Here is a 55,644-nt window from a genome sequence, read left to right on the forward strand (position 1 = left end):
GTGTTTTCTCTTTGGTCATGGTCATCCCTTGACGCCGCCATTGGTCAGGCCCGAGATCAGGGCGCGTTGCATGACAAGGCCGATCAGCACCGGAGGCAGGGCGGCCAGCACGCCGGCAGTCGCGATCAGTCCGTAATCCGAAACACGGCCGCCGGCGAGATCCGCGATGGCGACGGTGAGGGTCTTGGCGCGCTGGTCGGAAGTGAAGAGCAGCGCATAGAAGAATTCATCCCAGGCAAGCAGGAAGGCAAAGAGCGCCGAGGTCGCCATCACGGGCATGGCCAGCGGCAGCGTGATGATCTTCAGCGTCTGGAACAGCCCGGCGCCATCGATCATCGCCGCAGCCTCGATCTCCTTCGGAATGGAATCGAAGCCGGATTTCATCAGCCAGGTCGTGAACGGCGCCAGGATCGTCAGATAGACGAGCGCCAGGCCGAAGACGTTGTTGAGCAGGCCGAGATAGGCAAGTCCCATATAGAGCGGCACGGCGAGCGCCACCGGCGGCAGCATGTAGGTGGCGATCACCATGGAAAGCGACCATCCCACCGACGGCGTGCGCGACACGGCCCAGCCGGCGGGGATGGCGAGCGCGATCGCGGCGGTCGTCGCCATGCCGGCAACCTCGATGCTGTTGCGCAGCGACGAGGTGAAGGCGGCTCCCTCGCTGTTTTCCAGCGTCGACAGTAACGCCCTATAGCGCGAGAAATCAGCTGTCTGCGGCCACCAGCGCAGCGGCTTGGCGGCAAGATCGGCAGCCGGCGAAATGCTCATGATGAAAAGCCAGGCGATCGGCGCCAGGATGACGACGGCGAGCAGGATGGCAGAGATATAGATGAAGCAGGTGAAGAGCGGGCTCTTGCGTTCCATCAGGTGGCACTCCCCGCGGTTTTGCGGACAAGGGCGGCGTAGGCAGCGGCAAGCACCGTGACCAAGAGCGTGACGATGAGGGCGAGTGACGCGCCGGACCCAGCTCGCTGGAAGGAGAAGGCCTCTTGATAGACGAGGATCGACAGCGTGCGCGTGCTGTTTGCCGGGCCGCCGCGCGTCATTACCCAGATGATGTCGAAGACCTTGAAGGCCTCGATGGTGCGCAAAACCAGCGCCACCATCAGCGGTCCCACCAGATAGGGAAGGATCACGAAGCGGAAACGCTTGAAGGGCCCTGCGCCATCGACCAGCGATGCGGCGGTGATATCGCGCGGCACGGCCTGCAGCGCGGCAAGCGCAATGAGCGCCACCAGCGGGAAATTCTTCCAGCAGTCGGCAACGATGAGCGCCGTCAGCGCCGTGCCAGGTTCGCCGAGCCAGGAACGGTAGGCGTCAAGCAGGCCAAGCTGGGTGAGCGCTGCGTTGAGCGCGCCGTATTCGGGATTGTAGATCAGGCGCCAGAGCGTCGCGTTGACGACGGTCGGCAGCGCCCAGGGCAGGATCATCAGCGCGCGCAGCACGCCTCGGCCCTTGAAGTCCTGGTTCAGCAGCAGGGCGGCGAGCACGCCGAGCACCATTTCGGCGGCGACGGAGACGATCGCAAACCAGGCCGTGGTGATCAAAGTGCGCTGGAAATTGGAGTTCGCCAGCATCTTGGCGTAGTTGTCGATGCCGACGAAATTGCCGCCGGTGCCGACAAGCTTCGCATCGGTGAAAGAAAGGCCGACCGTATCGACGAGCGGCCAGCCGATGACGGCGACCATCACCACGAGTAGCGGCAACATCAAAAACCAGGCGCGAGTTGTCATAGAGGTGCCGGACATGGCAGGCCCCTTCTTTCATTCATCATGGAGGATAGGAGACGGGCGGAGACTGGCACCGCCCGTCTACAGCGCCGCGCGTCATATATGACGCGCAAAGGTCGCTGTAACGCTTTAAATTCGCTGCATAATTTTATCCTTAAATCGAGCCGATTTAAGGAATTATGCAGTAGATTATCAAAGACCGCTGTTTTGGGCAGCCGACTTCAGCGCGTCTTCAGGTGAAGACTGGCCGAGCAGCGATTCCTGAATCGCTTGCTGAAGTGCGGTCGACAGTTCCTGATACTTCGGCGTCGTCGGACGCGGGTACATGGCGGCAAGCCCGACCTTTGCGGCCGCGATCAGCTCTTCCTGGCCCTTGGTGACGGCCGGATCGCTATAGGACGATGCCCAGATCGGCAGGCTGAGCTTGGCATACTGGTTCTGCGTCGCCTGCGAGGTCATGAAGCTGATGTACTTCCAGGCTTCGTCCGGATGCTTGCTGGCGGAGGTGATGCCGAGGCCCATCGAGCCGTTGACGGCCGAAGCGTCGCTCTTGCCGGCAACGCCCGGCGCCGGCACTACGCCGACCTTGCCCGCGACCTTGCTGTCCTTCGGGTCGTTCGCCATGTTGTACATGTAGGTCCAGTTCAGCGCGAAGGCGGCATCGCCGTTTTCGAAGACCTTGCGGACGTCCTCTTCGAGGAATTCCTTGGAATTCGGATTGGTGAGGCCGGACTTGTAGCTGGTGACCATGTATTTCAGGGCATCGAGGCCGCCGCCGGTCTGGAAGTCCGGCTTGCCGTCCTTGATGAAATCGCCTTTGTAGGCGCTGACGAGCGTGGCGTAGTCGCAGATCGCGGCCTCGGCCTGCGACCAGCTCCAGGCGATCGGCGTTGCCAGAAGGCCCTTGTCCTTGATGGTCTTCGCCTGTTCGTTCAGTTCGTCCCAGGTCTTCGGCGGCGTCTTGATGCCGGCCTTTTCCAGGATTTCCTTGTTGTAGAACAGGTACTTGGTATCAAGGATCCAAGGCATGCCATAGTACTTGCCGTCATACTGGACCGTCGTCCAGGCGCCCGGCAGGACGTTCTTCTTCGTGTCGTCAGACATGCGCGAGGATACATCGACCAGAACCTTGTTGGTCGCGTATTCGGCCGGCCAGATCACGTCGAACAGCACGACGTCGTAGCCGCCGCCCGAACCCTGCGCCAGCACGGTCTTGTCGTGCAGGCCCTCGTAGGGAACGAATTCGAGGTTGACCTTGACGTCCGGATTGGCCTTGGTGAAGGCATCCGTCATGGCGCGCACATCGGCCTCGCTATAGGCGGCCTGCGCCATGAAGAGGGCATTGATCGTCGTTTCGGCAAGGGCATGCGAGGCGAAGGATACGCCGATCAGTGCTGCGCCGAGCAATGTCTTGTTCAATGATTTCAACATTCCATCCTCCATTTTTTTGACAGTCACGCGATTTTTCCAATGGCGGCTGAAGCGTCGCCATCGGTTGTCGAGCAGGCAATTGGCCGGGCCGGCTGCCGAACATCGATCGGAGCGTCTTCGGAGCCCGTTGGCTCGCTTAGGTTCCCTGATGAAACTCTGTGGTTTCTTTTAAGTCAATTGTCTTGACTAATTTGTTCTTCAATATTCTATTGGTGTCAAGAGGCAAATGCGGATGAACGAGAATCGCCCGATCAGGGCCACGAGCGGAACGAACCACGAAGGCACCAGCGCCCATAATCGGCGGGTGATCATCGATGCCCTGCGGCTGAACGGCGCTCTTTCCCGCGCCGATCTCGCCCGCGCCACCCGCCTGACGAAGCAGACGGTCTCCAACATCATGGAGGAGCTGGAAAATGACGGACTGGTGACCTCGCGGGAAACGGTGCGTCGCGGCCGGGGGCAGCCCTCGACGCCCTATGGTCTCGTGCCGGAAGGTGCCTTCGCCATTGGCCTGCAGATCGACCGTCACGTCACCCGCGCCATCGCCGTCGACCTCGTCGGCAACGTCCTCATTCGCAGGGAAGCGAACCTGCCGGCCGGTGGGCCGGCAATGGGCACGCCCGTCGTCCTGCGGCTGGTGGAGGAAGTGCGCGGCGAACTCAAGCAGCGCGTGGCGCAGGCGGAGAAGCGGCTCGTCGGCCTCGGCGTAGCGATGCCAGGCCCATTCGGTATCGAGCAGGATGAGGCCGACAATCCCTGGATGATGGGCGCGTGGCAGCGCTTTCCGCTGCTGGAAACGCTGTCGGCCGGAACCGGTCTCAACGTCACCCTGCAGAACGACGCCGCCGCCTGCGCAACCGCCGAGCGCATGGTCGGCGCCGCGCATGGGCTCGATCATGCCGTTTGCCTCTATGTCGGCTACGGTATCGGCGCGGGGCTCATTCTCGGCGGCGAGCTCTATAGCGGCGCCCATGGCAATGCCGGCGAAATCGGCATGGCGCTGTTGGCGGCGGGCGGGCGGCTGACCCAGCTGGAGCATCGCGCATCGCTGGCTTCTCTCTACGGTCATCTTGGCGTCGATCCGATGGCGCCGGATATCTATTCGCTGATAAACGCGCGCGCTGCCGCCGATGATCCCGATGTTCTCGCCTGGATCGAAAGGGCGGCGGTCGACCTGCGCTGGAGCGTGCAGCTCATCGAAACCATCTTCGATCCGCAGACCGTGATTCTGTGCGGCGGCGCGCCCCCGGCGCTGGCAAAGCGGCTGATCGCCGCCATGCAGCCGCTCTTGCCCTCCAATGCCGATCGTCCCGACCGGTTGCTGCCGCGCCTGCAGCTCGGCATGACCGACCCCTGGGCCGTGGCGCGCGGCGCGGCGGCCGAGCCGATCGGCCACGCCTTCGATCCGCGCTTCCAGGCGATCCTGAAATCCTGAAGTTTAGAGTGATTGCGGGAAAACCGCTGCGCACTTTTCCTGGAATTGCTCTAATCGCGCTTAGCGACAACGCGGCCGATCGCGGAGGGATGGACCTCGAACAGGTGGATCGGCCTCGGACGCGCTCGCCGACATTGGTCACTCCTAGCCATTTGTCTTCGCATTGTGCTTAGCTGAGTGCTTGGGCGAGGCCGATGAGCAGCCCTTCAGGCGCACGGATGTAGCAGAGCCGATACGCGTCTTTGTACTGGACGACTTCGCCTACGAGCTGCGCGCCGCGCGCGCGGAGCCTTTCAAGCGTCTCGTCGATGTCATCAACGGTGAACATGACGCGGAGGTAGCCTAGGGCGTTGACCGGGGCGTTCCGGTGATCTGCGACGACGGTCGGCGTGAGGAAGCGGGAGAACTCGAGCCGGCTGTGGCCGTCCGGTGTGCGCATCATGGCAATCTCGACACGCTGATCGCCCAGTCCAGTGACACGTCCGGCCCATTCTCCTTCGATCGTGGCCCGCCCTTCGAGTTCGAGGCCGAGTTCGCGAAAGAAATCAATCGTCCCTTCGAGGTCTTCGACGACGATTCCCACGTTGTCCATCCGCTTGAGCGCCATGTTTCCAATCTCCAAGGTTTCAATCTACAGGGTGTCGCCCAGTCCAACAACGGGCGCGCTTGAGGTCTCCTCAACACCGGCGGCCATCCGGGGCCTGGTTCGCCGCTATCCACATCAGAAGCTCGAATCATGAACCGCCTCAAGCCACCACCCTGTTTTTCAAACGGTGGCCAAGCACTTTTAGGGATGGCGCGGGCTGGCGCCGAGGCGCGCAAGCACCTTGTTCGGAATGCCGTAGCGCTGGATGATATCGCGGCTGTTGCGCAGGCCGCAGATCTCGCGGTGGATGAACATTCCCCAGACGGCTTCAGCGGCGGCATCCACCAGCCGCTCGTGTTCCACCCCCTGCTTGCCCTTGGCCTCGCCCTCCTGCAGCGCGGCAAGTGCTGCCTCCACCTTCATGCCGTGGTGGCCGAGCGAGCTCGCTCGTTCCGACATCATCTCATATTCGAGGATACCGAGGCCGGTCTCCTTCGTTTGCGATGGATTGAAATTGCGCGGCGGGCGAACTGTCATATCGGGCTCCGCATGCTGAATGATCGGTTCTATCTCGTTTTACACAATTCCAGCCCGTTTCCCAAGCGCGACCGTGCCGTTTGCGTCATCTTGGGGCTGCCAGCTTGAATCCGGAAATGCCGGGATTTCGCTGCCCGCTGTCTGTTTTCGGGTGGCTGGAGAGCCTCATTTGAGGTCCAATACGGACATCAGCGCTTTATTAGAGGCAATCTCGCCCTATGCCATGAGCGCAATTCAAGGAAAGGATATCGGCATGACCAAAGCTCCGAAAAATGCAGAAAAGCAGTATGTCTATCGGATCGTGAATTCGCCTGTCGGTGCATTGAAGCTCGTCGGCAGCGATGATGGGCTTGCCGCGATCCTCTGGGACAATGATCGGCCAGGCCGCGTGCCGCTGCTGATCGTGGCCGAGGACGACAGCCATCCAGTCCTGCTGGAGGCAGAGCGGCAGCTGCGCGAATATTTCGCCGGTAAACGGCAGGCCTTCGATTTGCCGCTGGACTTTGCCGGAACGGAGTTCCAGCAGAAGGTATGGCAGGCGCTGCTCGCCATCCCCTTCGGCGAGACGCGCAGCTACAGCCAGATCGCAACGGAGATCGGCTCGGCGAAGGCGATCCGTGCGGTCGGCGCTGCCAATGGCCGCAATCCCATCTCGATCATCGCGCCCTGCCACCGCGTCGTGGGCTCGGCCGGCGATCTCCGAGGGTTTGCCGGCGGTCTCGAGCGCAAGGCCTATCTGTTGCGGCTCGAAGGGGCGGATACGAAAGCATTCGATTTCGCCGCCTGACCTCTCGGCGATCATTCAGGTACACATGAAAAGGCCCATCCGGGGAACCGGATGGGCCTTTTGATTCAGTGCTGACTTTGGACGGAAGACCTATCTCAGCCTTCGAGCCACTTCACCTGCTCCGGCGTCAGCTTGATGTCGAGCGCCGAAAGGCTGTCCTCCAGCTCGGCGACCGTGCGCGGGCCGATCAGCGGAATGACCGGGAAGGGCTGCGCGACGACATAGGCGAGTGCGATGTGGATCGGATTGCGTCCGAGCTTCTGCGCCAGTTCGATCGCCCTGTCGCGGCGGCCGAAATTGCGGTCGGAATACCAGACGCGGACCAGTTCCTCGTCATCGCGCTTGTCGCGGCCGGCGCGGTCGGTGAAGAAGCCGCGGCCCTGGCTCGACCAGGCGAAGTTCGGGATCTGCTTGGCATTGAGCCATGCCTTCCACTCGTCGTCGGAGGCCGCGACGCACCCAGCCCAGATCGGATCGAGCATTTCCGCCAGCGAGAAGTTGTTGGAAAGGGCAGCCGGTGCCGCCTTGCTGTTCTTCTGAGCATAGGCGATGGCTTCGTCGAAGCGGGCGCGCGTCCAGTTCGAGCCGCCGAAGATGCCGCGAATGCGGCCGGCCTTCACCTCGGCATCCATGGCATCGACGAACTCACCGACCGGCACGTCGGTATTGTCGCGATGCATGAAGTAGACGTCGACATAGTCGGTCTTCAGGCGATTAAGGGATTGGTCGAGTTGCTTGCGGATCATGTCCGGGTAGCAGAGCGGCGAATGCGCGCCCTTGCCGATCAGCACGATTTCCTCACGCGGCACGTTGCGGCTGGTGTGCCAGTCGCCAAAGATGCTTTCCGTCTTGCCGCCGCCATAGACATAGGCTGTGTCGAAGGCGTTGCCGCCGGCCTCATAGAAGGCGTCGAGCGTCAGCGAGGCGGCTGCGAAATTCGGGAAGAATTCGAAGCCGAGCGTGGCGAGCGATGCCGGCTTGGAGATGCCGGGAATGCTGCGTTTCGGGATGCTGTTGCCTTTGGTGACGGTCGCGCCGGCGATGTTCTTCGTCCGGCGTGATGCCTTCTCCACCTCGTATTCGAGGCCGATTGACGCACGCCACTGGTCGAGAACGCGGAGATTGCCGATCGAATCCGCCCAGCTAATGCCAGGATAGGCGAACTCCTTGTTTCCGGCGCGAATGGCATCGCCAGCCGCATCGACTTCGAAGGAATAGAGCCAGCGCTCTTCCTTGACCTCGATCGTCTGGGTCTCGCCGCCCTTGATCAGCTCGATCTTGCCAACGCCGCCCTTGTGGCCGGATGCGAACCAGAAGTCTGCCACTTCGATGCGGCCTTCCGAGCCGATGATGCGCAGCGTGTTGTCCTGGTTCGCCATGATCGAGCAGGAAACTTCGGCGATGATGTCGTTCGGGAATTTCAGGATGGCGGACGCCCATTCATCGACGCCGGTCTGGCCGAGATGGCCGACGCCCGAAACCTTGTCGGGATCGAGGAACGGCTTGCCGTCGACTGCACCGGCGATCAGGCGCGCCATCGAGACCGGATAGCCACCGACATCGAGAATGCCGCCGCCGGCCGTTTCATTGGCAAACAGCCGGTGTTCCGGATTTACCTTGCCCATGTTGAAGCCAAACGAGGTGCGGATGATGCGCAGATCACCGATCGCACCGCTCTTGATGAGTTCGATCAGCTTCGCCGTCTGCGGATGGACGCGATACATGAAGGCTTCGCCGGCGAAGACACCGGCCTTCCTGGCTTCGTAATAGATGGCCCCGGCATCGAAGGCCGAGAGAGCGATCGGCTTTTCCACAAGCACATGCTTTCCGGCGCGGATTGCCTTGATCGCCCATTCGGCATGGCCGGTGTGCGGCGTGGCGATGTAGACGGCGTCGATGTCCTTGTCTGCCAGCAGCGTCTCATAACCGCTAACGATACGCGCACCCGGGAAACCGTCGCCGAGACCCGGCTTGTCCGGATTGCGGCTGGCGATCGCCACCAGCTTGCCGCTGCGGGAATGGGCGATACCATCGGCAAAAGTCTGTGCGATCCTGCCGGGGCCGATAATGCCCCAGCGGATTGAGGTCTCAGTGGTCATGGAACGATCCTTTCCTAAATCTGCATGCTGTCTTGGGAGGAGGGAGCGCCTATCGCAATCGGTTGCCGGCGCTGTCGAACAGGAATGTCTTGGCCGCCGCCAGCGCCACGGTGAGCTTGTCGCGGTTGGCCGTGCTGCGGGACTCCTCACGTTCGATGACGATCTGCTCGCCGCCTTCGACATTGGCGTAGACGTAGCTGGTGTTGCCGAGATGCTCCGCGACGTCGACATCGACGGTCATGTCCACCTCGCCGCGCCCGGCTTCGAGGAAATGTTCCGGGCGAACGCCGAGCGTCACCGGCTGGCCGACCTCCAGCTTTGCCGAGGTGACGGGCAGTGTCAGGCGGACGTTGCGCTGGCCCTTGAGCACGATGGCGATGCGGCCAGGTTGGTTGTCGATGACCTCGGCCTGCAGGAAATTCATCTTCGGCGAGCCGACGAAGCCGGCGACGAACTGGTTTGCCGGATCGTCGTAGAGATCGAGCGGCGCGCCAACCTGCTCGATGTTGCCGCCGCGCAGCACGACGATCTTGTCGGCCAGTGTCATGGCCTCGGTCTGGTCGTGCGTGACGTAGATCATCGTCGTGCCGAGCTTCTTGTGGAGACGCGAGATTTCGACGCGCATCTGCACGCGCAGCTCCGCGTCGAGGTTGGATAGCGGCTCGTCGAACAGGAAGATCTGCGGCTCGCGCACGATGGCGCGGCCGATGGCGACGCGCTGGCGCTGGCCGCCCGAGAGCTGCTTCGGCCTGCGTTGCATCAGCTCGCTGATCTGCAGGATATCGGCTGCCTGCTTGACGCGGCGGTCGGTATCGGCCTTCGGATTGCCATTCATGCGCAGGCCGAAATTGAGGTTCTGCTCGACCGTCAGATGCGGGTAGAGGGCATAGGACTGGAAGACCATGGCGATGCCGCGATCAGCCGGTTCCACGTCGTTGACCACGCGGCCGCCGATCTTGAGTTCGCCGCCGGTGATGTCTTCCAATCCGGCGATCATGCGCAGCAGCGTGGACTTGCCGCATCCGGACGGCCCGACGAAGACGACGAATTCGCCGTCCTTCACATCGAGATTGGCGCCGTGGATGATTTCCAGCGAACCGTAGCGTTTGACGATATTGGTAAGGGACAGTTCAGCCATACGGATCTCCCGGAATTATTTGATTGCGCCGGCGGCGATGCCGGCGATGAAGTGGCGCTGCAGGAGAACGAAGATGATGAGGATCGGCGCCGTCAGCATGACCGCACCGGCCATGATGCCGCCCCAGGAGACCCTGGTGAGGCCGATCAGCGTTCCGAGCGCCACGGGCGCGGTCATCATTCCCGGGCGGGAGTTGATGAGCAGCGGCCAGAGATAGTTGTTCCAGGAGGCCAGGAACAGGATGATCGCGAGCGCCGCCATGGTTGGCCTTGCGAGCGGCAGGGCGATGCGCAGGAAGATCTGCCATTCCTTGACGCCCTCGACGCGGGCGGCGTCAAAGAGTTCGCCCGGCATCATCGAGAAGGCCTGGCGCATGAACAGCACGCCGAGCGAATTGAAAAGCGGCGGCACGATCAGGGCGACCCATGAATTGGCCAGCCCGAAATCGCGCGCCACCATGATGAATTGCGGGATGACGACGACGGAGTAGGGCAGCGTGATCGTGCCGAGGATGATGCCGATGACGCCCGAACGGCCGGCGAACTGGTAGCGCGCCAGCGCCCATCCCGCCATCGAGGTCAGCAGCACCGACAGGCAGGTATAGACGACGGCAACAACGATGGAGATCGTCATAGCGCCGATGAAGTTGGTGTCTGCCTGCAGGTTCCGGACGTTGTCCATGAAACCGGTCGACGGTGTCAGGATGATGCCGGGGCTGAAGATGCCGTAATCGGGCATGGTCGAGAAGACGAACATCATCCAGAGCGGAAACAGCCAGATGATGGCGAGCGGCGCCAGCAGGCCGTGCAAGGCGAGCGAGCGGATCAGAGTGGATTTGGACTTCGATTTCATTTCGGTTCGCGCCCCACCCAGAGATTGAGAAGAGAAATGGCCACGGCGAGCGCCGCCATCGTGTAGGCGATCGCGGAGGCATAGCCGAAGTTGGTCGACTGGAAGGCCTGGCGATAGAGCAACAGGCCGAGCGTCTCCGTCCCGCCGCCGGGGCCACCCCTGTTGGTGATCAGATATGGTTCGGCGAAGAGCTGCATGGTGCCGATGACGGATAGGACGACGCAGAACAGAATGATCGGCTTCAACAGCGGCAGGGTGATGTGGATGAACTGCTGGAAGCGGTTGACGCGGTCGAGGGTCGCAGCCTCGTAAACATCCTCGGGGATCGATTGCAGCCCGGAAAGGATGATGATGGCGTTGTAACCCGCCCAGCGCCACGTGACGGCGATGATGATGAGCACCATTGCGGCATGCGATTCGGAAAACCACGACACCGGTGCGAAGCCGACCGTGCCGAGCAGCTTGTTGATGACACCGAAATCGACGTTGAACATCAGGCGAAAGACGGCGGCATAGGCCACCTCTCCAACGACGACGGGTGCGAAGAAAGCAAAGCGAAAAATGCTGCGTGCCTTCAACAGCGGTGAATTCAGCAACACCGCCATGACCGTGGCGAGCGTGATCATGACGGGTACCTGGACGATCAGGATGATCAGCGTGTTTTGAAGCGCGTTGTAGAAGGCCGGGTCGCCGAACAGCCGCCCCCAATTGAGCGACAGATTGAAGGTCCACGGATTAACCCGGGTGTTCTGGAACGAGATCAGGAACGAATCGATGATCGGCCAGACCCAGAAAGCGGCGAACACCAGAAGATAGGGTGCAAGGAACGCATAGGCGCTCCGGTTTCGCAACCGCATGAAAGCCTTCTCCTTTATGCGCGGTGAAATGACACGTGACGTCGCATCCCCGCCGCCCTGAGGGCGGCGGGGATGCCGGGCGCGGCTTGGGATGCGCGTCCGGCAGTGTCACTCATTTCGCGAGCGGCAGACCTGTCGCCGAGGCGATCTGCTGGGCTGCATCGTCGAGCGCGGCCTTGCCGTTTGGATAGCCGCCGGCGAGGTATTTCGTCTGGACGGCCTTTATGACCTCATCGGCGTCGCTGAAATACTGGGTGCCGGGGCTCGGGCGGATCTTCGGCAGGGTTGCGAGAATATCGGCCCAGAGTTTTTGCCCGCCCCAATAGGGCTGCGGCTCGTTGACGAAGGGGTCTTTGACCGCCGTCAGCAGCGACGGCACGAGACCGAAGGATTTCAGCATGGTCACCTGGCCTTCATTGGTGCCAAGCGTGTACTCAAGGAACTTCCAGGAGGCTTCCTTGTTTTTCGAGCTGCTGGCGATCGCCAGCGACGAGCCGCCGAGATTGGCCGCATGCTGGCCGTCGGCCGTCATGCTCGGCATCGGGTAGACGCCCCATTTGCCGGCGAGATCCGGCGAGGTGGAGCGGACGGTGCCTTCATACCAACCGCCATAGAGCTGCGACGCCACTTTGCCGGCAGTGTTCGCCTGAATTTTCTCGTTCCAGTTCGCGGCGCTCATCAAGCCCGCGTCCTTGATCTCCTTCACCTTGTCCAGGGCTTTCACACAGGCCGGCTGGTTGACGGTGATGCTCTGGCTGTCATACGAGAAATAGCCGCAGCCCTGTTCATTGGCGAGCATGCGGAACCATTCGGTGTCGCCGTTGAGATCGGCCTGCGTCATGATCACGCCCGGATTGGCGGCGGAGATCTTCTTGCCGGCGGCAATGAAATCGTCCCAGGTCTTGATCGTTGCCGGATCGACGCCGGCCTTTTCATACATATCGCGGCGATAGAACATGGTGACCGGGCCGGAATCCCAGGGCATCGCATAGGCGGCGTCACCCACTTCGAGCTCGGCGCGCTTGAAATCCGGGAACTGCTTCTTGAGTTCGTCCTTGTAGCCGAGCTTCGTCAGATCGGTCAGGCAGTCCGGAAAGCGGTTCCAGAAGATCGATGCCTTGTGGTTTTCGATCGACATGACGTCGGGCAGGCCGTCGCCGCCGGCAGCGCATGCGGCCAGCATCTTGTCGAAGACCTGCGGGTTGCCGATGTCTTGTACATCGACCTTGATGTCCGGATATTTCTTATTGAACCCCTCGACCGTGGATTTCAGCGCCGACGCGGCGATGTTCCAGCTCCAGACGGTAATGGTGGTTTGTTCCGCAAAGGCAGAACCGGAAGCGAGTAGGGCCGCGAGGGCCGTCGCTCCAGCAAGTTTTAAACGCATTGAAAATCCTCCCTTTTCAATTGCTGTCCGCAAGCGAACGCGCTTAAACTAGCTGTCGGTACGCTTCTGTCTCCTAAAAAGGGAACATCGACTTGGCGAAAAGTAAGGTGGGTCAACAGGCGGTTTATCAGCCGGGTGCGAGCAGCGTCGAAGGGCTGCCGACGATCCTGCAGATGTTCCACAATCACCCATTGCCGATGGCTAAGCCGCATTGGCACGCGCAGGTGGAAGTGAACTATATCGTGCGTGGCACCGTGCACTACCGCATCGGCGATCACGAGCTTATTCTGAAAGCCGGCGAGATCTGCCTTTTCTGGGGCGGACAGCCGCATCAGCTGGATGACCTGTCCGAGGATTCGATCTATGCGGGCGCACATCTGCCGCTCGTGCATTTCTTCCGCCTGCGGCTGCCGCTCGATATTTCCGGCCGCCTCATTCGCGGGCAGGCCTTGATAAGCTCGGCGACGGATGCCGCGGACGACGAAAATTTCGCCCGATGGCACCGTTACGTCATGTCCAATGATGGCGCCAAGGCCGAACATGCCGTTGCCGAACTTCTCCTGCGCCTGGAGCGCATTGCCTTCGAACCCTATCGCATGGTGCCGGAGAAGCCGGGAAGCCTGGTAAACGACCAGGCTCATCCGCAATCCTCGCGCAGCCTGGCGCGGATGTGCGATTTCATCGCCGACAATTTTCTGCATGACATCGATACGGTCGATATTGCCAAGGCGGCGCATCTCCATCCGAAATACGCCATGAACCTCTTCAAGAAATCGACCGGCATGACATTGGCCAAATATGTGAACCTGTTGCGCCTTTCGCGCGCCCAGGCGATGCTGATGCGCGACGGCGCCAATGTGCTGCAGGTCGCCATGGACAGCGGTTTCGGCTCGATCAGCGCCTTCAACAAATCCTTCCGCCACATTGCCGGCATGACGCCTTCCGATTTCCGCCGCGACATGCGCGTGCTCTCCGCAATCAACGTGGAAGCCATCGATTCTTCCGCACGGCGTCCGCCGCAGATTAACCGTTGACGCCCCTTGCGGTCGCCGCCGATCCCGCCCATTGCTGACGGGAATGTGGGAGGAGATTTCAATGCGGCAGTTTTCGGCCTGTATCGAGTGGTTGTTCGCGCGCGACGGCGATGCTTTTGCCAACCGTATACGGCTGGCGCATGAGGCGGGGCTGGATGCGGTCGAATTCTGGCACTGGACGAACAAGGATCTCGACGCGATCGCCGCCGCCGTTGCCGAGACCGGCATTGCGGTTTCCGGCCTGGTGGCGGAGCCGATGGTCGCGTTGACGAATCCGGCAAACAAGGAGACTTGGCTGAAGGGTTTGCGCGAGTCCGTTGGCGTGGCGCAGCGCCTCGGCGCGCCGGTTCTGATCGCGCAGGCCGGTGACGATCTGCCGGAATTTTCGCGTGCCGGGCAGCGGTCGGCTCTCGTTGCCGCCCTCAGAGCCGGCGCCGATCTTCTTGAAGGATCCGGCGTTCGCCTCGGCCTTGAGCCGTTGAACACGAAGATCGATCATCTCGGCTACTATCTATCTTCGACAGTGGAAGGCCTTGATATCGTCGACGAGGTCGGCCGTCCGGAAATCGGCATCGTCTATGATCTCTACCATTCCGCGGTCATGGGCGAGGATACGCGTGAGGTTATCGGCGATCGGATCGACCGGATCGTGCATCTTCATGTCGCCGATCATCCCGGCCGTGGCGATCCAGGCACCGGTCACATCGATTTGGCGGAACGGCTGGATTGGCTGTTCGCGCAGGGATATCGCGGCAGGGTGGGGCTGGAATACAGGCCGGCGACCAGCGATGCCGAAGCTGTTCGTACGGTGGTGAAATCGCTTGGCGGCTCTCCGTGAGGAACCGCGTGAAGCCGTGACCTATACGGGTTCCAGCATGCCGAAGACGGCGACGAGCCCGATCACTGCCATGCCGATGACGATCTCGGCGATGCTTCCAAGCCGGAGCGCCTTCAGGGCGCGGCTATGGTTGCGGCCGATCCAGGGAACGAAGACATAGCGATTGACGATCGCCAGAAACGCCATGGCGGCGACCAGCGCAATCTTGATGCCAAGCAGTTTCTGGTAGGGCGACGACCAGTCCGTCGGCAGCCGTTTCAGGATCAGCATGGTGTTGACGATGCCGGTGGCGATGACGAGCGCGACGGCCACATGCCCGGCATTGGAGAAGCACCGCAACGCCACAAGCGCTTCCGCCCGGCAATCCGCGCGGTCGAGAAGCCGCAGAATGGGGATCAACGGCACGAGCGCTCCCAGCCAGCCGCCGGCGGTCAGGACATGCAGGATATCATTGGCACGATGCGCCTGCCGCGGCCAGCCTTCCAGCATCGAGGCGTGCCCGGTCAAGGAAAGGAAGGCGAGCCCCAGGCCCGAACCCAGCGCCAGCCCGCGCCGTCGCCAGCTTTCCGGCAGCAGGAAGGCGCCGACCATGACCACGGCCGCAACCGCCTGTGCCTGCCAGGCCAGGCCGCTCGTGGTCTGGAAGAGCACGTCATGGATCATGCCGGCATCGAGCGCGTCGCTCCATCCATTGCCGATATTCGCCGTCGTTGCGGGCAGCGCTGCCAGTACCGTCACGGTTGCAATGGCGGTAATCGCGAAAAACGGTCTTGCGGACATGCGCCAGACGGTGCCGGCCAGCGTTTTCGGCACGAGCAGGCAGAGATAGGCACTCGCACCCCACAGAAGCATCAGCGACGCATCATGAAGAAAGCGGCAGAGCTGGAGCGCTGTCGTCGGATCCATCAGGGCTTCACGATAGGTTTACACGTGCCATGGGTGCGACGTTCCAGTTGATGCGGTGTCGATTTCGCCGGCTTGGCGAGCGCGATAGGATTGCGGATACGCACTGTCAACTTTCTCCATGCATAAAGGCGCTGTTCGGGACGCTTTGCCGCAAGTCAATCCGCTGTCGCGGGCCTTGGCCGATCGCGATATCGATCATGGGCGCGATTCCTGCTTTTTTGGCAAAGAATCGTCGCTTTTGAGTCCTTTTTGCAGACATAGTTGAGGCGTTCCGGGGTGTGCGCTCGAAAGGCAGTTTCATGGCGGCATCTAGGATACGCGAAAAAATGGCCAGTGGCTTCGGCCCTCGCCGGCATCGCGAACGGCTCGAACATCTCGACATGCCCACCTATGTCATCGGCGACGTTCATGGCCGTTACGATCTCCTGAGCGCGCTGGAGCGCAAGATCTTCGCCGATGCGGCGGGGCTGCCGGGGCGAAAGCTCATCATTATGCTCGGAGATTTCATCGATCGCGGCCCGGCCTCGGCGCAGGTTATCGGCCGCCTAATGGCACCGCCGCCAAACGGCTTCGACCGCATTTGCCTGACGGGTAATCACGAGATGGCGATGCTTGCCTATATCGACGGCGAGATATCGCTTGAGGATTGGGTGGCGCTCGGCGGCGACGCGACGCTCGCTTCCTACGGTGTGGATATCCAAAAGCTGAGAGAGCAACATCCCAAGTCGAAGCAGCTCGACACCTTCATAAGGACCTGGCTGCCTGACGATCACGTCAATTTCCTGCGGCGCTTGCCGATCCTGCTGGACACGCCCGAGGTGCTGTTCGTTCATGCCGGCATCGATCCGGACAGGCCGATTTCCGAGCAGCAGGATGACGATCTCGTCTTCATCCGCTCGCGCTTCCACGATAGCGCGCAGCCGTTGCCGAAGCTGATCGTGCACGGCCATACACCAATCCGGCAGGCCGAAGTCCACGGCTTGCGGCTCAATCTCGATACCGGCGCCTTTTATACCGGTCGCTTGAGCGCGGCCCGGCTGTGGCGGGGCCGCGTTCATATTACCTCGACTTGATTTGCCGGCTATAGATTGCCGATGCAGAGGTACTTCATTTCCAGATAGTCGTCGGCGCCGTGGCGCGAGCCTTCGCGGCCGAGGCCGGATTGCTTGATGCCGCCGAACGGCGCCGTCTCCGTCGACATCAGGCCGGTATTAATGCCGACCATGCCATATTCTAGCGCCTCGGCCACGCGCCAGACTTTCTTCAGGTCGCCGGCGAAGAAATAGGCGGCGAGGCCGAATTCGGTGTCGTTCGCCTGCGCGATCACGTCCTCGACCGTTTCGAAGCGGAAGAGCGGTGCCACCGGGCCGAACGTCTCCTCGCGCGCCACCTTCATGCTTCGGTCGACGCTGGTCAGGATGGTCGGCGCGAAGAAGGTGCCGGCACCTTCGATGCGCTTACCGCCGAGCACGACGCGGGCACCCTTCGAGACGGCGTCCCGAACATGGTCTTCGGCCTTGGCGACACCCTGTTCATCGATCAACGGCCCGATGGACACGCCCGGCTTGAAGCCGTCGCCGACGGAGAGTTCGCTTACCTTGGCTGCGAGTTTGGCTGCAAAGGTGTCATAGACATTCGACTGGACATAGATGCGGTTGGCGCAGACGCAGGTCTGGCCGGCATTGCGGTATTTCGAAGCCATTGCCCCTTCGACGGCGGCGTCGAGATCTGCGTCGTCGAAAACGATGAAGGGCGCATTACCGCCGAGCTCGAGGCTGACCTTCTTGATCTGGTCGGAGCACTGGCGCATCAGGATGCGGCCGACCTCCGTCGAGCCGGTGAAGCTGATCTTGCGCACCTTCGGATTGCCGCAAAGCTCGCGGCCGATCGCCGGCCCGTCGATGCCGACGATGATGTTGAGAACGCCGGCTGGAACGCCAGCCTCTTCGGCAAGAACGGCCAGCGCGATCGCGGTCAGCGGCGTCTGCTCCGCGGGCTTCGAGACGACGGTGCAGCCGACGGCAAGGGCCGGGGCGATCTTGCGGGCGATCATGGCCGCCGGGAAGTTCCAGGGCGTGATCGTGCCGACGACGCCGACAGGCTGCTTGATGACGATCATGCGCTTGTCGTTGGAGGGCGCGGGGATGGTTTCGCCGTAGATGCGCTTGGCCTCTTCCGCATACCATTCGACATAGGAAGCGGCGTAGAGGATCTCGCCTTTCGCTTCCGCCAGCGGCTTGCCCATTTCCGCCGTCAGGATCGCCGCCAGCTCATCGGCATTGGCGACCATGAGGTCGAACCATTTGCGCAGGATTGCTGCCCGTTCCTTGGCCGGCCGGGCGGCCCAGGCGAGCTGGGCGATATAGGCGGCATCGATTGCGGCCGTCGTCTCGGCTGCACCCATATCGGGCAGCGAGGCGAGCACTTCGCCGGTGGCCGGATTGATGACATCGAACGTCTTCGTCGCCCCGCCGGCCGTCCATGCGCCGTTGATATAGCCGGCGGCGCGCAGGAAGCGCGAAGAGAAGGGAACGTGCTTGGTCATTGCTGTTGTAAAGGACATGGTCTGCACTCCGACAGGGTTTCGCCCGGCGGCACGCGCCGGCGAATGAGAAACAAACGTCAGGAAACGGCGGTTAGCGGGAGGCGCTTGCCTCCAGCAGCGATGCCTCGAGGATATCGAGCGCCTCGCCGAACACGCCGTCCTGGATGGTGATCGGCGACAGGAAGCGGATGACATTGCCATGGACGCCGCAGGTGAGCAGGATCAGCCCCTTGTCGAGCGCGATCAGCCGCACCTTGTTGGCGAAATCGGCGCTCGGCAGCTTCGTCGCCGCATCGTTGAATTCCACTGCGTTCATGAAGCCGGGGCCGCGGATGTCGACGATTTCAGGCACTTTGTCGCGCAGCGATTCCAGACGCTGCTTCAGGCGCGCGCCGAGCTGGTTGGCGCGGTCGCACAGGCCTTCGTCGGCGATGACGTCGAGCACGGCATGGGCGGCGGCAATGCCAAGCGGATTGCCGCCATAAGTGCCGCCAAGGCCGCCCGGTGCCGGCGCGTCCATCACCTCGGCACGGCCGGTGACAGCGGCAAGCGGGAAGCCGCCGGCAAGGCTCTTCGCCATGGTGACGAGATCGGCGGCCACCTCGTGATGATCCATCGCAAACATCTTGCCGGTGCGCGCAAAGCCGGTCTGCACCTCATCGGCGATCAGCAGAATGCCGTGCTGGTCGCAGATCTCGCGCAGCGCCTTCATGAAAGCCGATGGAGCGGGATAGAAGCCGCCTTCGCCTTGAACCGGTTCGAGGATGATGGCGGCCACGCGCTGCGGGTCGACATCGGCGGCAAAGAGCTTCTTCAGCGCCGCCAGCGATTGCTCGACGCTGATGCCGTGCAGCGGCACGGGGAAGGGCGCATGGAAGACATCGCCGGGCATCGGGCCGAAGCCGACCTTATAAGGCGCCACCTTGCCGGTCAGCGCCATGCCCATGAAGGTGCGGCCGTGGAAGCCGCCGCCGAAAGCGACGATGGCCGAACGGCCTGTGGAGGCGCGGGCGATCTTGACGGCGTTTTCGACCGCTTCCGCACCCGTCGTGACGAAGATCGTCTTCTTGGCGAAATCGCCGGGGACGATGGCGTTCAGCCGCTCGGCAAGATGCACATAGCTCTCATAGGGCACGACCTGGTGGCAGGTGTGGGTGAAGCGATCGAGCTGTTCCTTGACGGCGGCAATGACGCGGGGATGGCGGTGGCCGGTATTCACCACGGCGATGCCGGCGGCGAAATCGATGTAGCGATTGCCTTCCTTGTCCCAAATCTCGGCATTTTCGGCGCGATCGGCATAGATCTGCGTCGTCATGCCGACGCCGCGGGAAATGGCGGCATTCTTTCGCTCGGTTAAAGTCATTGCAGTCGCTCCCAGAAAGCAGTTTCGAATTATCTTGCAGAAGTTCTGCAATTTATTTAGAAAACTCCTACATTTTTCCTGCAAGATTTCAAGCGGGATTTTATGTGGGTGACAAGAAGGTGCCGAAGGGATCACGCAAACGTCTGATCCATGCTAAACGGATCGAAGACTAGAGATCAGGGATCATTGGCAAATGAGCAGCATCGAGCCCGTGCGCTATAAGGTGGCGGAAGCGGCACGTCTTGCCGGCGTATCGGCCTCCACCCTACGGCTCTGGGAAAGCCAGGGCCTGGTGGTGCCCTTCCGCTCCGAGACCGGGCACCGCCAGTATAGCGCCGAGGACGTGGCGCGGCTGAAGCGTATTTCATGGTTCCGCGCCGAGCGTGGCCTCAATCCGGCGGCGATTCGCGAGGCGCTGGAGACGGAGGAAGGGAGTGCCGGTCTGGAGAATGGCGAGCAATCGGCATCCTCGGATATCGGCCGCAGGCTTCGCTCGCTGCGTCATGCCGCCGGCAAGACGCTGGAGCAGGTCGCCGCCGATATGGGCATGACGTCCTCGACGCTGTCGACTCTGGAGCGCACCTCGCAGGGCGTCAGCTTCAAGACCCTCCATGATCTGGCGGATTACTATGGCACGACGGTGTCCCGCCTGTCGGGCGAAGAGCGCGAGGATGTCCCGGCGCTGATCCGATCCGGCGAATGGCGCGCCTGGCCGGAGACGACACCCGGTGTCACCGTCCAGCTTCTTGCCGAGGGGAGGACGATGATGGACTGCCATCGCTTCGTGCTTGCTCCGGGTGCGGCGAGCGAGGGCGCCTATCGACACGAGGGCGAGGAGTTCATCCATGTCCTGGCCGGACGTCTGGAACTGGTGCTCGACAGCGACCAGTTTTTCGATCTCTTGCCCGGCGATTCCCTTTATTTCGAAAGCCGCCGCTATCATTCCTGGCGCAACCGGCACGATGGCGAGACGATATTGCTCTGGATCAACACGCCGCCGACATTTTGAACGGCGCCCGCATCGTTATCCGGTATCGCCGTCGCCCCGTCTGTTCTATAGAACGGACGAAAAGCGAATTCAGAAAGACAGCGCCGGGAGAATTTCATGGCTGCCACCATCCGCTATCACGAAGGTGATATTTCCACCGAAGATGCCGCCCGCTACACCGGCGCCATAGCCATCGACACCGAAACCCTCGGCCTCATTCCGCGCCGCGACCGGCTTTGCGTCGTGCAGCTTTCGTCGGGCGACGGCACCGCCGATGTCATCCGCATCGCCGCCGGGCAGAAGCAGGCGCCCAACCTCGTCGCCATGCTTGCGGACCCCGCGCGCCAGAAGATCTTTCATTATGGCCGTTTCGACATCGCCGTCCTGTTCCATACGTTCGGCGTCACCACCACGCCGGTCTTCTGCACCAAGATCGCCTCGCGCCTGTGTCGCACCTATACCGACCGTCATGGCCTCAAGGACAATCTCAAGGAGATGCTCGATGTTGACATCTCCAAGGCGCAGCAATCGTCCGATTGGGCCGCGGAAACGCTCTCGCCGGCGCAGCTTGAATATGCCGCCTCCGACGTTCTCTATCTTCACGCGCTTCGCGCCAAGCTGACGGAGCGCCTTCTGCGCGACGGCCGCATGGACTATGCTGATGATTGCTTTGCCTTCCTTCCGACCCGCGCCAAGCTCGACCTTCTCGGCTGGGAAGAGGCGGATATTTTCGCGCATAGCTGATCGCCCCCGTTCGGCGGGAGAAATCCACAGGCCGGTGCCGCGAAAGTGGCATCGGCCTTTTTTATTTAGCAATCTGTTAACAAACAGGCTGCTATCGTTCCATTGGCTTCCAGCCCGACGCGTTCTCGTTTCGCTCTTCCGGTTATCCGGCGCTCGAAGACCTACCGGCCGCATGAGCGGACCCTGATTGAACCTGCTTTCCGCTTCCATCGTCGCCTTGCCAGACAAAGGAGCATGTCATGTTGCTTCCCGTTGGTGCCGTGTCCGCCGTGGGTGCGTCTATTGAAAAGCCGATCGTTGCGACGGCGGACACCTCCGGGCTCCAGACTGCCGCGACGCCGCTGGCCGTTCTATCAAGTACGATCAATGCCAGCGTCGAGGGCAAGTTGAACATGCTGCTGGTTGCGGCCCGCGAGCGGATGTTCGATAGCCTGCTATCGGCCATCGATACCGCCAGTCAGGCGGTGAATGTTTCCCGTGAACCGGGCGAGAGCAATACCGCCTATGCACAGCGCGTTGCCGCCGCGATCCGCAGCCTGACGCCACAGCAGCTCGTCGTCGCCCAACAGCGAATGGATGCGCAGACGAACATCCGGGTGCCGCTGCCGCTTCTGGCCGAGGCACTGGAGGATCCGGAAAGGCCGCAAGCGCTTCAGCTGGCGCTCAGCCTGGAGCAGGCGTCCGCCGCCGAACCCGACGCCGTGCTGAAAGCGGTCGTCAATTCCTATGGCCAGAATGCTGGCAGGGCGGAAGCGCCAGTCCCGCAGGTACCAGCATCGACCCAGCTGCAGCGAGCGGCCGATCCAGCCACTCTGGCAACGGCTCTTGCAGTCGCCGCAGAAGAGCCGATGCCTTCCACGTCCACGTCCACGTCCACGTCCACGTCCACGTCCACGTCCACGCCAACCCAGCCGGCGTCCACCGCAGTCCAGCATGCAGCCCAGCCAGCGTCCGTGTCGCTGCAGACGCCGCAACCGGGTATTCCCACGCAATCCGCGCCGACTGCCGCCGAGGCGGCCCCGGATCAGACGATCACACAAGGCACAGGGCCGGCCACCCCGCAAGCTGCCACTGCTGGCAGCGGCAGCGTTGCCGCCGGCGCGCCCCCAGCTTCGCAGCTTGCTTCCCTTGTCGATGAACTGGCTGTGGGAGCACTGCTGACCGCGACCGCCGCCGAAGCCGAACTTCCGATGGAAATCGCGTTGATCAGATCGCCGCTGACACCGCCGCCCGTGCCGCGCGATATCCAGCAGATTCAAGCCGATATCAAGCAGGGGCTGCAGGTCGTCATCAGCCCGCCCGCGATGGCGACCAGTTCCGACCTGCAGCAGATCATCAGCAATCCCATGTCTTCCGTCGAGAAGATCATCGCGCAGGCGCTGACGGCCAATACGGCAACGCAATCGCCGTCACAGCCGCGGCCCATCGATGCCGGTGCCGGAAGCCCGGCGTCGGCAACGGCCGCCCCCGCATCGTCGACGGATCAGCCCGAAGCGCCCGCCGCCGCACTTTCCGGCAGGCCGCAGCCGTCGTCTGCAGTGCCGATGGCAATGTATGAGGCTGCGGAACAGGCGGGAATATCCGCACCTCTGCCGCTCGGCGTTCCCTTTGTCGTCGCGAACTATCTGCCGGCCGATGTCCCCGCCAAGGCCGGCGAATCGAAACTGCTCGATCGCGTCGATCCGGTTGACGATGAGGAAGGCGGAGACGCTCAGGACGAAGAGACGGCGCAGCAGCAGGATAAAGACGAAGCAGGAGCGGAAGAACCGTCGCAGAAGGCTGAAGAGGCTTCCGACGAAGCGGACGCAGGACTTGTCTCCCCCCTCGGCGAGGCCGGCCCGGACCAGCTCGCCTTGCCGCAGCCATTGCACGACCCCTTGCAGGATCATGCCTTCGATTTCTATCGCCGCATGGTGGCCTGGGAATAGGCGCCTTCGAAATGGAATAGCCGGCCCAGACACGGCATGACGGACAAAATAAAACCCGCCGGATCGCTCCGGCGGGTTCTTCATTTCGAGAGGCTTGCCGAAGATTATTCGGCGTTGCGGTTCTTCAGAGCCGCTCCCAGGATGTCGCCGAGCGAAGCGCCCGAGTCGGACGAACCGAACTGAGCAACAGCTTCCTTCTCTTCAGCGATTTCCAGAGCCTTGATCGACAGCATGATCTTGCGATCCTTCTTGGAGAAGTTGGTGACGCGAGCGTCGACAACCTGACCAACCGAGAAACGCTCCGGACGCTGTTCGTCGCGGTCACGCGACAGATCGGCGCGGCGAATGAACGAGGTCATGTCTTCGTGGTTGACGAGCTTGACTTCGATGCCGCCGTCGTTGACTGCGATGACTTCGCAGGAAACGACTGCATTCTTGCGCAGGTCGCCCGAAGCGGCTGCTTCGCCGACTGCATCCTTGCCGAGCTGCTTGATGCCGAGCGAGATGCGTTCCTTCTCGACGTCGACGTCGAGAACGACAGCCTTGACGACGTCACCCTTGTTGAACTCCTCGATGACCTGCTCGCCCGGACGGTTCCAGTCGAGGTCGGAGAGGTGCACCATGCCGTCCACATCGCCGTCGAGGCCGATGAACAGGCCGAATTCGGTCTTGTTCTTGACTTCGCCTTCGACTTCGGTGCCAGCCGGATGGTTGCGGGCGAATGCTGCCCACGGGTTTTCCAGCGTCTGCTTCAGGCCGAGCGAGATACGACGCTTGGTCGGATCGACTTCGAGAACGACGACTTCGACTTCCTGGCTCGTGGACAGGATCTTGCCGGGGTGAACGTTCTTCTTGGTCCAGGACATTTCCGAGATGTGGATGAGGCCTTCGATGCCCGGCTCCAGCTCGACGAACGCACCGTAGTCGGTGATGTTCGTGACGGTACCGGAGATCTTCTTGCCTTCCGGATACTTGGCCTGGATGCCATCCCACGGATCGCTCTCGAGCTGCTTCATGCCGAGCGAGATGCGGTGGGTTTCCTGGTTGATGCGGATGATCTGTACCTTGACCTGCTGGCCGATGGACAGGATTTCCGACGGATGGTTCACGCGGCGCCATGCCATGTCGGTGACGTGCAGCAGGCCGTCGATGCCGCCGAGGTCGACGAACGCACCGTAATCGGTGATGTTCTTGACGACGCCGTCAACAACCTGGCCTTCTTCGAGGTTCTGAACGATTTCAGAACGCTGCTCGGCACGGGACTCTTCCAGAACCGTACGACGCGAAACGACGATGTTGCCGCGGCGCTTGTCCATCTTGAGGATTTCGAAGGGCTGCGGGTTGTGCATCAGCGGAGTGACGTCGCGGATCGGACGGATGTCGACCTGCGAACGCGGCAGGAAGGCGATAGCGCCGTCGAGATCGACGGTGAAGCCGCCCTTGACCTGGTTGAAGATGACGCCTTCGACGCGCTCGCCAGCTTCGAACTTGGCTTCGAGCTTGATCCAGCTTTCTTCGCGGCGAGCCTTTTCGCGCGACAGAACAGCTTCGCCAAGCGCGTTTTCGATGCGCTCGACATAGACTTCGACTTCATCGCCAACGTTGAGCGTGCCGTCCTTGGCGCGCGCACCGAATTCCTTCAGCGCGATGCGGCCTTCGACCTTGAGGCCGACGTCCACAACGGCGACATCCTTTTCGATGGCGGTGATGATGCCCTTGGTGACATAGCCTTCAGCCAGATCGTTCTTGGCAAAGGATTCTTCGAGAAGGGCCGCGAAATCTTCGCGAGAGGGGGAAGTTACAGACATAAAATCTCCTGGCGTGTCCTTGATTATGCAATCTGGACACTGACGCGCCGGTGGTTCGCGTTAAACGGGCCTGACCCCAGTCCGCCTTCCCTTTGAGGAAAGCTATCCGGCGCTTGGACGGAATGTCAGGCTATCTTGAAATCGGCGGTTCCGGGCGCTAGGCGCGCGAAGGCCGCTCACATTTTCAGGCATTTCGGCTCAGAGCGGCGTCGACGATCGACTTTGCCATCTGAAACGCCGCTTCTATACTCATTTCTGATGTATCTAGCAAGTATGCGTCTTCAGCCGGCTTCAACGGGCTGTCGGTGCGGCCCATATCGCGCTCGTCGCGCCGTTTCACATCCGCGAAAATGGCCTCGTAGTCGGCGCTGCCGCCGGCTTCGACGATCTCCTCGTAGCGCCGCCTGGCGCGGACTTCGTCCGAGGCTGTCACATAGAGCTTCACCGGCGCGTCCGGGCAGACGATCGTGCCGATGTCGCGCCCGTCGAGCACGGCGCCCGGCGTCTTTTCGGCAAAACGGCGCTGAGCCTCCACCAGAGCCCGGCGGACGGCCGGCATGACGGCGATCTTCGATGCGGCCTCGCCGATCTCGTGCCTGGACAGAATAGTCCGGTCGAGCCCGGCCAGATCGACCTTGCGCGCCATGCCTTCGGCAACGGCCTCGTCGTCGAGCGGCAATCCGGCATCGAGAAGGGCCTTGGCGGCGGCGCGGTAGGTGAGGCCGGTATCGAGATGATGAAAACCATAGGTCTCGGCGATCCGACGCGCTAAGGTTCCCTTGCCGGCAGCCGCAGGCCCGTCGATGGCAATGATCATGTCTTCTTCAGCCTCTACCTGTATCCCGATATTACTTGCCGTAATGACGCACCAGATCGGCCATCTCGGCGACTTCGCCACCATCGATCGCCGAAAGGCCTTCGGCCACGCCCTGCCGGTCGGCGAGCGGTCGGTTCTGGCTCACCTTCCATTTGCCGTCAATCGCCTCGACGTCGATTTCGATGCCGACGATGCCTTCCATCGGGGCTGCGATGAAGTCCGGCGGTGCATCGTCCACCGCCCAGGGCACCGCGCGGTCTATTAGCCGCTGGCCTCGATCATCGCGCCCAACCTTGGGATCATAGCAAAAAATTCCGGAAAGCTGGTGGCGATCATGGCGGAATCGTCGATCGAAACCGGATGCTCGCTCGCAAGCCCCATAACGAGGAAACTCTTGGCGATGCGATGATCGAGATGGGTCTTGACCTCGCTGCCGCGGGCATTGCCGAGGCCCTTGCCGCTAGGCCTGCCCTGAACCGTCAGCGAATCCCTACCTTCGCTGCAGTCGACGCCACGGCTGGATGGGAGAGAGTATCGTGCGGCATGGGCAATTCCTTTGCGATGCCGGTATTTCTGCCGCATTCAATGGCTGGCTGCGGTCCTCTTGCGCCAGATGTTCTGCGGCTCGCATCGGCTGGTTGGCACAGGCCCGTATCGCCGTCATCCCGCAATGCGTGAAAACCGCGTGCGAAGCGGCATGAAGTTTAGCTTTGACAGAAACGGCCGCAACGATTAAGGGGACCGGCTGATATTTCCCTTAAAACGCCGGCTTCCCCGGCATTGCCGGATTTTCATCCGGCCATTCATGAGGCTTTGACAGTGGCGAAAGCGGAACTTGGAACAAAACGTACCGATCCGGACAATGGCAAGAAGTTCTACGACCTGAACCGGGATCCGGTGATCTCGCCCTACACCGGCAAGTCCTGGCCCCTGTCCTATTTCGAGGAAACCTCCGCTTCGAAGGAAGTTCCGGAAGAAGAAGAAGTGGCCGAGGTCGATACCGAGAACACCGAAGTCGAACTGGTGTCGCTCGAGGATGCCGATGAAGCCGCTGCCGGCGGCGACGATATTCCGGATATCGGCGATGACGACGTCGAAATCGACGACGATGACGACGATACCTTCCTTGAAGCCGACGAAGACGAAGATGATGACGACATGAGCGACATCATCGGCGTCACCGGCGACGAAGACGACGTCTGATCTCAAGGACAGTCGGCCCGGGAACCAAGAAAAAATCCCCGGGCCGAATTTTTCGGCTTGCTATCTGTAAAAACCAGAAGTAATAAGCCGCCACCCCGACGGGCGAAGCGCTCGGAAGGGACCCAGGGCCGGTCAAACGGCACCACCTTGATGGGGCTATAGCTCAGCTGGGAGAGCGCTTGCATGGCATGCAAGAGGTCAGCGGTTCGATCCCGCTTAGCTCCACCACGCTTCGCCCTTACGGGCTTCGCGTGGCGCAGCCGCGGGGAACCGTTAGGCCGAAGCAGTGCCCGGCATAGCCCGCAGGGCGACGACGGGCTGAAATTTCAATCAAATATTTCCAGACAAGAAGCCAACATCGACTCGATATAGTATTTGCGTCCGAATCACCGGATGCCAATCGATCGAGATGCGGATGTGGTACGTTTACATCCTTCAAAGCGCGGATTTTGCTGACCAGCAATATACTGGATCGACTTCAGATCTTAAACGGCGGCTTGCGGACCACAACGCCGGCAAGTCGACGCACACCGCGAAATTCGCGCCATGGATTCTTCTTTGGTACTCGGCATTCCCGGACAAATATCGCGCATTGGAATTCGAAGCCTATCTGAAATCCCATTCTGGCCGAGCATTTGCGAAGAAGAGGCTGCTCTAAAAGCCTGCCTGTTTTCCACGCATCGATAACTTAATCCATCCTCCGCATTCCCTCAACTTCGTGCTAGCCTCGAATCCTCCGCAAACAACCTCGAATCGGCCATGACCAGACAGCGTCGCCGTCGCCTCATCAAGACCCGCCGCACGGTGACGGGGTTTCTGCTCGTTGCCTCGATCGCCTTTCTGGCTGGGATGACCGATGCCGTCGGGCTGATGCTGACGGGCAATTTCGTGTCCTTCATGACCGGCAATACGACGCGGGCGGCGATTGCGCTCGGAATGGGCGAGTTCGGCCATGCGGCGGTGCTGTTCTCGGCCATCCTGACGTTCATTCTCGGCAATGCGCTCGGGATCGTCATCGCCCATGCGGCGGAGCGGCGGGCTTTCGTGGTGCTTGCCTGCGTCAGTATCCTTCTGGCCGCCGCCGCGGGCTTTGCGGAGCCGTCGCTGGTTCTGGTGCAGTTCTATCTGGTGGTGCTGGCCATGGGCATGGTCAATGCCACGGTCGAGCATATCGAAGGCCTGCCGATCGGCCTCACCTATGTCACCGGGGCGCTCTCGCGCTTCGGTCGCGGTCTTGGCCGTTTCCTGCTGGGGGATCGGGATTTTCTCTGGACGGTGCAGATCGTGCCCTGGAGCGGCATGATCTCCGGCGCCATCATCGGCGCGCTTCTGGCCGGCGCCTTCGGCGCGCACGCGCTTTGGGTGGTGTCCATGGTCGCCCTCGTGCTGGCGCTGTCGACGCTTTTCATCCCCCGCCCGCTGCAGCGCCGCTTCAATCAGCGCTTCGTTATTTCGGCATCGATGGTGCGGCGATCGAAATAGCCACATTGCAGCGCACAAAAATCTGCTAGGGAGAAAAACGAATCGTTTTGCCGACAAGCGTAAGGATATGCCGTGTTCGTTTTTTCGAAACTTGTCTGGATTTTCGGTCAGCCGCTGTCGCTGGCGTTTCTTTTCATCCTGCTGGCCTTCATCGCCGCTCTCCTGCGCTGGCGCGCCACGGTGATTGTCTCGTCGCTGTTGTCGGTGCTTATCCTGTTCGTCTCGCTCTATACGACGGCGGGCGCCTATATCGTCCAGGGCCTGGAAGAGCGCTTTTCGCACTCGGCTGCCGATCCGGCGGATCTCAAATGCGTGATCGTGCTCGGCGGCGCCACGCAGAACGAGGTAACGACCGCGCGTGGCGGCTACGAACTCGATTCGGCTGGCGATCGCCTGATCGAAGGCCTGCGGCTGGCGCAGAAATATCCGCAGGCGCGCATCGTGATCTCGGGCGGCGATGGCTCGATCGGCGGCAGCTATGAGGGCGATGCCGTCATCTCCGAGCGCTTCTTCACGGCACTCGGTATTCCCAGAGACCGCATGGTCGAGGACAAGACCTCGCGCACCACCTTCGAAAATGCCGTCAATACCAAGGAGCTGCTGGCGCAGAACGGGCTTTCGAACTGCCTGCTCATCACATCGGGCTTCCACATGCCCCGCTCGATGGGCATCTTCCGCAAGCAGGGCATCGATGTCGTGCCTTGGCCGGTCGATTACCGCAGTACCGGCAAGGAAACGCTCGGCCTCGATTTCACCCAGCCTTCGCGCAACGCGCAACTGCTGGCGACGGGATTGCGCGAATGGGTCGGCCTGGTCGGCTATTACGCCGTCGGCCGCACATCGGCGCTTTATCCCGGACCGTAACGACGTGTCCGGACCGTAACTACGTGTCCAGACCGTAAGGGCTATTTCTTGGAAATGGTGACGAACTTGACGCCGCGCACCCGGACGGTGATTTCGCAGCGATCCTCGCCTTCCTTGCGGTCGCAAAAGTGCGGGTGCATCTTCATGACCAGCACCATGTTGCCGAAGCGCTGGATGAAATCATAGCCGTAGATCCGCGCCGTGGCGATCATGAGATAGCCGCCTTCGGCCACCTGGACATAGAAATTATAGGGGCAGCCTTCATCCGTGCAGTAGGGGCCTTTTTCGCCCTTGCAGGTAATCTCGCCCTCGTTGACGACGATATCGGCCAGCTTGTCGTTGTTGATATCCTGCTGGGTGGCGAAGTGGTCGCCGAAGCCCGCCTGACCGTCGCAGCTCTTGGTGAAGTGATCCTTCTCGAATGCCACGGGATCCTGCAGGATCGATTGCTGCGCCTCGGCCACGGCGGGCATGACCACGAATGCGACGAGATTGAAAATCACGATCAGCAGGGATTTCACGGGGGATTCCTCTTCGAAGCGCCGTCGCGGCCACGATGGTCGCCGCAGCCGCTGCGACATCTTTACACGCGCCTGCTTGCGCGGCCCTTGCCGTCGTGATTCATTTCGCAAAAATCGCCGGCACCCCCGTTGGAGTTTTCGATGTCGCTTCTTTCGTTTCTTGACTATGCCGGCGTCGCCCTTTTTGCCGCAACCGGCGCGCTCGCGGCCTCGCGCAAGCAGCTCGATCTGATCGGCTTTTTGTTCCTGGCCGCCGTCACCGGCATCGGCGGCGGCACGCTTCGCGATATCGTCCTTGGCCGGGTGCCCGTCTTCTGGGTGCTGAACCCGACCTATATCATCATCTGCGCCATGGTCGGCATCCTGGTCTTCTTCACCGCCCATCTGTTCGAATCGCGCTATCGGCTGCTCATCTGGCTCGATGCGGTGGGACTGTCAGCCTATTGCGTGATGGGGGCGGCCAAGGGCATGGCGGCGACGGGCTCGCCCACCGTCGCCATCGTCACCGGCGCGCTGACGGCGACGTTCGGCGGCATCCTGCGCGATCTCCTGGCAAACGAGCCCTCGGTGCTGCTGCGGCCGGAAATCTACGTGACGGCCTCGCTCGTCGGCGCCGGTGTCTTTACGGCGGCCAATGCGACGACGCTTCCACTCTATGCCTCTGCGGGATTGGGTGTGATCGCGGCCTTCGCAGTGCGCGGCGGCGCGCTCTGGTTCGGCTGGACCTTCCCGACCTATCGCCACAGGCCCGGCCGGCATCCGGATGATGTGATGTAGTGGGAGGCGGTAGGAATTAGGCAGTAGGCAATAGCGAATGGCTGGGAGACAATTCTATTGCCTATTGCCTATTGCCTATTGCCTATTGCCTATTGCCCATTCTTGCGGCGCAGGCGGATCACCACGTCGACATGGGCGATTTCCATGCCCTTCGGCGGTTCCGGCAGATTGTCGATCGTCAGGTTGCTGATCGGGATATCCAGCACTTGGTTGTGGCCTTCCACGAAAAAGTGATGGTGGTCGGAAACATTGGTGTCGAAGTAGGTCTTGGTGCTTTCGACAGCGAGCACGCGGATCATGCCGGCTTCGGTGAATTGATGCAGCGTGTTGTAGACGGTTGCGAGCGAAACCGGAACGCCGGCGGCAACTGCTTCCTCGTGAAGCTCCTCCACGGTCAGATGGCGGTCGCCCTTGGCGAAGAGAAGGTCTCCCAGAGCGATCCGCTGTCGGGTCGGCCTCAGGCCGACATTGCGTAGCCTGGTTTCGATCGCGATTTCGGCTTCTTCCGCCATTCAGGGACTCCGGATTCCTGATCTCTATAATTCTTTACTAAGCCATATAACTTTTGCCTTGATTGCTTTCAATAGTTTCAATGGGGCGGGAAGGTGCTCAAAAGCCGCAAAAAACCAGCTTTTGGCGCAATTCGCTCTGGTCGCGGCTCTGGCGTTCCTGTATGCGACCACCACATAACGGCTAGTGCGGTCGATCGAACGGATGAATGAGAGTGCGATGCTTTCGCTTCATTTTCTGTCCATCTTGCACTAAAGCTTCACATCCATCGGCATTCATGCGGGGGAAACGGATTTTTTATGACGACGAGACAGTCCAGCTTCAATTACGAGGAAATCCTGGCTTGCGGCCGCGGCGAACTGTTCGGTCCGGGCAACGCGCAGCTTCCCCTGCCGCCGATGCTGATGGTCCATCGCATTACTGAAATTTCCGAAACCGGCGGCGCCTTCGACAAGGGCTTCATCCGCGCCGAATACGACGTGCGTCCCGATGACTGGTATTTCCCCTGCCATTTCGCCGGCAATCCGATCATGCCGGGCTGCCTCGGTCTTGACGGCATGTGGCAACTGACCGGCTTCTTCCTCGGCTGGCTCGGCGAGCCCGGCCGCGGCATGGCGCTTTCGACAGGCGAAGTGAAGTTCAAGGGCATGGTTCGCCCGGATACGAAGCTTCTCGAATACGGCATCGACTTCAAGCGCGTCATGCGCGGCCGCCTGGTCCTCGGCACCGCCGACGGCTGGCTGAAGGCCGACGGCGAGGTCATCTATCAGGCGACGGACCTGCGCGTGGGCCTGTCGAAGGACAAGGTCGCCTGAACCGCGGCGCCGCCGCCTCCACAAAGACAGACGTTTTAGAAAAGGTCATCGACATGAGACGGGTAGTTGTTACGGGTCTGGGTATTGTCTCTTCGATTGGAAACGATGCGCAAGAAGTGACCGCCTCGCTGCGCGAAGCCAAATCCGGCATTTCTTTCTCTCCCGATTTCGCCGAGCACGGTTTCAAGTGCCAGGTCTGGGGTTCGCCGAAGATCGATACGACCGATCTGGTGGACCGCCGCGCCATGCGCTTCCTGTCGCAGGGCGGCGCCTGGAACCACGTCGCCATGAAGCAGGCGATCGCCGATAGCGGACTCGATGAAGGCGACATCACCAACGAGCGCACCGGCATCATCATGGGCTCCGGCGGCCCGTCGACCCGCACGCTGATCGAAGCGGCCGACATCACCCGCAAGAACAACAGCCCGAAGCGCATCGGTCCCTTCGCGGTGCCGAAGTCGATGTCGTCGACCGCGTCTGCAACGCTTGCCACCTGGTTCAAGATCCACGGCGTCAACTACTCCATCTCGTCCGCCTGCTCGACCTCGGCGCATTGCATCGGCAACGCCGCCGAGATGATCCAGTGGGGCAAGCAGGACGTCATGTTCGCTGGCGGCCACGAGGATCTCGACTGGACCATGTCCAACCTCTTCGACGCCATGGGCGCCATGTCGTCCGACTTCAACGAAAACCATCCGGAAACCGCCTCGCGCGCCTATGACGCCAAGCGTGACGGCTTCGTCATCGCCGGCGGCGCCGGCGTGCTGGTTCTGGAAGAGCTTGAGCATGCCAAGGCCCGCGGCGCCAAGATCTATGCCGAGATCGTCGGCTATGGCGCCACCTCGGACGGCTATGACATGGTAGCACCCTCGGGCGAGGGCGCCGTGCGCTGCATGCGCCAGGCACTCGCCACCGTGAAAGGCGATATCGACTACGTCAACACCCACGGCACCTCGACGCCGGTCGGCGACAGCAAGGAAATCGGTGCGATTCGCGAAGTCTTCGGCGACAAGATCCCGCCAATCCAGTCGACCAAGTCGCTGACGGGCCATTCGCTCGGCGCAGCCGGCGTTCAGGAATCGATCTATTCGATCCTGATGATGCAGGAGCGCTTCATCGGCGAAAGCGCCCATATCACCGAACTCGATCCGGAATTCGAAGGCGTGCCTGTTGTGCGCAAGCGTATCGACAACGCCAAGTTCGATATTGCCCTTTCGAACTCCTTCGGCTTCGGCGGCACCAACGCCACGCTCGTGTTCCAGCGCTACAACGGATAAGGCAATGACGGGAATCATGCAGGGTAAGCGCGGCCTCATCATGGGCGTCGCAAACAATCACTCGATTGCCTGGGGTATTTCAAAGGCGCTCGCAGCCGAAGGCGCGGAACTGGCTTTCACGTTTCAGGGCGAGGCGCTCGGCAAGCGCGTCAAGCCGCTCGCGGCCGAAGTCGGCTCGGATTTCCTGCTGCCTTGCGATGTCGAGGATCTGGCCTCCGTTGATGCCGTCTTCGACGCGATCAAGGAGCGCTGGGGCAGGCTTGATTTCATCGTCCACGCCATCGGCTTTTCCGACAAGAACGAGCTGAAGGGGCTCTATGCCAACACCACGCGGGAGAATTTCACCCGCACCATGGTGATTTCCTGCTTCTCCTTCACCGAGATCGCCAAGCGCGCCGCCGATCTGATGACGGAAGGCGGCAGCATGCTGACGCTGACCTATAACGGCTCGACGCGCGTGATCCCGAACTACAACGTCATGGGCGTCGCCAAGGCAGCACTTGAGGCTTCCGTTCGCTATCTCGCCGCCGATTACGGCCCGCGCGGCATCCGCGTCAACGCCGTTTCCGCCGGCCCGATCCGCACGCTCGCCGGCGCCGGCATTTCCGATGCCCGCGCCATCCTGTCGTGGAACCAGCGCAACGCGCCGCTGCGCAAGTCTGTTACCATCGACCAGGTGGGCTCCTCGTCGCTCTACCTCCTGTCGGATCTGGCGGCAGGCGTCACCGGCGAAGTCCACTTCGTCGATGCCGGCTACAACATCACCTCGATGCCGACGCTGGAAGCGCTGTCGAGCGCCGACGCCGAGTAGGCCCACTGATCTGAATCGTCCTCTCGGTCCTTGGCCGGGAGGACCGAACTTCCGGATATCCTTCCAGAGGATTCCTGATGACGTCTAGCGACGCCGAACCCTTTGCATCCACCGAGCGTCTGATCCTCAGAGGATTCGTCCCGGAGGATTTCGAAGCCTATAGCGCTTATCGCTCTCTGCCGGCCATCTATCGTTATCTCTACAGCGATCCTCCATCGTCACGGGAGATGCGAGAACGTTTCGATGCCGGTTTGAATACGAGTTTGTTGGAAGATGGCAATATCCTCCGCTGCGCTGTCGTTCGACGCAAGGACGATGTTCTGCTGGGCCAGGTCAGCCTGAAACTCACCAATAAAGCTGCTCTGCAGGCTGAGGTCGGATACATCTTCAATCCAGCCTATGCCGGCAAGGGCTATGCGACCGAGGCGGCTGAAGCTGTTATTACCCTCGGTTTCGAGAGGTTCAGCTTTCACCGGATCTTCGCTAGGCTGGATGCGAAGAATACCGGTTCGATCGGCGTCCTCGAACGGCTCGGTCTGCGGCGCGAGGCGCACCTCATCCAGAATGACCGTTTCAATGGCGTCTGGGGCGACGAGTATTTCTACGCAACGTTGAGGGACGAATGGGCCGCAAGGGCGCCGAATCGGGCGCGTTAACCTCCATTCGATAAGATTTTACGAAAATTTTAGGTTAATTCTATCTTGCCGTGGATGGCCCGTTACGGCTGGCCGGAATTCCGATACAAGGCAGGCAATCAACAGTATTTCCTGCATGTCCATCGGCATTCACCAGCCATTTACGGGAACCCCAGCCGTGAACACCATAACTGTTGCCAGTTCCAAGCCGCTCGATCCACCGGACGAGGCGGCACCGCTCGAATCCGCCGCCACCCCAAGGGCATTGGGGCCGGACCTATTGCGGGCGCTTGCCATCCTGCTCGTCATGCTCGTTCATCTTCCGGCGGAAGCGACGCCGCTGCCGCTCGCCGGCATCAGGCCATATGGCTGAATCGGTGTCGACATCTTCTTTGTGCTCAGCGGCTATCTCATCGGAAGCCAGTTGATGGCGGAAGCCGCGCGCCGCGGCGCCGTCGACTTCAAGGCCTTCTATCTGCGCCGGGCGTTCCGCATATTACCAGCCTTTCTGCTCGTGCTTGCCGCCTACACGTTCATCCCGTCCCTGCGTGACGCGCCGACGATGCAGCCGGCTTGGCGGTTCCTGAGCTTCACGGTCAATTTCGGGCTTGATCCGCGCTCGGGCGCAACGTTTACCGAAGCCTGGTCGCTGAGCGTCGAGGAGCACTTCTATCTCGTTCTGCCGGTTCTCGTCGTCCTGCTTAAGCGGCGAGCGACGGTGGGCTTCGCCGCCCTTCTGGTAGCGACGATCGTGATCGCCGGCATAGGCCTGCGGTTTGCGCTCTGGCAAAGCCATGTCGGCCCGATTGCCGAAATGCAAATCTACAGGGAGGCCTTCGCCGTCTATCTCAGGGATGTCTATTACCCGACATATAACCGGCTGGACGGGCTGACCTTCGGCGTCGTTCTGGCGGCGATCCGGCTGTTCAAGCCGTTGCTGTGGGAACGGTACATGCCGCCCCACATCGCGCTCGGTATCGGCGGCATGCTCATGATGGCGGCGGTGGTGATCTTTTCCATCCGCGGGCCGCTTGCCGAAACCAATCTGCCGCTGGTGTTTCAGCCTCTTCCCGGCGCGGTCGTCGGCTTTCCGCTGTTTGCGGCGGGCGTGGCGTTCATTCTCGGCGCATTGCTGGACCTGCAGCCGAAGATCGGGCGCTGGCACCTGCCGGCCATATCAGGCATCGCGACGCTCGCCTACAGCCTCTATCTCACCCACAAGGGCGTCTATCATCTCGACCGGATGGTCTTCGGTAAAGACAATCTTCAGGGGCTTTCGGGCTTCGTCATCTACCTCGCCACCTGCTTCATCGTGGCGGCGACGCTCTGGTTTCTCGTCGAAAGGAACTTCCTGCTCCTGCGGGATCATCTGATGCTGCGCTCACGTCGCGCCGACGAAGCCTGATCCATAAAAGAAAGGCGGCCGATTGGCCGCCTTCTTCGCTTATTTCTTTGCCCAGAGCACTTTGTAACGGGCATTGCGGCAGGTCTCGCCGAATTCCTTGAAATGCTCGGCCAGCACCGGCTCGTAGGGCAGGCCGCGATTGGCGACCAGCATCAGCCGGCCGCCGCCACGCAGCGCCGAAGCGGCCGTCTTGATCATCGCCTGGCCAAGCGAAGGCTCGGCGGCATGGCCCTCATGGAAGGGCGGGTTCATGATGATCAGGTCGTACTTGTCCTTGACCGGCTCGCTCGCCAGATCGTGCCAGAAGAAGCGCTGGGCGACCTTCGGGCAGTGCGACAGCAGATTGGCGCGCGCGGCCTCCAGAGCGCCGTAATGGGCCTCGTAGAGGTCTATGCGCTCGATCCTCGGCGATTTTGTCGCGAGCTCGACGGAGAGGTAGCCCCAGCCGGCGCCGAAATCGGCGGCATCGCCGGCAAAGTCGGTCGGCAGGCGCGAGGCAAGCAGTTCGGAACCGGCATCGACACGGTCATGCGAGAACATGCCGGGCGCCGTGGTGAAGCTGTCGTCGGCGAGTGTCGCCGGCTTTGCGAGCTGCGCCGTCAAGGCCTTGATGTCGGCGGGACGCGCAAACCAGAAAGCGACGCCGTGATATTTCGGCATATGCTCGATCTCGAGACCGAAGGCCTCGATGCGCTTGCGCAGCGGCTGGATGCCGTCTTCCTTGCCGCCGGCAACGAGGATGAGGCCGCCTTCCTTCACGCGCACCAGCGCTTCGGCGATGTGATCCTCATTCTCGCCTTTGTGCTTGCCGCAGAGCACCAGCGCGCCGTCATAGCCTTCGCCTTCGATGTCAGGCGTCACGTTGATCCGCTGCGCCTGCAGCTGGCGATAGAAGGGGCGGAAGCCCTGGACGGCGGACAGCTCGGCGGCAAAACCCTCCGGCAGCGCAAAACCCGCCTCGGCGCCGAGGAACAGGATGCGCTGACCCTCGCCGGGCGCGTCGACAGTGCCGGAGGCAAAGGGATGGAACAGGGTCTTCAGGGCATCGCGGCTCATGGGCGTGGTCTCGTTATGGGTTTGGTTGGTCGGGCTTGCTGGCAGGTGTCTGTTTCCGTGCCAGGCACGTAGTTTCGGCAAAACCGAACCGGCTAACCTCTTCAATATAAAAAGGGCGCGGAAAAGATCCCGCGCCCCGGAACGTTAGTGAAGGCGCGGCTTATTCGGCCGCGTCGTCCTTCTTCTTGTCGGCGGCGAGTTCCTGGCCGGTTGCCTGGTCGACAACCTTCATGGACAGGCGAACCTTGCCGCGCTCGTCGAAGCCGAGCAGCTTGACCCAGACCTTGTCGCCTTCTTTGACGACGTCCTGCGTCTTGGCAACGCGCTCGGAGGCGAGCTGCGAGATGTGGACGAGGCCGTCACGGGCGCCAAAGAAGTTGACGAAGGCGCCGAAGTCGGCGGTCTTGACAACCGTGCCTTCGTAGATCTGGCCGACTTCCGGCTCAGCAACGATCGAGTGGATCCACTTGCGGGCCGCTTCGATTTCCTTGCCGGAGGACGAGGCGATCTTGACGGTGCCGTCATCCTCGATGTTGATCTTGGCGCCGGTCTTTTCGACGATTTCGCGGATGACCTTGCCGCCGGAGCCGATGACTTCACGGATCTTGTCGACCGGGATGTTCATGACTTCGATGCGCGGTGCGAATTCGCCGAGCTGGCCGCGGCTCTCGGAGATGGCCTTCGCCATTTCGCCGAGGATGTGCAGACGGCCGCCCTTGGCCTGGTTCAGGGCGACATTCATGATCTCTTCGGTGATGCCTTCGATCTTGATGTCCATCTGCAGCGCGGTGATGCCGCCTTCAGTGCCGGCGACCTTGAAGTCCATGTCGCCGAGATGATCTTCGTCACCCAGGATGTCCGAGAGAACAGCGAAGCGTTCGTCTTCCTTGATCAGGCCCATGGCGATACCGGCAACCGGCTTTGCCAGGGGAACGCCGGCATCCATCAGCGCCAGCGAGGTGCCGCAAACGGTCGCCATCGAGGACGAGCCGTTGGACTCGGTGATCTCGGAAACGACGCGCAGCGTGTAGGGGAACTGTTCCGCCGTCGGCAGCATCGGGCGAACGGCGCGCCATGCGAGCTTGCCGTGGCCGATTTCGCGGCGGCCCGGGGAACCCATGCGACCGGTTTCGCCGACCGAGTAGGGCGGGAAGTTGTAGTGCAGCAGGAAGCGTTCCTTGTACATGCCGGTCAGGCTGTCGACATACTGCTCGTCTTCACCGGTGCCGAGCGTGGCGACGACGATCGCCTGCGTTTCACCGCGGGTGAACAGCGACGAACCGTGCGTGCGCGGCAGGACGCCGACTTCCGAGACGATCGGGCGAACAGTCGACAGGTCGCGGCCGTCGATGCGGCCCTTGGTGTCGAGGATGTTCCAACGGACGATCTTGGCCTGCAGGTGCTTGAAGACGGCGCCGATGACTTCGGCGGAGTACTTCGGCTCGACGCCTTCCGGAAGGAAGTGTGCCTTGACCTTGGCCTTGACGGCGTCGACGGCAGCGTAGCGTTCAGCCTTCTGCGTGTTGAGGTAAGCCGTGCGCAGTTCGCCTTCGGCGATGCCAAGCATCTCGGCTTCGAGAGCGGAATAATCTTCCGGCTGGAAGTCGCGGGGCTCCTTGGCGGCAACTTCGGCGAGCTTGATGATCGCGTCGATAACCGGCTGGAAGCCGCGATGACCGAACATAACGGCGCCGAGCATGACGTCTTCGGAGAGTTCCTTGGCTTCGGATTCAACCATCAGCACGGCTTCCTGGGTGCCGGCAACGACGAGGTCGAGGCTCGATTCGTCCATCTCGTCGAGATGCGGGTTGAGCACGTATTCGCCGTTGATGTAGCCGACGCGAGCGCCGCCGATCGGGCCCATGAACGGAACGCCTGAAAGCGTCAGGGCAGCCGAGGTGGCGACCATCGACAAGATGTCCGGATCGTTTTCGAGGTCATGCTGGATGACGGTGACGACGACCTGGGTGTCGTTCTTGTAGCCTTCCGGGAAGAGCGGGCGGATCGGGCGGTCGATCAGGCGGGAAACCAGGGTTTCCTTTTCGCTCGGACGGCCCTCGCGCTTGAAATAGCCGCCGGGGATCTTGCCGGCTGCGTAGGTCTTTTCCTGGTAGTTGACGGTGAGCGGGAAGAAATCCTGGCCCGGCTTCGGCGACTTGGCGGAAACGACGGTCGCAAGCACCACGGTCTCGCCGTAGGTGGCGACGACGGCGCCATCGGCCTGGCGGGCGACCTTGCCAGTTTCCAGCTTCAGCGGGCGGCCTGCCCACTCGATTTCGACGGTATGGATATCGAACATATCTTGTCCTTGCACTGTGCGGGAAAAGGCGCCGTGGCCGACGATTTCGGCAGGGCGCATCTTCAACCGCATGAAATGTGACGCATCACGGGCAAGACAACGAGAGGCTTTCGAAGATCGGCCGAAGCACGAAGCTTCGGCTGAAAGCATCCAGCAATCCTGCCCCATGACAGGTCAACGGTTGTTGTTGGCAGCACCGGCCCATCCGGCCTGCCGGCAGTTTCGCATCGCGCAAATGCAAGGCGCAAGCGAAACAGTCTCGAGGGTTCATACCCTTCATAAGCATCCGGCGGACGTTCAGCAGAACGCCCGCCGGAAATTTGATTAGCGGCGAATACCGAGGCTGGTGATCAGCTTGGTATAACGGCCTTCGTCCTTCTTCTTGAGGTAGTCAAGAAGCGAGCGCCGGCTGGAGACCATCGTCAGGAGGCCACGACGGGAGTGGTTGTCCTTCTTGTGGTCCTTGAAATGGTCGGTGAGGTTGTTGATGCGCTCGGTCAGGATCGCAACCTGGACTTCCGGAGAACCGGTGTCGCCTTCGACGGTAGCGTATTCCTTGATCAGCGCAGCCTTGCGCTCAGCAGTGATCGACATCGGATAGTCCTTTCTATGAGAGGAAATTAAAGTCGCCAAACGCCGGGATGTCGTCCAGCATTGGCCGCGAATGCAATCAGGCATGCCTGATGCTGGCGCTGCCTATAGACCATTTGTGACGCAAAGGGAAGAGCATCGTGTCTTTGCCTTCTCTCCGTCGGAGAGAAGGTATTTTAAACGAATACGCGCTTGGGGCGGAACTCGCCCTCGCCGATCTCGCCGATGGCGATCAGCTTGCCGCGCGCCGTGGCATAGGCCTCGGTTTCGGCGACCGGCGCATCGCGGCCACGCACGAGAATGGGATTGCCCATCTTCAGGCGGTGCGCCTGATCATCATTGATAACGAGATGCGGCAGCGAAGACAGGGCTTCGGCCGTGTCGATCAGCAGCGCGTCGAGGGCTGCGAGCCGCTCGTCTGCATCCTCAATGTCTTCCAGCGCCACCAAATCGGCAAGCGGCACCATCGTCTCCTCGGCGAAGGGAGCGACGAAGCTGCGGCGCAGGCCGGAAATATGGCCATGGCAGCCGAGATCGCGGCCGAAATCGCGGGCGAGGGCGCGCACATAGGTGCCCTTGCCGCATTCGACCTCGAAATGCGCCGTGTCGGCGTCGGGGCATGCAAGCAGCGTCAGGCGGAAAATCTCCACTTCGCGCGACGGGATCTCCACTGTTTCGCCCTCGCGGGCCAGATCATAGGCGCGCTCGCCGGCGATCTTGATGGCGGAGAACTGCGGCGGGATCTGGTTGATGACGCCGGTATAGTTCGGCAGCAGCGCGCGGATGTCCTCTTCGCTCGGACGCTTGTCGGAGGTGGCGGTCACTTCGCCCTCGAGATCGTCGGTGGCGCGTTCTTCGCCCCAGGTCACGGTGAATTCATAGATCTTGCGGCCGTCCATGACGTAGGGAACCGTCTTGGTGGCGTCGCCGAGCGCGATCGGCAGCATGCCGGAGGCGAGCGGATCGAGCGTGCCGGCGTGACCGGCCTTCTGGGCCTTGAACAGCCATTTGATCTTGGAAACGGCCTCGGTCGAGCCGAAATCCACCGGCTTGTCGAGGATGAGCCAGCCCGAAATCGGACGGCCCTTGGGCTTGCGTGGTTTGGACATTCGCTGTCTCTATTATCGGTTTTTGTCGGTATCGGTTTCGGCGTCGCCGTCATCGAGATCACGCTGGACCTCGGGCGAACGCAGCAAGGCGTCGATCTTCTTGTAATTGTCGAAGCTCGTATCATCGCGGAAGCGGACTTCCGGCATGTATTTCATCTGCCGAAGGTGCTGCCCGAGACGGCCGCGGATGTATTTCGAATGACGATTGAGCGTGTCGATGATCGTGTCGTGGTCAGCGACGCCGAGCGGCGTGACGTAGGCGGTGGCGATCTTCAGGTCCGGCGACATGCGCACTTCGGAAATGGAGATCACGGTGCGCTCGATCAGGTCGTCGCGCACTTCGCCGCGCTGCAGGACCTGCGTGATCGCGGCGCGCACTTGTTCGCCGACGCGAAGCATGCGCTGCGAAGGCGCGGAAGAAGTTGGTCTGGCCATGGTTGTTCCGTTAGCAGCGTCCCGTGGACGCGATAAAGCGGGTCAAATGACTCGATCCGGTGCAAAGGTCAAGGCTGGACAGGCTTTGCGGCCCGCCAGAAGCAGAGAATCCCTGCAAATACGATCTCCTGCTCCGTCTGGGAGGAGAAGACGGATGCCGGGACATAGGCCGCGAAGGAGGTGGGACCCAAGAAAAAACCGCCAGTTTTAGCCGGCGGTTTTGATATCTTGCAAATCGAAGATTGCTTAGAGCGTACGGGTGATATGCTCGACGCGGAAGCACTCGATCGTGTCGCCGGCGCGGATATCTTCGTAATTCTCGAAGGCCATGCCGCATTCCTGGCCGACATTGACTTCCGACACTTCGTCCTTGAAGCGCTTGAGTGTCTTGAGCTTGCCTTCGTGGATGACGACGTTGTCGCGCACCAGGCGGACGCCGACGCCACGCTCGACCTTGCCTTCGGTGACGCGGCAGCCCGCGACCTTGCCGACCTTCGTGATGTTGAACACCTCGAGGATCTCGGCATTGCCGAGGAAGGTTTCGCGACGCTCCGGAGAGAGCAGGCCCGACATCGCTGCCTTCACGTCATCCACCAGGTCGTAGATGATGTTGTAGTAGCGGATCTCGATGCCTTCACGCTCCGCGAACTGGCGAGCCTGGGCATTGGCGCGGACGTTGAAGCCGATGATGGCTGCATTCGAAGCTTCGGCGAGCGAGACATCCGATTCCGTGATGCCGCCTGCGCCCGAATGGACGATGCGGGCGCGGACCTCGTCGGTGCCGAGCTTGTCGAGCGCGCCGGCAATGGCTTCGATCGAACCCTGCACGTCGCCCTTGATGACAAGCGGGAATTCCTTCACGCCGACAGCCTGGAGCTGGGTCATCATCTGTTCGAGCGAACCGCGCTGGCCGGACTGGCGGGCAGCGGCCTTATCGCGGGCCAGACGCTGGCGATATTCGGAAATCTCGCGGGCGCGGCTTTCGCTTTCGACGACGGCGAACTTGTCGCCCGCCGCCGGCGTGCCGGACAGGCCGAGAACCTCGACCGGCGTTGCCGGCGTTGCTTCCTTCACATGCTCACCCTTGTCGTTGATCAGCGCGCGCACGCGGCCCCACTGATCGCCGGCAACGACGATCTGGCCGGGACGCAACGTGCCCTTCTGAACGAGGACGGTGGCGACGGAGCCACGGCCTCGATCGAGCTGGGCTTCGATGACGGTGCCTTCCGCGGTACGGTTCGGATTGGCCTTGAGGTCAAGGATTTCCGATTGCAGCAGGATGGCTTCGAGCAACTTGTCGAGGTTGGTGCGGTTCTTCGCGGATACTTCCACGTCGAGCACTTCACCGCCCATGGATTCGACGAAGACTTCGTGCTGCAGCAGTTCCGTGCGGACCTTCTGCGGATTGGCTTCGTGCTTGTCGATCTTGTTGATCGCCACGATGATCGGAACACCCGCTGCCTTGGCATGGTTGATCGATTCGATCGTCTGCGGCATCACGCTGTCGTCGGCCGCAACGACCAGGATGGCGATGTCGGTCGCCTGGGCGCCACGGGCACGCATGGCCGTGAAGGCGGCGTGGCCAGGGGTATCGATGAAGGTGATCTTCTGGCCGTTCTGCTCGACCTGATAGGCGCCGATATGCTGGGTGATGCCACCGGCTTCGCCGGCGACCACGTTGGCATGACGGATGGCGTCGAGCAGCGAGGTCTTGCCGTGGTCGACGTGACCCATGATGGTGACCACGGCCGGACGGGAAACCAGTTCGCCTTCCTCGTCGGCAACGTTGAAGATGCCCTGTTCGACGTCGGATTCCGAAACGCGCTTGACGGTATGGCCGAATTCGCTGGCGATGAGCTCGGCCAGATCGGCGTCGATGACGTCGCCCGGCTTCATCATCTGGCCTTCCTTCATCAGGAACTTGATGACGTCGACGGCGCGTTCGGACATGCGCTGCGACAGTTCCTGAATGGTGATGGTTTCCGGCAGCACGACTTCACGCGAGATCTTTTCGCGCGTTTCCTGCATCTGGCTGCGGCGGAACTTCTCCTGGCGGCGGCGCATGGCCGAAAGCGAGCGGCCGCGGGCGGTTCCGTCTTCGTCGACATTGGCCGTCGTTACAGTCAGCTTGCCGCGGCGGCGTTCTTCGTCGGTTTTCGGACGCGTGGTAACAGGCTTTGCCGGCTCGGGGCGCGTGACCTTGCCGCGTGCCGGAGCGCCACGCGGCGGACCGCGATCACTCTCTGCTTCGTTGACCCGACGGCGGTTGGCAGGTGCCTCGCCGGCGGGGGCGCCGGGGCGTGCCGGCTGCGGAGCCGCATCCGGACGACGCGCAACGGCAGGAGCCGCGGCGGCCTGGACTGCCGGCTTCGGTGCTTCCACCGATGCGGGCGTCTCGACCTTGGCTTCGGCGGCGCGGGCGGCTTCTTCGACGGCGCGGCGGGCAGCTTCGGCCTGTTCGGCGATGCGGCGTGCCTCATCTTCCACACGGCGTCGTGCTTCTTCCTCGGCACGGCGCACGGCATCCGCGGCATCGCGGGCCTGGGCGTCGGCAAGTGCGCGACGGCGCGCGTCCATTTCATCGGCGGACAGGTGGTTCAGAACCACCGGGCGCGATGACCGTTCCTGCTGCGGGCGCTGCTGGCTCTGGCTGGGCTGTCCCGGCCGCTGCTGCTGGCCGCCGGGCTGATGAATGCGCGGAGCTGGCTGCGGCGGGCGCGGTGGCTGCGGCGTCGGTTCCGCAACGCGCGTCACGGATGGCGTCGCCGAGCCGACCATCGGCTTTTCATCTTCGGGGCGTAGAGGGCGGCGCTTGCGGGTCTCAACCACGACCGCCTTGGTGCGACCGCGGCCCATGTCCTGGCGCACGGTGCCCTGGTTCACGCCTGAAGGCTTCAGGGTGAGGGTCTTCTTACCCGATGCACTCAGCGTCTTGTCGTCTTGATTGTCGGTCATTCCGTTCCCGTTCCTTCGGACAGGGCTCGGAAACGTCCGTCAGACCCTGTCGTTCAATGCATGTACCTTAATGAGGCGTCCGGCATTGGCCGGTGACCGCGTCATTGTTTTCGCCGGCCAGCGCCGCCCGTTGCCCGGGACTGACCGCCGTTGCGGTACCGTTCGAGCAGGTTTGCGCGCTTCACTACACCTTCACCCGCCCGCCCCGCAAGCGCTGCGGCATGGATAAAAGCGTTCTGGCCCATCAGTTCTTCCATTTCCGTCTCCGTGAAAACACGGAACGACGGTATTTCCTTTTCGGTCTCCATGCCGAGATGCCAGGCCTTTCGCGCCTGGTCGATCTTGCGGACGCCATCGGCAGCGGCGTCGATCGCATGGAACACGGCGAGTGCCGAACCGTTGCGAACGGAGCCGTCGACCTTTGACGAGCCATTGACGAACTGGCTCGCTTTGCGTGCCATGTGCATCATCCCGGCCAGCTGCGCCACAAGAAGCCGGTCGACGATGGCGCCGAGATCGCTCGGTGCCGTCACCTCCGCCTTCAGGGCGCGAGCAAACAATTTCTTCGCCACCGCCTTGTCCACCAGTGCCCGGTCAAGCTTGACCCAGCAGCCGCGTCCCGGCAGCTGCCGCTTCAGATCGGGAACAACGGTCCCGTCGGGAGCGGCTACGAAGCGGATCAGCTCGTCTGGCGATCCGCTTTCGCGTGTTACGATACACATGCGGCCGTTTGCGTCGTCACCCCCGAGATCGTCGTCTTCAGGCGGTGCGCTCGGCCCCTCGGTGATCGTCATGCTTCTTGCTCGGCTTCATCCTCCGCGACCTCTTCGGTCGTCCCAGCGGCGAGATCGGCCTCGGTGATCCAGCCGGCCAGCAGGCGAGCCTGCACGACCATCTGTTCGGCTTCGACGCGCGAGACTTCGAGCTTGGAAAACAGGCCCTCGAACTTCTTCGTCTCGCCGTTCTTGCGTTCGCTCCAGCCGACGAGGTCATCGGCGGCACAGCCGGCAAAGTCTTCGATCGTCTTGATGCCGTCCTCGCCGAGGGCGACCATCATCTGCGCGGTCATGCCGTTGATCTCACGCAGCTCGTCGGCTACGCCGAGCGACTTGCGCTTCTCGTCCATTTCGGCATCGAGCTTCTCGAGATATTCGCGGGCGCGGGTCTGGATTTCCTGGGCGGTGTCTTCGTCGAAACCGTCAATGGAGGAGATTTCCTCGAGATCGACGTAAGCCAGCTCCTCGACGGCGGCAAAGCCTTCGGAGGCCAGAACCTGGCCGACCATTTCGTCCACATCGAGCGCGTCCATGAACAGGTTGGTGCGCTCGTTGAATTCCTTTTGACGGCGCTCCGATTCCTCGGCTTCCGTCATGATGTCGATATCCCAGCCGGTCAGCTGCGAGGCGAGGCGGACGTTCTGGCCGCGGCGGCCGATGGCCAGCGACAGCTGCTCGTCCGGAACCACGACTTCGATGCGCTCTGCGTCCTCGTCAAGGACGACCTTGGCGACTTCGGCCGGCTGCAGCGCGTTGACGACGAAGTTCGCCGGCTCGCTGGACCAGGGAATGATGTCGATCTTTTCGCCCTGCAGTTCGCCGACGACGGCCTGGACGCGCGAACCGCGCATACCGACGCAGGCGCCGACCGGATCGATCGACGAGTCGTTCGAAATGACGGCGATCTTGGCGCGCGAGCCCGGATCGCGGGCAACCGACTTCACCTGGATGATGCCGTCGTAGATTTCGGGCACTTCCATGGTGAAGAGCTTGACCATGAACTGCGGATGCGTGCGCGACAGGAAGATCTGCGGGCCGCGCTGTTCGCGGCGCACGTCGTAGACATAGGCGCGGACGCGATCGCCGTAGCGGAAGTTCTCGCGCGGGATCATCTCGTCGCGGCGGATGATGCCTTCGCCGCGGCCGAGGTCGACGATGACGTTGCCGTATTCGACGCGCTTGACCGTACCGTTGACGATTTCGCCGACACGATCCTTGAATTCGTCGAACTGGCGGTCACGCTCGGCTTCGCGCACCTTCTGCACGATGACCTGCTTGGCCGACTGGGCGGCGATGCGGCCGAAATCCATCGGCGGCAGCGGATCGGCGATGAAATCGCCAAGGGCGGCGTCCGGGTTGCGGTCGCGGGCCAGTTCCAGCGGGATCTGCGTGGAATAGTCTTCGGCTTTCTCGACGACTTCGAGCAGGCGCTGCAGGCGGATTTCGCCGGTCTTCGGGTTGATGTCGGCGCGGATGTTCGACTCCGTGCCGTAACGCGAACGCGCGGCCTTCTGGATCGCGTCCGCCATTGCGGCAAGCACGATCTCGCGGTCGATGACCTTTTCGCGCGCCACTGCATCTGCGATCTGCAGAAGTTCTAGCCGGTTCGCACTGACTGCCATTGTCTTTAGTCTCCGTCTTCCTGCCTTAAGGTTCCCGTTCCGTCAGGCGGTTCGTTGATCGGTTATTCTTCTTCGTCGTCCGCTTCGTTCTGGTTCGCTGCCTCGGCTTTCGCCAGCTTGTCGGCGCGCAGCGCGTCGCGGATGAGATCGTCGGTCAGGATCAGCTTGGCTTCGGCCAGCGTGCTGAACGGAATGGTCACCTTCGGTTCCTCGCCGTAGGCAACCTGGTCGCGTTCGATCGTGAAGCCATCGTCGTTGACGTCGGCGATCTTGCCGCGGAAACGCTTGCGGTTATCGACCAGGATCGAGGTTTCGCACTTGACGATGTGGCCGTTCCAGCGGACGAAATCCGACTTGCGCACCATCGGGCGGTCGATACCTGGCGAAGACACTTCCAGATGATACGCCTTATCGATCGGATCTTCCACATCCAGAACCGGCGAAATGGCCGTGGAGACCTCTTCGCAGCCCTCGACGGTCATGGTGCCGTCGTTGCGCTCGGTCATGACTTGCAGCGTCAGGCCGTTCTGGTTCAAGAGGCGTACGCGCACCAGGCGAAAGCCCATGCCGACGAGCACCGGCTCGATGATGGCGGCGACACGCTGGTCAAGGCCGGTTTCGACGATCAGCCTGGGTTCATTGGTATTGTCTGCGTTTGTCACGTCCGACAAGCATTCACTCCTGCAGTGTCCATGCATTCGGGGATCGCGCTAATAAAAAAGAGCGGGTCCTTGCGGCCCACTCTTCATCGCACGATCAAGAATTTGATGCGGATATAAGCCCGTTCCCGGCAAATTGCAAGGCATTCGCGCCGAAACCTGCTCGGCTGCCTATTTGAGCACCCCGAGCATCGAGCTGTCGGGATAGCAGGTGGGCTTCATGCCGCCCTTTTCCTGCCATTGGCCGATCGACCGCCTGGTCTTGTAGCCCGGCAGGCCGTCGGTGCCGCCGACATCATAGCCCTTGTGCTCCAAAGCCTTCTGCATGCCGGCGACATCAGAGCGCAGCATCTTGCCGACATCGCCCCATTTTTCCTGGAAGGCGCCGCTGCCATAGGCGATGCGGTCGGCGAGATTGCCGATGTAGAGGCCGTAGAGGTCGGAGTTGTTATATTCCTTGATGACGTAGAAATTCGGCGTGACGATGAATTCCGGCCCGTCGCGGCCGGCCGGCACCAGCATCATGCCGCTGGCCCGCAGTTCGTCCGAGGGAAATGCCTTGCCGGAAATGCGCGTAATCCCGAGCGAAGCCCAATGCGAGATCGGCTTGGCAAGGTCCGGCCCCTCCTGGGCGCAGGAGACGGCCGGCGGGATCGTGGCTTCGTAGCCCCAGCCGCGCCCGCGCTGCCAGCCCTTCTGGACCAGATAGTTGGCTATGGATGCCAGCGTATCAGGCACCGAGGTCCAGATATTGCGATGGCCGTCACCATCGAAATCGACGGCATATTTCAGGTAGTTGGTCGGCATGAACTGCGGCTGGCCAAGCGCGCCAGCCCAGGAACCCTTGAACTGATCCGGCGTGACGTCGCCATGTTCGAGGATGCGCAGGGCCGCGATGATCTCGGTGCGGAACATGTCCTTGCGGGTGGACATGAAGGCCTTGGTCGCCAGCACCTGGACCGCCGAGTTCGGCAGCTTGGCGATGCCGAAGCCGGTCTCGCGGCCCCAGATGGCAAGCAGGATCGGTCCCGGCACGCCATAGGTCTTCTCGATCCGCCGCAGCGCCGGCCCATATTGCGAGGCAAGGCTCCGCCCGGTCGCGGCCAGCTTCTGCAGTCGCGCCTCGTTGAAGTAGGGGGCGGGGGAGGAGAATTCAGCCTGGCTCTGCGCCTGTTCCTTGGGTTTGGGGAAGCCTGGTGGCTCAAGATCCGGCAGATCCCAGTTCAGCATCACGCCGGCGAAGGCGGCCTGGAAGGTCTTTTCGGAAATTCCGGCTTTCCGAGCTTCCGGCCAGAGATCCTTCTGTATCCAGGCCTGGAACTGTGCCTCGACATCGGCCTTCGAGGCGGCGAAGGCTGGCAGAGGGAGGAGGGCGAGGAGGAGGATAAGGATAAGGAGCCGCAGAATATACCGCGACATACCCCCCTCTGTCCCTTTCGCGACATCTCCCCCACAAGGGGGGAGATCGTTAGTGGCGCGCTCTACGCCATATCCATGGTCCGAAGTCTCTGCGGCTGCGATATTGGTTTGAGGCTGGTCGATGCCGCAAGCGGCCAATCTCCCCCCTTGGGGGGGAGATGTCACGAAGTGACAGAGGGGGGTATGCACTCTCCTCATACGCAGTCCTCTCCGTCTCAAATCGCCGTCCGCGCCCGAAGGGCCGCCGCCAGCGTGCCTTCGTCGAGATAGTCGAGCTCGCCTCCGACAGGCACGCCATGGGCAAGGCGGGTGATCTTGATCTCGAGGCCGGCAAGCTGGTCGGTTATATAGTGTGCTGTGGTTTGCCCTTCGACCGTCGCATTGACGGCGATGATGATCTCGCGGACGCCGCCTTCGCCGACGCGCGCGATCAGGCCGCGAATGTTGAGATCGTCAGGCCCGACTCCGTCGAGCGGCGACAGGACGCCGCCGAGCACGTGATAGGCGGCGTTCATCGCGCCTGATCGTTCTAGGGCCCAGAGGTCGGACACATCCTCGACGACGATGATGACGGATTGATCGCGCCGCTCGTCGGTGCAGACGGTGCAGGGATCGACGGTATCGACATTGCCGCAGCGCGAGCAGATCTTCACCTTGTCATAGGCATCGCCCATGGCATGGGACAGCGGCCCGAGCAGCTGATCCTTCTTCTTGATGAGGTGCAGCGCCGCGCGGCGCGCCGAACGCGGCCCGAGGCCCGGCACTTTCGCCAGAAGCTGGATGAGTTTTTCGATTTCGGGGCCGGTGACTCGCTTTGCCATGGGAGGCTTTTAGCTCATAAGCTCACGGAACGGAATCATGGAAGAGATGGTTGACCGATGAAAATACCGGCCGTTTTCCATAGCAAGCTATTATGGCCGAGCCGGGTCGTGCGTAAAGGCGTTGCCGGTCTCCAACCTTACCGCATGGCGATTGCTACGGCCGCGCCCGCCATGGTGCCGGCGCTGGCGCGATTGGCGATGCGCACGGCGCGGCGGCTCTTGAGGAAGGTCCGAGCCTTTGCCGCCAGCATCGCCCAGGAAAGATCGATGACGACAAGCACCGCAAACATCGTCGCCACCAGCTCGGCCCAGCCGGAGATCGTGACCGCGTGCAGATCGATGATCGACGGCAGCAGCGCCATGTAGAACACCATGATCTTCGGATTGCCCATGGTGACCGTGAAGCCGGCGAGGAAGAGCCTTGCGGGCGATTGCGCATCCGGCAGCTGTTCTTCGGTCGTATCGGAGGCGGCAAACCACATCTTCCAGGCGAGATAGAGCAGATAGGCGACACCGAGCCATTTGATCGCCACGAAGGCCAGGTGGAAGGTTTCGGCAATGGTCGCAAGGCCGGCGACGGCACAGGTCAGCCAGATCGCTTCGCCAAGCCACATGCCGGAAAGGAAGGGCAGCACATTGGGCGCGCCCTTCGTCAGCACGCGGGCCACCAGTGCTGCAATGCTCGGCCCCGGCGATCCCGCCGCAATGAACAAAGCACCGGCAAAAACCAGCAGCGTCGACAGGCTCATCGCATTTCCTCCGATCAGGCAGACCAGACGATATCTGGAAGAAGATTTTTAGAGATAGCACTCCGGCCCGGCTTTTCCAAACGCCAGCTTTGGCACTCAAACAAGCTGCGCGCGAAAGCCCTCGAAGATTGCCTTGCCTTCCGGCCAGTCCTCCAGTCCGGACGCCGCATTGATATGGCCGCGAGGCCCGACGTCGACCAAGGCGCCGCCCCAGATTTCGGCGCTGTGGCGCGCATGATCGAGGGAGCCGAAAGGGTCGTAGGTGCTGGCGACGAGCAGGGATGGAAAGGGCAGCCGCTTCCGCGGAGGGTTGGCGAAGCTGCCGGCTTCGGCAAGATAGATTTCGCCGGTGGGGTCGGGGGCGGCCACCAGGAAGGCGCCAAGGATCGCCGTTTTCCTCATGGGTGCCCAATGGGCGATGAGCTGGCAGGCGAGGCTGTGCGCGATCAGGATCGGCGGCGTCCCTGACCGGGAGATTTCCCGCTCGAGCGCGGCAATCCAGTCCGTGAGTATCGGCTTGTCCCAGCTGGACGGCTGGAAGCGGCGCATGCTTGGCTGCTGCCGTTCCCATAATGTCTGCCAGTGGCCGTCGCCCGAGCCGCCAAGCCCCGGAAGCATGATGATATCGCTCATGTCAGTCCTTTCTCCATAGTTTCCTACGGGGAAAGCTGGCATGTCGTTTCATCGATTGACATTGCAATCCATCGGATAAAGCTTGTCACAACCGATGAATTGAAGGTGAGGGATGGATAGTATCGAAAGAGGGCTGGATCCGACGGATCTGTCGATCATCGAGATCCTGCAGCAGGATGGGCGAATCTCGGTGTCGGAACTCGGCCGCCGCGTCGGCCTTTCGCAGCCGGCCGCTTCGGAGCGGCTGAAGCGGCTGGAGGAGCGCGGCGTCATTGCCGGCTACCGCGCGGTCGTCGATCCCGCCGCCGTCGGGCTCGGCATGATGGCGGTCATCCGGCTGCGGACGACGCATGAACACATCCGGCCCTATCTGAAGCAGTTTTCCGAAATGCCCGAGATTATCGAGGTCTTGAGGCTGACGGGCGAGGATTGCTTCCTGCTCAAGGTTCTCGTGCCGACACCATCGGACCTTGAAACCATCGTCGATTCCATTGCCCGCCATGGCGCGGTAACGACGTCGCTGGTGCTGCGAAATGAGCCAATAAAGGCGATCGGCCGCGATCTCATTCGCAAGGCGATCGCCCTCTGAGAGAGTAAGATGCCGGCCTCAGAACGGCAGCTTGAAGCCGGGCGGGATCGGCAGGCCGGCGGTCAGTTCGCGGGTCTTTTCGGCGGCGATCGCCTCGGCCTTTTCCTGGGCATCCTTGTTGGCGGCAACGATCAGGTCCTCGAGGATCTCGACATCGTCTTCCTTGAAGAGCGACGGATCGATCTTGATGCCGAGCATCACGCCCTTGCCGTTGACGGTGGCGGTGACGAGGCCGCCGCCGGCCTTGCCTTCGACGCGAATGTCGGCGATCTCCGACTGCATCTTCTCCATCTTGGCCTGCATTTCCTTAACTTTGCCCATCATGCCCATGATGTCGCGCATCGTCATTGGTCCTTCTTCTGTATGCTTCTATTTTCCATCGGCTAAGACGTGCCGCGGGCCGCCGGGTCGTCGCGCCGAGCGGCTCCGCTGCCTTCCATCTTACCCTTAGAATTCTATATCGTCGCCCGGCAGGATATCGCCATCGACGGATTCGGCGGCCGCCGGCGGGGCGGCTGCTTCCTCTTCATCGTCCGTCTCGGGCGCCCGCACGCGCACGTCGATGATCTTTGCGCCCGGAAATTGCGCCAGGATCGCCGCGACATCGGGGTCTTGCCGCGCATCGGCGACCCGCTGCTTCTGCGTGATCGCCTCGGCCTCGACCAGCGTCGGCTGGCATTCCTCGCGGCTAAGGCTGACGATCCAGTGAATGCCGGTCCATTCCTTGAGCTTGACTGCAAGCTCGTTCAGCAGCGTGCCGGGAGCGCCCGATGCCAGGCTGACATCGAGCCGGCCCGGCTCCAGCTTTACGGGGCGCACGAAGGCGCGCACCAGCGCCTTCAGCTTCGGGTCGCGCTTCTGGCCGGCGAGCTCGGCAATATCGGCCATCGAATTGACCGGCACGAGCGGCTTCGGCGCTTCGGCAGGCTTCGGCTCGATGCGGCCGATGGGTTGCGAATCCGGCTGCGTATTCGGCACGGCGCGCAGCATGGCAACCGGTGCGGAGGGCGTCGGGCGTGGCGCCGGTGTTTCGATGGCTCTCGCCACCGCGCTGCCTTGATAGGAAACCGACGATCCGCCGCCATTGCCGGCGGGGGCACCCGATGGTGCGCGTGCGCCGCCATTGCCATCGGAAAATTCCGCCAGCCTGCGCGCAGCGTCTTCAGGTGCCGGCAGATGGGCCGCGTGCGCGAGCCGGATCAGCACCATTTCGGCAGCGCCCGCGGTGCGCGAGGCATTCTCCGTCTCGGTAATGCCCTTGAGAAGCATCTGCCAGATGCGGGAAAGCGCCGTTACCGCGATACCCTGCGCGAATTCCGTCGCTTTGGTGCGCTCGACTTCACTGAGCGACGGGTCGTCGGCGGCATCGGGCACATATTTGAGGCGGGTCACGAGATGGGTGAAATCGGCAAGATCGGTCAGGACGACGACGGGGTTGGCGCCGGCCTCGTATTGGCTGCTGAATTCGGACAAGGCAGACGAAACATCGCCTTTGACGATATGGCTGAAGAGATCGACGATGCGGGCGCGGTCGGCAAGCCCGAGCATCGCGCGCACCGCGTCGGCGGCAACGAAGCCGCTGCCATGGGCGATCGCCTGGTCGAGCAGCGACAGGCCGTCGCGCGCCGAGCCTTCTGCGGCGCGGGCGATCATGGCGAGTGCCTCCGGTTCGGCCTCGATGTCTTCCTTGCCGGCGATGGTGGTGAACAGCCCGACGAGATCGGAAGCGCTGATGCGGCGCAGGTCGAAGCGCTGGCAGCGCGACAGCACCGTGATCGGCACCTTGCGGATTTCCGTCGTGGCAAAGATGAACTTCACATGCTCGGGCGGTTCTTCCAGCGTCTTCAGCAAGCCGTTGAAGGCGGCGGTCGACAGCATGTGCACTTCGTCGATAATGTAGACCTTGTAGCGGGCCGAAACCGGCCGGTAGCGCACCTGCTCGATGATCTCTCTGATATCGTCGATGCCGGTGTGTGAGGCTGCGTCCATCTCGATGACGTCGACATGCCGGCCTTCCATGATCGCCTGGCAATGCTCGCCGGGTTCGCGCAGATCGATGGTGGGCCGATCGACCGCAGCGGTCTTGTAGTTGAGGGCGCGTGCCAGGATGCGGGCGGTCGTCGTCTTGCCGACACCGCGCACGCCGGTCAGCATATAGGCCTGGGCGATGCGGCCGGTCTCGAACGCGTTGGTCAGCGTGCGAACCATCGGCTCTTGGCCGACCATCAGATCCGTGAAGTCCTTGGGCCTGTATTTGCGGGCCAGCACCCGGTAACCGGTGCCGGTCGAGGCGGCATCTTTTGCTTGTCGCTCGCTGTCGCTCATCGCCCTGCTTTTTGCCCGGTGCCCAGCTTATTGTCCGGCGAAAGCCGGGTCTTGCTTTCGGAAAGGGTGGGAGGCTGGCACGATGACCCGTGCCGGGCTCGTTAGGGCTGCTTCCTTCCGGACCTGACCCGGTTGGCGAGTGGCTCGTCCACCACCAACCTCCCGGATGCACATATCGGCAATATCGTCATCAAAAGCAAGCCAAGGTCAAAAAAAACTGCTAAACATTTGATAAAACAATGGAGGACGCCCCTTGAAGCAGTTCACGCTCGACGACCGTCTGGCGAATGACAGCGTTTCCGTCGCGATCACCGGCCTTTGCGACGTGCGGCTGATGAAGGATCGCCGCTGGCCGTGGCTCGTGCTGATACCCCGCAGGCCCGACAAATCGGAGGCTTTCGAGCTGACGCCGCTCGACCGGGTCTTGCTGACCTTCGAAACCGACAAGGTCGCAAGCGCGTTGAAGACGGTGACGGGTGCTGCAAAAATCAATGTCGGGGCACTTGGAAATATCGTCCGTCAGCTTCATGTTCATGTCATTGCGCGGTTCGAAGGTGATGCCAACTGGCCAGGCCCCGTCTGGGGCTACGGCAAGGCGGAGCCCTATTCGGACGAAGACATGAACAGCCTCATAGCCAAGTTGCGGGAAACGCTTTCACAATGAGCCATTCCATCTTTTCCTCGGATGCGCCGCATCCGGAAGCCAGCAGTCTCACCGCCTTTGCGGAAAACCAGCTCAACCGGGATGCGGAGCACCGCGACGAGGAAACGATCAAGCATGCGCTCGCCAGGGAGGGTACGCATATCCTGGCCTTCGCCCAGGAACGGCTGGTCCTGAAGCATGACGGGCAGGTGCTCGACCCGCTGTTTGCCCGCTACGAGCTGCAGGAGCTCGATCCGAATTGGGAGGAAGCCGTGCTGCTCGGCTATCGCAAGACCGGTGAGCCGAGGCTTGCGGTGCCCGTGCGGGTCAATGCCGACGAACTTGCCAGCCAGTATAAGCCCGCCGACATGCGCGCGCTCTGGCGGGATCTTTTGCTCGAAGGCGAAATCCTCGGCGAGGCCGCGCAGGGCATGAGCCTCATCCGCTGGAATGGCGACAATCGCTTCTGCGGCCGTTGCGGCTCGGCGATGGAAAGCCGCATCGGCGGCTACAAGCGGGTGTGCACGGCCTGCGAACATATGATTTTCCCGCGTACCGATCCGGTCGTCATCATGCTGACGATTGACGAGGAAAGGAATCGCTGTCTGCTCGGCCGCAGCCATCATTTTGCGCCGGGCATGTATTCCTGTCTCGCCGGTTTCGTCGAGCCGGGCGAAACCATCGAGAATGCGGTGCGCCGCGAGACGCACGAGGAATCCGGCATCCATATCGGCCGCGTGCGCTATCATGCGTCGCAGCCCTGGCCCATGCCGCATTCCCTGATGATCGGCTGCTATGCCGAGGCGAAGTCGACGGACATCCACATGGACGCGGCCGAGCTCGAGGATTG

Annotated in this window: 55 protein-coding genes, 1 tRNA gene, 1 other RNA gene and 2 pseudogenes (2 of these 59 running past the window's edge); 23 read left to right on the top strand and 36 right to left on the bottom strand. The window is 61.9% G+C overall.

What is annotated here, in order from left to right; genetic code table 11:
• The 4 genes from CCGE531_RS00620 to CCGE531_RS00635 form a co-directional block, all read right to left on the bottom strand.
• On the bottom strand, positions 1-25 hold the beginning of the coding sequence (locus CCGE531_RS00620; protein ID WP_120662455.1) for an SIS domain-containing protein. It extends 998 nt beyond the left edge of the window; the window shows 25 of its 1,023 coding nt (coding positions 1-25); its start codon is at positions 23-25; the stop codon falls past the left edge of the window.
• Positions 22-867, bottom strand: coding sequence for a carbohydrate ABC transporter permease (locus CCGE531_RS00625; protein WP_120662456.1), 846 nt, complete (start codon positions 865-867; stop codon positions 22-24). Before CCGE531_RS00625 ends, CCGE531_RS00620 begins: the two co-directional genes overlap by 4 nt.
• On the bottom strand, positions 867-1,751 hold the full coding sequence (locus tag CCGE531_RS00630) for a sugar ABC transporter permease (protein WP_120662457.1): 885 nt from the start codon (positions 1,749-1,751) through the stop codon (positions 867-869). The genes CCGE531_RS00625 and CCGE531_RS00630 overlap by 1 nt, the downstream gene beginning before the upstream one ends.
• A gap of 174 nt (positions 1,752-1,925) precedes the next feature.
• On the bottom strand, positions 1,926-3,164 hold the full coding sequence (locus CCGE531_RS00635) for an extracellular solute-binding protein (protein WP_120666334.1): 1,239 nt from the start codon (positions 3,162-3,164) through the stop codon (positions 1,926-1,928).
• 232 nt (positions 3,165-3,396) lie between these two features.
• Here CCGE531_RS00635 and CCGE531_RS00640 point away from each other — a divergent pair, with 232 nt between their 5' ends.
• Positions 3,397-4,599, top strand: coding sequence for an ROK family transcriptional regulator (locus CCGE531_RS00640; protein ID WP_120662458.1), 1,203 nt, complete (start codon positions 3,397-3,399; stop codon positions 4,597-4,599).
• A gap of 169 nt (positions 4,600-4,768) precedes the next feature.
• Here CCGE531_RS00640 and CCGE531_RS00645 read toward each other — a convergent pair whose 3' ends face one another.
• Together CCGE531_RS00645 and CCGE531_RS00650 are read right to left on the bottom strand one after the other, a co-directional pair.
• Entirely contained in the window at positions 4,769-5,206 is a 438-nt protein-coding gene (locus CCGE531_RS00645) for a VOC family protein (protein ID WP_120662459.1), read from the bottom strand.
• Between the two features lie 180 nt (positions 5,207-5,386).
• Positions 5,387-5,722, bottom strand: a complete 336-nt coding sequence (locus tag CCGE531_RS00650) for a DUF6665 family protein (RefSeq protein ID WP_120662460.1) — start codon at positions 5,720-5,722, stop codon at positions 5,387-5,389.
• A gap of 253 nt (positions 5,723-5,975) precedes the next feature.
• Between CCGE531_RS00650 and CCGE531_RS00655 the strand changes: the two genes are divergently transcribed.
• Positions 5,976-6,509: a methylated-DNA--[protein]-cysteine S-methyltransferase gene (locus tag CCGE531_RS00655; protein WP_120666336.1), complete on the top strand. Its 534-nt coding sequence runs from the start codon at positions 5,976-5,978 to the stop codon at positions 6,507-6,509.
• Positions 6,510-6,604: 95 nt separating this feature from the next.
• On the opposite strand, the gene CCGE531_RS00660 is transcribed toward CCGE531_RS00655, so the two are convergent.
• The 5 genes from CCGE531_RS00660 to CCGE531_RS00680 form a co-directional block, all read right to left on the bottom strand.
• A complete protein-coding gene (locus tag CCGE531_RS00660) occupies positions 6,605-8,608 on the bottom strand; it encodes an aldo/keto reductase (protein WP_120662461.1) in 2,004 nt (667 codons plus the stop codon).
• A gap of 49 nt (positions 8,609-8,657) precedes the next feature.
• Complete coding sequence (gene ugpC / locus CCGE531_RS00665) at positions 8,658-9,746, bottom strand: sn-glycerol-3-phosphate ABC transporter ATP-binding protein UgpC (RefSeq protein ID WP_120662462.1); 1,089 nt, start codon at positions 9,744-9,746, stop codon at positions 8,658-8,660.
• A 15-nt stretch (positions 9,747-9,761) separates the two neighbouring features.
• On the bottom strand, positions 9,762-10,598 hold the full coding sequence (locus CCGE531_RS00670) for a carbohydrate ABC transporter permease (RefSeq protein WP_120662463.1): 837 nt from the start codon (positions 10,596-10,598) through the stop codon (positions 9,762-9,764).
• On the bottom strand, positions 10,595-11,455 hold the full coding sequence (locus tag CCGE531_RS00675; RefSeq protein ID WP_120662464.1) for a sugar ABC transporter permease: 861 nt from the start codon (positions 11,453-11,455) through the stop codon (positions 10,595-10,597). The genes CCGE531_RS00670 and CCGE531_RS00675 overlap by 4 nt, the downstream gene beginning before the upstream one ends.
• A gap of 112 nt (positions 11,456-11,567) precedes the next feature.
• Positions 11,568-12,842 (bottom strand): sugar ABC transporter substrate-binding protein, encoded by a 1,275-nt coding sequence (locus CCGE531_RS00680; protein WP_120662465.1) that lies wholly within the window; start codon positions 12,840-12,842, stop codon positions 11,568-11,570.
• An 86-nt stretch (positions 12,843-12,928) separates the two neighbouring features.
• On the opposite strand from CCGE531_RS00680, the gene CCGE531_RS00685 reads away from it, so the two are divergent.
• Entirely contained in the window at positions 12,929-13,876 is a 948-nt protein-coding gene (locus CCGE531_RS00685; RefSeq protein ID WP_120662466.1) for a helix-turn-helix domain-containing protein, read from the top strand.
• A 61-nt stretch (positions 13,877-13,937) separates the two neighbouring features.
• Positions 13,938-14,714, top strand: a complete 777-nt coding sequence (locus CCGE531_RS00690; protein WP_120662467.1) for a TIM barrel protein — start codon at positions 13,938-13,940, stop codon at positions 14,712-14,714.
• A gap of 21 nt (positions 14,715-14,735) precedes the next feature.
• On the opposite strand, the gene copD is transcribed toward CCGE531_RS00690, so the two are convergent.
• Entirely contained in the window at positions 14,736-15,620 is an 885-nt protein-coding gene (copD, locus tag CCGE531_RS00695; protein ID WP_120662468.1) for a copper homeostasis membrane protein CopD, read from the bottom strand.
• 326 nt (positions 15,621-15,946) lie between these two features.
• Here copD and CCGE531_RS00700 point away from each other — a divergent pair, with 326 nt between their 5' ends.
• On the top strand, positions 15,947-16,693 hold the full coding sequence (locus tag CCGE531_RS00700; RefSeq protein WP_245458941.1) for a metallophosphoesterase: 747 nt from the start codon (positions 15,947-15,949) through the stop codon (positions 16,691-16,693).
• A gap of 8 nt (positions 16,694-16,701) precedes the next feature.
• Here CCGE531_RS00700 and CCGE531_RS00705 read toward each other — a convergent pair whose 3' ends face one another.
• Both CCGE531_RS00705 and CCGE531_RS00710 read right to left on the bottom strand, forming a co-directional pair.
• Positions 16,702-18,183 carry an NAD-dependent succinate-semialdehyde dehydrogenase gene (locus tag CCGE531_RS00705; protein ID WP_120662470.1) on the bottom strand — a complete coding sequence of 494 codons (1,482 nt, stop codon included), beginning with the start codon at positions 18,181-18,183 and terminating at the stop codon, positions 16,702-16,704.
• A 73-nt stretch (positions 18,184-18,256) separates the two neighbouring features.
• Complete coding sequence (locus tag CCGE531_RS00710) at positions 18,257-19,528, bottom strand: 4-aminobutyrate--2-oxoglutarate transaminase (protein ID WP_120662471.1); 1,272 nt, start codon at positions 19,526-19,528, stop codon at positions 18,257-18,259.
• A gap of 193 nt (positions 19,529-19,721) precedes the next feature.
• Between CCGE531_RS00710 and CCGE531_RS00715 the strand changes: the two genes are divergently transcribed.
• The 3 genes from CCGE531_RS00715 to CCGE531_RS00725 all read left to right on the top strand — a co-directional run bounded on the left by CCGE531_RS00715 (position 19,722) and on the right by CCGE531_RS00725 (position 23,188).
• Positions 19,722-20,537: a MerR family transcriptional regulator gene (locus CCGE531_RS00715; RefSeq protein WP_120662472.1), complete on the top strand. Its 816-nt coding sequence runs from the start codon at positions 19,722-19,724 to the stop codon at positions 20,535-20,537.
• A 96-nt stretch (positions 20,538-20,633) separates the two neighbouring features.
• Entirely contained in the window at positions 20,634-21,260 is a 627-nt protein-coding gene (locus tag CCGE531_RS00720; protein ID WP_120662473.1) for a ribonuclease D, read from the top strand.
• 239 nt (positions 21,261-21,499) lie between these two features.
• Entirely contained in the window at positions 21,500-23,188 is a 1,689-nt protein-coding gene (locus CCGE531_RS00725; RefSeq protein WP_120662474.1) for a hypothetical protein, read from the top strand.
• A 104-nt stretch (positions 23,189-23,292) separates the two neighbouring features.
• Here CCGE531_RS00725 and rpsA read toward each other — a convergent pair whose 3' ends face one another.
• The 4 genes and pseudogenes from rpsA to CCGE531_RS00745 all read right to left on the bottom strand — a co-directional run.
• Positions 23,293-24,996 (bottom strand): 30S ribosomal protein S1, encoded by a 1,704-nt coding sequence (gene rpsA, locus CCGE531_RS00730; RefSeq protein WP_120662475.1) that lies wholly within the window; start codon positions 24,994-24,996, stop codon positions 23,293-23,295.
• A 184-nt stretch (positions 24,997-25,180) separates the two neighbouring features.
• Positions 25,181-25,813: a (d)CMP kinase gene (gene cmk, locus CCGE531_RS00735; protein WP_120662476.1), complete on the bottom strand. Its 633-nt coding sequence runs from the start codon at positions 25,811-25,813 to the stop codon at positions 25,181-25,183.
• 31 nt (positions 25,814-25,844) lie between these two features.
• A pseudogene (locus CCGE531_RS00740) lies at positions 25,845-26,072 on the bottom strand (FMN-binding negative transcriptional regulator); the annotation flags it as partial.
• A gap of 2 nt (positions 26,073-26,074) precedes the next feature.
• A pseudogene (locus CCGE531_RS00745) lies at positions 26,075-26,326 on the bottom strand (3-phosphoshikimate 1-carboxyvinyltransferase); the annotation flags it as partial.
• A gap of 306 nt (positions 26,327-26,632) precedes the next feature.
• Here CCGE531_RS00745 and CCGE531_RS00750 point away from each other — a divergent pair.
• From CCGE531_RS00750 to CCGE531_RS00770, 5 genes are all read left to right on the top strand, one after another.
• Positions 26,633-27,016, top strand: coding sequence for a TIGR02300 family protein (locus CCGE531_RS00750; protein WP_120666338.1), 384 nt, complete (start codon positions 26,633-26,635; stop codon positions 27,014-27,016).
• 152 nt (positions 27,017-27,168) lie between these two features.
• Positions 27,169-27,244: transfer RNA gene (locus tag CCGE531_RS00755), tRNA-Ala, on the top strand.
• Between the two features lie 187 nt (positions 27,245-27,431).
• Positions 27,432-27,674, top strand: coding sequence for a GIY-YIG nuclease family protein (locus tag CCGE531_RS00760; protein ID WP_120662478.1), 243 nt, complete (start codon positions 27,432-27,434; stop codon positions 27,672-27,674).
• 101 nt (positions 27,675-27,775) lie between these two features.
• Positions 27,776-28,498: a YoaK family protein gene (locus CCGE531_RS00765; RefSeq protein ID WP_120662479.1), complete on the top strand. Its 723-nt coding sequence runs from the start codon at positions 27,776-27,778 to the stop codon at positions 28,496-28,498.
• Between the two features lie 72 nt (positions 28,499-28,570).
• Positions 28,571-29,362 (top strand): YdcF family protein, encoded by a 792-nt coding sequence (locus CCGE531_RS00770; protein ID WP_120662480.1) that lies wholly within the window; start codon positions 28,571-28,573, stop codon positions 29,360-29,362.
• 41 nt (positions 29,363-29,403) lie between these two features.
• Here the strand turns inward: CCGE531_RS00770 and CCGE531_RS00775 are convergent, their stop codons facing one another.
• Positions 29,404-29,883 carry a hypothetical protein gene (locus tag CCGE531_RS00775; protein ID WP_120666340.1) on the bottom strand — a complete coding sequence of 160 codons (480 nt, stop codon included), beginning with the start codon at positions 29,881-29,883 and terminating at the stop codon, positions 29,404-29,406.
• 141 nt (positions 29,884-30,024) lie between these two features.
• On the opposite strand from CCGE531_RS00775, the gene CCGE531_RS00780 reads away from it, so the two are divergent.
• Positions 30,025-30,660, top strand: a complete 636-nt coding sequence (locus tag CCGE531_RS00780; RefSeq protein ID WP_120662481.1) for a trimeric intracellular cation channel family protein — start codon at positions 30,025-30,027, stop codon at positions 30,658-30,660.
• 89 nt (positions 30,661-30,749) lie between these two features.
• Here the strand turns inward: CCGE531_RS00780 and irrA are convergent, their stop codons facing one another.
• Complete coding sequence (irrA, locus tag CCGE531_RS00785; protein ID WP_120662482.1) at positions 30,750-31,172, bottom strand: iron response transcriptional regulator IrrA; 423 nt, start codon at positions 31,170-31,172, stop codon at positions 30,750-30,752.
• Between the two features lie 297 nt (positions 31,173-31,469).
• Between irrA and fabA the strand changes: the two genes are divergently transcribed.
• The 6 genes from fabA (at position 31,470) to CCGE531_RS00810 (ending at position 36,113) form a co-directional block, all read left to right on the top strand.
• Positions 31,470-31,985, top strand: coding sequence for a 3-hydroxyacyl-[acyl-carrier-protein] dehydratase FabA (fabA, locus tag CCGE531_RS00790; RefSeq protein ID WP_120662483.1), 516 nt, complete (start codon positions 31,470-31,472; stop codon positions 31,983-31,985).
• Between the two features lie 53 nt (positions 31,986-32,038).
• Positions 32,039-33,262 (top strand): beta-ketoacyl-ACP synthase I, encoded by a 1,224-nt coding sequence (gene fabB / locus CCGE531_RS00795; protein WP_120662484.1) that lies wholly within the window; start codon positions 32,039-32,041, stop codon positions 33,260-33,262.
• Positions 33,263-33,266: 4 nt separating this feature from the next.
• Positions 33,267-34,073 (top strand): enoyl-ACP reductase FabI, encoded by an 807-nt coding sequence (gene fabI, locus CCGE531_RS00800; RefSeq protein WP_120662485.1) that lies wholly within the window; start codon positions 33,267-33,269, stop codon positions 34,071-34,073.
• A 77-nt stretch (positions 34,074-34,150) separates the two neighbouring features.
• Positions 34,151-34,729, top strand: coding sequence for a GNAT family N-acetyltransferase (locus CCGE531_RS00805; RefSeq protein WP_120662486.1), 579 nt, complete (start codon positions 34,151-34,153; stop codon positions 34,727-34,729).
• A gap of 157 nt (positions 34,730-34,886) precedes the next feature.
• Positions 34,887-35,081, top strand: coding sequence for a hypothetical protein (locus CCGE531_RS34710; protein ID WP_245458944.1), 195 nt, complete (start codon positions 34,887-34,889; stop codon positions 35,079-35,081).
• Between the two features lie 12 nt (positions 35,082-35,093).
• Positions 35,094-36,113 carry an acyltransferase gene (locus CCGE531_RS00810; protein ID WP_281024451.1) on the top strand — a complete coding sequence of 340 codons (1,020 nt, stop codon included), beginning with the start codon at positions 35,094-35,096 and terminating at the stop codon, positions 36,111-36,113.
• Between the two features lie 39 nt (positions 36,114-36,152).
• Here CCGE531_RS00810 and CCGE531_RS00815 read toward each other — a convergent pair whose 3' ends face one another.
• The 13 genes from CCGE531_RS00815 to CCGE531_RS00875 form a co-directional block, all read right to left on the bottom strand.
• A complete protein-coding gene (locus CCGE531_RS00815; RefSeq protein ID WP_120662487.1) occupies positions 36,153-37,169 on the bottom strand; it encodes a class I SAM-dependent methyltransferase in 1,017 nt (338 codons plus the stop codon).
• 160 nt (positions 37,170-37,329) lie between these two features.
• Positions 37,330-39,468, bottom strand: coding sequence for a polyribonucleotide nucleotidyltransferase (gene pnp / locus CCGE531_RS00820; RefSeq protein WP_120666342.1), 2,139 nt, complete (start codon positions 39,466-39,468; stop codon positions 37,330-37,332).
• 324 nt (positions 39,469-39,792) lie between these two features.
• On the bottom strand, positions 39,793-40,062 hold the full coding sequence (rpsO, locus tag CCGE531_RS00825; RefSeq protein WP_047635766.1) for a 30S ribosomal protein S15: 270 nt from the start codon (positions 40,060-40,062) through the stop codon (positions 39,793-39,795).
• A 173-nt stretch (positions 40,063-40,235) separates the two neighbouring features.
• A complete protein-coding gene (truB, locus tag CCGE531_RS00830) occupies positions 40,236-41,168 on the bottom strand; it encodes a tRNA pseudouridine(55) synthase TruB (RefSeq protein WP_120662488.1) in 933 nt (310 codons plus the stop codon).
• 12 nt (positions 41,169-41,180) lie between these two features.
• Positions 41,181-41,603, bottom strand: coding sequence for a 30S ribosome-binding factor RbfA (gene rbfA / locus CCGE531_RS00835; RefSeq protein ID WP_120662489.1), 423 nt, complete (start codon positions 41,601-41,603; stop codon positions 41,181-41,183).
• Between the two features lie 246 nt (positions 41,604-41,849).
• Entirely contained in the window at positions 41,850-44,558 is a 2,709-nt protein-coding gene (gene infB, locus CCGE531_RS00840) for a translation initiation factor IF-2 (protein WP_120662490.1), read from the bottom strand.
• 101 nt (positions 44,559-44,659) lie between these two features.
• Complete coding sequence (locus tag CCGE531_RS00845) at positions 44,660-45,352, bottom strand: RNA-binding protein (protein ID WP_120662491.1); 693 nt, start codon at positions 45,350-45,352, stop codon at positions 44,660-44,662.
• Entirely contained in the window at positions 45,349-46,956 is a 1,608-nt protein-coding gene (gene nusA / locus CCGE531_RS00850) for a transcription termination factor NusA (RefSeq protein ID WP_120662492.1), read from the bottom strand. Before nusA ends, CCGE531_RS00845 begins: the two co-directional genes overlap by 4 nt.
• 62 nt (positions 46,957-47,018) lie before the next feature.
• A complete protein-coding gene (gene rimP / locus CCGE531_RS00855) occupies positions 47,019-47,627 on the bottom strand; it encodes a ribosome maturation factor RimP (RefSeq protein ID WP_120662493.1) in 609 nt (202 codons plus the stop codon).
• Between the two features lie 159 nt (positions 47,628-47,786).
• Entirely contained in the window at positions 47,787-49,034 is a 1,248-nt protein-coding gene (locus CCGE531_RS00860; protein WP_120662494.1) for a lytic murein transglycosylase, read from the bottom strand.
• Between the two features lie 215 nt (positions 49,035-49,249).
• Positions 49,250-49,855 carry a recombination mediator RecR gene (gene recR, locus CCGE531_RS00865; protein ID WP_120662495.1) on the bottom strand — a complete coding sequence of 202 codons (606 nt, stop codon included), beginning with the start codon at positions 49,853-49,855 and terminating at the stop codon, positions 49,250-49,252.
• 137 nt (positions 49,856-49,992) lie between these two features.
• A complete protein-coding gene (locus CCGE531_RS00870) occupies positions 49,993-50,604 on the bottom strand; it encodes a LysE family translocator (protein ID WP_120662496.1) in 612 nt (203 codons plus the stop codon).
• A 96-nt stretch (positions 50,605-50,700) separates the two neighbouring features.
• Positions 50,701-51,237: an alpha/beta fold hydrolase gene (locus tag CCGE531_RS00875; RefSeq protein ID WP_120662497.1), complete on the bottom strand. Its 537-nt coding sequence runs from the start codon at positions 51,235-51,237 to the stop codon at positions 50,701-50,703.
• A 112-nt stretch (positions 51,238-51,349) separates the two neighbouring features.
• Between CCGE531_RS00875 and CCGE531_RS00880 the strand changes: the two genes are divergently transcribed.
• Positions 51,350-51,826: an Lrp/AsnC family transcriptional regulator gene (locus tag CCGE531_RS00880; RefSeq protein WP_120662498.1), complete on the top strand. Its 477-nt coding sequence runs from the start codon at positions 51,350-51,352 to the stop codon at positions 51,824-51,826.
• Positions 51,827-51,844: 18 nt separating this feature from the next.
• Here CCGE531_RS00880 and CCGE531_RS00885 read toward each other — a convergent pair whose 3' ends face one another.
• From CCGE531_RS00885 to ffs, 3 genes are all read right to left on the bottom strand, one after another.
• Positions 51,845-52,168, bottom strand: a complete 324-nt coding sequence (locus tag CCGE531_RS00885; protein WP_120666344.1) for a YbaB/EbfC family nucleoid-associated protein — start codon at positions 52,166-52,168, stop codon at positions 51,845-51,847.
• Positions 52,169-52,273: 105 nt separating this feature from the next.
• Complete coding sequence (locus CCGE531_RS00890; protein ID WP_120662499.1) at positions 52,274-54,151, bottom strand: DNA polymerase III subunit gamma/tau; 1,878 nt, start codon at positions 54,149-54,151, stop codon at positions 52,274-52,276.
• A gap of 66 nt (positions 54,152-54,217) precedes the next feature.
• Positions 54,218-54,314: signal recognition particle sRNA small type (gene ffs / locus CCGE531_RS00895), an RNA gene on the bottom strand.
• Positions 54,315-54,404: 90 nt separating this feature from the next.
• On the opposite strand from ffs, the gene CCGE531_RS00900 reads away from it, so the two are divergent.
• Together CCGE531_RS00900 and nudC are read left to right on the top strand one after the other, a co-directional pair.
• Positions 54,405-54,815: an HIT family protein gene (locus CCGE531_RS00900; RefSeq protein ID WP_120662500.1), complete on the top strand. Its 411-nt coding sequence runs from the start codon at positions 54,405-54,407 to the stop codon at positions 54,813-54,815.
• Positions 54,812-55,644 carry the 5' portion of an NAD(+) diphosphatase gene (gene nudC, locus CCGE531_RS00905; protein ID WP_120662501.1) on the top strand. 127 nt of this gene lie beyond the right edge of the window, so 833 of the gene's 960 nt are visible here — the first part of the coding sequence; the start codon lies at positions 54,812-54,814; the stop codon falls past the right edge of the window. The genes CCGE531_RS00900 and nudC overlap by 4 nt, the downstream gene beginning before the upstream one ends.

It is taken from the genome of Rhizobium sp. CCGE531, from assembly GCF_003627795.1.
In the GTDB taxonomy this organism is placed as follows: Bacteria; Pseudomonadota; Alphaproteobacteria; order Rhizobiales; family Rhizobiaceae; genus Rhizobium.

Coding starts and splice junctions, on each gene's coding strand:
- copD (WP_120662468.1), bottom strand. CDS start 15,620: ATGGATCCGACGACAGCGCTCCAGCTCTGCCGCTTTCTTCATGATGCG.
- rbfA (WP_120662489.1), bottom strand. CDS start 41,603: ATGGCCAGACCAACTTCTTCCGCGCCTTCGCAGCGCATGCTTCGCGTC.
- recR (WP_120662495.1), bottom strand. CDS start 49,855: ATGGCAAAGCGAGTCACCGGCCCCGAAATCGAAAAACTCATCCAGCTT.
- CCGE531_RS00845 (WP_120662491.1), bottom strand. CDS start 45,352: ATGACGATCACCGAGGGGCCGAGCGCACCGCCTGAAGACGACGATCTC.
- CCGE531_RS00680 (WP_120662465.1), bottom strand. CDS start 12,842: ATGCGTTTAAAACTTGCTGGAGCGACGGCCCTCGCGGCCCTACTCGCT.
- CCGE531_RS00670 (WP_120662463.1), bottom strand. CDS start 10,598: ATGAAATCGAAGTCCAAATCCACTCTGATCCGCTCGCTCGCCTTGCAC.
- CCGE531_RS00890 (WP_120662499.1), bottom strand. CDS start 54,151: ATGAGCGACAGCGAGCGACAAGCAAAAGATGCCGCCTCGACCGGCACC.
- CCGE531_RS00780 (WP_120662481.1), top strand. CDS start 30,025: ATGTCGCTTCTTTCGTTTCTTGACTATGCCGGCGTCGCCCTTTTTGCC.
- CCGE531_RS00655 (WP_120666336.1), top strand. CDS start 5,976: ATGACCAAAGCTCCGAAAAATGCAGAAAAGCAGTATGTCTATCGGATC.
- infB (WP_120662490.1), bottom strand. CDS start 44,558: ATGACCGACAATCAAGACGACAAGACGCTGAGTGCATCGGGTAAGAAG.
- fabB (WP_120662484.1), top strand. CDS start 32,039: ATGAGACGGGTAGTTGTTACGGGTCTGGGTATTGTCTCTTCGATTGGA.
- CCGE531_RS00705 (WP_120662470.1), bottom strand. CDS start 18,183: ATGTCCTTTACAACAGCAATGACCAAGCACGTTCCCTTCTCTTCGCGC.
- CCGE531_RS00720 (WP_120662473.1), top strand. CDS start 20,634: ATGGCTGCCACCATCCGCTATCACGAAGGTGATATTTCCACCGAAGAT.
- fabA (WP_120662483.1), top strand. CDS start 31,470: ATGACGACGAGACAGTCCAGCTTCAATTACGAGGAAATCCTGGCTTGC.
- CCGE531_RS00885 (WP_120666344.1), bottom strand. CDS start 52,168: ATGCGCGACATCATGGGCATGATGGGCAAAGTTAAGGAAATGCAGGCC.
- CCGE531_RS00640 (WP_120662458.1), top strand. CDS start 3,397: ATGAACGAGAATCGCCCGATCAGGGCCACGAGCGGAACGAACCACGAA.
- CCGE531_RS00725 (WP_120662474.1), top strand. CDS start 21,500: ATGTTGCTTCCCGTTGGTGCCGTGTCCGCCGTGGGTGCGTCTATTGAA.
- CCGE531_RS00805 (WP_120662486.1), top strand. CDS start 34,151: ATGACGTCTAGCGACGCCGAACCCTTTGCATCCACCGAGCGTCTGATC.
- CCGE531_RS00815 (WP_120662487.1), bottom strand. CDS start 37,169: ATGAGCCGCGATGCCCTGAAGACCCTGTTCCATCCCTTTGCCTCCGGC.
- CCGE531_RS00870 (WP_120662496.1), bottom strand. CDS start 50,604: ATGAGCCTGTCGACGCTGCTGGTTTTTGCCGGTGCTTTGTTCATTGCG.
- CCGE531_RS00875 (WP_120662497.1), bottom strand. CDS start 51,237: ATGAGCGATATCATCATGCTTCCGGGGCTTGGCGGCTCGGGCGACGGC.
- CCGE531_RS00690 (WP_120662467.1), top strand. CDS start 13,938: ATGCGGCAGTTTTCGGCCTGTATCGAGTGGTTGTTCGCGCGCGACGGC.
- rpsA (WP_120662475.1), bottom strand. CDS start 24,996: ATGTCTGTAACTTCCCCCTCTCGCGAAGATTTCGCGGCCCTTCTCGAA.
- cmk (WP_120662476.1), bottom strand. CDS start 25,813: ATGATCATTGCCATCGACGGGCCTGCGGCTGCCGGCAAGGGAACCTTA.
- CCGE531_RS00635 (WP_120666334.1), bottom strand. CDS start 3,164: ATGTTGAAATCATTGAACAAGACATTGCTCGGCGCAGCACTGATCGGC.
- CCGE531_RS00645 (WP_120662459.1), bottom strand. CDS start 5,206: ATGGCGCTCAAGCGGATGGACAACGTGGGAATCGTCGTCGAAGACCTC.
- pnp (WP_120666342.1), bottom strand. CDS start 39,468: ATGTTCGATATCCATACCGTCGAAATCGAGTGGGCAGGCCGCCCGCTG.
- rpsO (WP_047635766.1), bottom strand. CDS start 40,062: ATGTCGATCACTGCTGAGCGCAAGGCTGCGCTGATCAAGGAATACGCT.
- irrA (WP_120662482.1), bottom strand. CDS start 31,172: ATGGCGGAAGAAGCCGAAATCGCGATCGAAACCAGGCTACGCAATGTC.
- CCGE531_RS00630 (WP_120662457.1), bottom strand. CDS start 1,751: ATGTCCGGCACCTCTATGACAACTCGCGCCTGGTTTTTGATGTTGCCG.
- fabI (WP_120662485.1), top strand. CDS start 33,267: ATGACGGGAATCATGCAGGGTAAGCGCGGCCTCATCATGGGCGTCGCA.
- CCGE531_RS00710 (WP_120662471.1), bottom strand. CDS start 19,528: ATGACTTTAACCGAGCGAAAGAATGCCGCCATTTCCCGCGGCGTCGGC.
- truB (WP_120662488.1), bottom strand. CDS start 41,168: ATGTCCAAACCACGCAAGCCCAAGGGCCGTCCGATTTCGGGCTGGCTC.
- ugpC (WP_120662462.1), bottom strand. CDS start 9,746: ATGGCTGAACTGTCCCTTACCAATATCGTCAAACGCTACGGTTCGCTG.
- CCGE531_RS00650 (WP_120662460.1), bottom strand. CDS start 5,722: ATGACAGTTCGCCCGCCGCGCAATTTCAATCCATCGCAAACGAAGGAG.
- CCGE531_RS00860 (WP_120662494.1), bottom strand. CDS start 49,034: ATGTCGCGGTATATTCTGCGGCTCCTTATCCTTATCCTCCTCCTCGCC.
- nusA (WP_120662492.1), bottom strand. CDS start 46,956: ATGGCAGTCAGTGCGAACCGGCTAGAACTTCTGCAGATCGCAGATGCA.
- CCGE531_RS00675 (WP_120662464.1), bottom strand. CDS start 11,455: ATGCGGTTGCGAAACCGGAGCGCCTATGCGTTCCTTGCACCCTATCTT.
- CCGE531_RS00625 (WP_120662456.1), bottom strand. CDS start 867: ATGGAACGCAAGAGCCCGCTCTTCACCTGCTTCATCTATATCTCTGCC.
- CCGE531_RS00660 (WP_120662461.1), bottom strand. CDS start 8,608: ATGACCACTGAGACCTCAATCCGCTGGGGCATTATCGGCCCCGGCAGG.
- CCGE531_RS00700 (WP_245458941.1), top strand. CDS start 15,947: ATGGCCAGTGGCTTCGGCCCTCGCCGGCATCGCGAACGGCTCGAACAT.
- CCGE531_RS00760 (WP_120662478.1), top strand. CDS start 27,432: ATGTGGTACGTTTACATCCTTCAAAGCGCGGATTTTGCTGACCAGCAA.
- CCGE531_RS00715 (WP_120662472.1), top strand. CDS start 19,722: ATGAGCAGCATCGAGCCCGTGCGCTATAAGGTGGCGGAAGCGGCACGT.
- CCGE531_RS00765 (WP_120662479.1), top strand. CDS start 27,776: ATGACCAGACAGCGTCGCCGTCGCCTCATCAAGACCCGCCGCACGGTG.
- CCGE531_RS00880 (WP_120662498.1), top strand. CDS start 51,350: ATGGATAGTATCGAAAGAGGGCTGGATCCGACGGATCTGTCGATCATC.